The sequence below is a fragment of the Streptococcus sp. HMSC076H09 genome (genome assembly GCF_001811765.1).
GTDB classification, from domain to species: domain Bacteria; phylum Bacillota; class Bacilli; order Lactobacillales; family Streptococcaceae; genus Streptococcus; species Streptococcus agalactiae.
Window position 1 is genome coordinate 1 of sequence record NZ_KV806596.1, and the last position, 57,671, is coordinate 57,671.

The window sequence follows — 57,671 nt, forward strand, 5'->3', positions numbered from 1 at the left end:
GGCCGCCGGTATACTTTAAAAGATAAGGTTTCTAGACCTTGTCTTTTTTGTATTGTACTGGTAATTTTGAGAAAAAGTTACTGAAAATTACTTATATTTGTTTTTCATTATTGCAATTGTTATTGAAGTTTTAAAACAAGCAGAAATAATAAGGAAATTTTTCAAGAGTTAGTGGAGACTCAACATTTTAAATGAAATTCAAAGAGGACTCCTAAATGTCATAGGTTCTGAAGTAATAAAAGTGTTTGTGAATGATAGATAGGTAGTATAAAATAATAAGATTTTTCAGTGTATATGTTACGACTAAAAAATTAAAATCGTGAAAATTGTTATACTAATATTAGTTTTAAAATACTGGTAAATAATAATTATTTTTATTAGATACTTGACATGGGAAGTTTATTTTCTAAGAAAAGAGAGCATGATGAAAAAATATGTAAAATGGTTAATTCCCATATCTATTATTGGGATGTTACTAGCAGGCTGTCAAATGAATAGTGAATCTAAAAGTCAGTCAAACGAAGTAAAAAATAGCAAACACTCAGCAGTAAAGAAAGATAAAAAAATGACAAAAAAAGAACAATTAGTTTATCTCAATGAGCATGAACAAGAAATAATTGATTTTGTAAAATCACATAACCAACAAATTGAGTCCGTTCAATTCGATTGGTCAGGTATAAAAGTAGAATAAAGTGGAAATGGAACTCCACAAGGGGGTGATTATAATCTTTCACTGAGAGGAAAGTTTAATCATCTACAAAATTCAAAATTAATAGTTGATTTTTATTTAGCTCATAAAAATGATATCCCAAATATCAAATCAATGGGAATGCTAAATAAGCCGTATATACATAAAAATGGTATTTGGCACATTTATGAATAGCTTGAATCATCCTATATAAAGTAATAGAATTTTTACCACAAGCAAGGTAGAGGAGAAGAATAATTGAGTAATTGGAACTTAGATAATTTTGATAACTTACATAGCTCTTTAGCAGAAAGTGCATATAATAGTCGACCTAATTCATTTCCTGAATTATTTGAGACTGACTCAGTAACAGAAGTAAAATTTTCTCAACCCTCAGAAGATAACAAAGGTCAAATCACACAGGGTGGCACTAACCTCCCCAATGATGGTATTGTCTACCTGCAACCAGATAAGTCCTTAAAATCTATTGATGAAAATGTAAAGGTTCGCGTTCCTGATGTCAATGGCGGTTATCACTCTGAGCATTGTGTTACTAATTCCTATCAGAAAGGTTACTGAAAGATGATGAAGCAGTAACTCTATAATCACTAAAAGCTCATCATTGCTTAGTGTTTAAGTTAACTTCTAAAACTCAAACCTTATTAAATCAAGATTTGTTTACTTTTAAAAGTGACATTTTATTTTTCTAAAAATGAGATTATTGGGATTCCTCATTATAAGTTACTTTGTTTATATGTACCTTTACTTAAGGGTTATTTTCATTATTTTTAATTTAATATTTTGGAGTATGTATGCTCCATTATAGTATTTTCGAAGACATCTTTAAAAGGACTGTAGAAGTTAAAATATTTTAACCTAATATCTAACGTCATATATTGGTACATAGTTTTAAGTATCCTTTTGATAACCTTGTACATATGAAATAGGCTAAATATTTTTAGTGAACTAAATGTAAGTTTATTGCTTGTATTAGGCGGGATAACAATATTGTTGTTTTTATTCTTTCTGAGTAATGGTTTATTAATTATGTAATTATTCTGGTATCAAATGATACTTTTAATATTCCAGTTTGTCAATAAATCATCAATGTAATTCTTTTCATCAAAAGCGATCCCTTTATCTGGTTGATTTAATATGTTAACTTGATGATTATTCTTCTTGCTTAATATATGGGATAATAATTATCTTAAATTGACACTTGGAGCATTCAATCACGAGATTGTAATAACTAAAAATTGTTTAAAATTTAAGGATGTATTTCTTGTTGATCTTACTATCTGATCTAATAATGGTATATAATAAGATTAAAATTTAAATATTGTCTGGAGATGTAGCAAAGGAGATAAAATGACTAAAATTTATCATATGATTTTATGTAATTCTGATATAATGAAGATTTTAGCTATAATAAAATCTCTTCCACTGAATGATTGTTGGCTGTGTGCTGGCACATTGAGAAACTTTATATGGAATAAACTTTCTGGAATAAATGAGACATTGACATCAGATATTGATGTTGTATTTTTTGATAAAAATATTTCTTATGAAGAAACGGTGGTATTAGAACAACAATTAAAGGATAACTATCCACAGTACGATTGGGAACTTAAAAATGAATTTTACATGAATACTCATTCTCCTAATACCCCAAAGTATACTAGCTCTAAAGATGCTATTTCGAAATTTCCTGAAAAGTGTACTGCAGTGGGAGCAAGGTTAGATGATAGAAATCAACTCGAACTTTACCTCCCTTATGGTGAAGAGGAAATATTAAATTTCATTGTTAGTCCTACGCCATATTTTGAAGAGGATCTATTACGTTATAATGTTTATTTGAAGCGAGTGGATAAGAAGAAATGGAATAATATTTGGCCTCGTTTAACAATCATAAAAAAATGATAACGTTACTGGAGTTGGCTTAACAGCTTTTAAATTTTTAGACTGACAAATAGTATAGACCTTTAATAAGGTCGTTTATCGATAATCATAGTGTACTGTGTTATAATCGTTATAGCATAAAAACACGTTGCAGTTGGTAGTCTGCAAGCGTTCAGTGAACGTCAGTAACCTTCCCTCCAGGTCGTCCATTGCAATTTAATATTTAAAGGAGGGGGCTGTATGAAAATGACAGTCTATTTTGATGGTAATTTTTGGTTGGGTTTGATTGAGTACGATGATGATGGTGATTACAAAGTTTTTCGGTATTTTTTTGGAAAAGAACCTAAAGATGATGATGTTTTTAATTTTATAAATCATAAACTTAATGATTTGATAAAAAAATATGAGTTTGTTAAAACGGATATTTCTCTAAAGCGTACGAATGAACACAAAAAAAGTCCTAAAAGAATGCAAAGAGAAATTAATAGAGAAAAACGTAAGCCAGTAGTATCTACAAAAGCGCAATTGGCGATGAAAACTATTCATATGAGTATAAAAAACGAACGTCAATTAAGTCAGAAATGTAAGAAAAATGAGTTAAGAAAGCATCGGTACCAATTAAAACAAGAAAAACGTTACCAAAAGAAAAAAGGACATTGATTGTGTCATCATATAAAAAGCTTGAGAGTGTCATCTCAAGCTTTTTATATGTTAACTAATATGAGTCACTAAATAGTCTGATAATGCTCAATTAATGTGTTTGGGGAAAAAATCATTTCCTTAAAGGACACCATTGTCATGTTGTTATCACCTTACTTTTTCTATACTTAGTATATGTTTAAGAAAGGAATAAGTTATTTTGAGAGATTTTGAGGAGTTGTTTGATAAAGTAAAGCCAATCGTAATGAAGCTGAGAAGAAATTATTTTGTTCAACTTTGGGAATATGATGATTGGATTCAAGAAGGGCGTATTGTACTTTTTAGGTTGCTTGAAGAACATCCGTATTTATTGGATAATGAAAGCAAACTATTCATTTACTTTAAAACAAAATTTTCAAATTATTTAAACGATGTATTAAGACATCAAGATTGTCAAAAGCGACAATTTAATAAAATGCCTTATGAAGAAATCAGTGAAGTTAGTCACTATGTTAAGAGTAAAGGACTAGTTTTAGATGACTATATTGCTTATCGTGATACTTTAACAAAAGTGGAAGAAACTTTGTCAGATATTGATAAAGAAAAATTTGAAAAACTGATTAGTGGTGAACGTTTCGCGGGGAAGAAACAATTCATACGAGATATTCAACCTTTTTTCAATGCTTTTAAAGCGGATTAATCGATTTTATTTCTGCAGTAGATAGCTGCAGAATTTTTTTATAGGGAAAGTTCGCTGATATATTCCTGTGAAAGCCTTTGTTTTTTGTTATAATATAATAAAATGCTTGTGAGGTGTCAGTATGAGTAAAGTTCGTTTATATATCGCTCGTCATGGTAAAACAATGTTTAATACAATTGGTCGCGCTCAGGGGTGGAGTGATACTCCTTTAACTACTTTTGGAGAACTCGGGATTAAAGAGCTTGGTTTGGGACTAAAGGCTTCAAATATTAGTTTTAAAGAGGCTTTTTCTAGTGATAGTGGACGTACTTTACAAACTATGGAAATTATTCTCAGGGAAGTGCAACAAGAAAATATTCCCTATACGAGAGATAAACGAATCCGCGAGTGGTGCTTTGGTAGTTTGGATGGAGGATATGATGGCGACCTTTTTAATGGCGTTCTGCCTCGAGTTTCAAACGGAGATATGAGCCATTTGACACACGAAGAAATTGCTAATTTGATTTGTCAAGTTGATACGGCTGGCTGGGCAGAACCGTGGGCAATATTGAGTAACCGTATTCTGTCAGGCTTCACTGCTATAGCTAAAAAAATAGAGGATATTGGGGGAGGTAATGCGATTGTTGTCAGTCATGGGATGACTATTGCGACTTTTTTATGGTTAATCGACCATAGTACCCCTCGTAGTTTAGGCATAGATAATGGTAGTGTCTCAGTCGTTGATTTTGAAGATGGAACATTTTCTATTCAATCTATTGGGGATATGTCCTATCGAGAAAAAGGAAGAGAAATTTTAGAAAAAACATTGCAATGAAAAAAAATAAAATTATCCGATTCAGTTTAGTTGGTGTTCTACTTGCGATACTATGCTTTAGTCTTTTTGCTTTATTGAAGCCTAACAGTCAACAATCATCATCTCAAAAGTTGAGGAATGAGGATATAAAAAAGATATCCTCTCAAAAAAGAAATAAGAAATTACAATTACCAGCTGTATCATCAAAAGATTGGAACTTGATTTTGGTCAATCGTGACCATAAACATGAAGAATTAAGTCCAGATGTGGTTCCTGTTGAAAATATTTATTTGGATAAACGTATTACGAAGCAAGCTACTCAGTTTTTAGAGGCTGCTAGAGCAATTGATTCACGAGAACATTTAATTTCGGGTTATCGTAGTGTTGCCTATCAGGAGAAGTTGTTCAATTCTTATGTTACTCAAGAGATGACTAGTAACCCTAATTTGACGAGGGGACAAGCAGAAAAGTTGGTAAAAACTTACTCTCAGCCTGCAGGTGCTAGTGAACACCAGACTGGATTAGCGATGGATATGAGTACTGTAGATTCTTTGAATGAGAGCGATCCTAGAGTAGTCAGTCAGTTGAAAAAGATAGCTCCACAATATGGTTTTGTCTTACGGTTTCCGGATGGTAAAACAGCAGAAACAGGGGTAGGTTATGAAGATTGGCATTACCGCTATGTTGGGGTAGAGTCTGCAAAATATATGGCCAAACATCATTTAACATTAGAAGAATACATAACTTTATTAAAGGAGAATAACCAATGAGGAAACGTTTTTCCTTGCTAAATTTTATTGTTGTTACTTTTATTTTCTTTTTCTTTATTCTTTTTCCGCTTTTAAACCATAAGGGAAAAGTAGATGCTAATTCTAGGCAGAGTGTTACCTACACCAAAGAAGAATTTATACAAAAAATTGTGCCAGATGCGCAAGATCTAGGAAAGTCGTACGGTATTCGTCCTTCATTTATTATTGCACAGGCGGCTTTGGATTCTGATTTCGGAGAGAAAATATTAGCTAATAAGTATCATAATCTGTTTGGTTTGCTTGCAGAACCAGGAACGCCCTCAATTACCTTAAATGATAGTAGTACAGGAAAAAAACAGGAAAAGCAATTTACTCATTATAAATCTTGGAAGTATTCAATGTATGATTACCTTGCTCATATAAAATCTGGAGCGACAGGCAAAAAAGATTCATATACTATAATGGTGTCTGTTAAAAATCCAAAAACTTTAGTGCAAAAATTACAAGATAGTGGTTTTGATAATGACAAAAAGTACGCTAAAAAAATGACGGAAATCATTGATTTGTATGATTTAACAAGATATGATAAGTGATATTAGCACTCTTTGAATAAGAGTGCTAATTTTTGATGTTTTTTCCTTGACTATCTTTTAAAAAGGAGTATAATAAAATCATAGTTAGCAGTCGATGTGTAAGAGTGCTAATTTCAGAAAGACCGAGAGGGGTGATGTTTTTGTGATTACACAACGTCAAAATGATATTTTGAATTTAATCGTTGAGTTATTTACACAAACTCATGAACCAGTAGGGTCTAAAGCTTTACAGAGAACGATTGAATCTAGTAGCGCCACTATTCGTAATGATATGGCAAAACTAGAGAAGTTGGGGTTATTGGAAAAAGCACACACTTCTAGTGGACGGATGCCGAGTCCAGCTGGTTTTAAGTATTTTGTAGAGCACTCCCTTAGACTAGATAGTATTGATGAGCAAGATATTTATCATGTTATAAAAGCTTTTGACTTTGAAGCATTCAAATTAGAAGACATGCTTCAAAAAGCTAGTCATATTTTATCGGAGATGACGGGCTATACATCCGTTATTTTAGATGTGGAGCCAGCTCGTCAACGTTTGACAGGGTTTGATGTTGTTCAGCTTAGCAACCATGATGCTCTAGCAGTCATGACTTTAGATGAATCTAAGCCAGTGACAGTGCAGTTTGCTATTCCAAGAAACTTTTTGACACGTGACTTGATAGCATTTAAAGCTATCGTAGAGGAGCGCTTGCTGGATGGTAGTGTCATGGATATTCATTATAAGTTGAGGACAGAAATTCCTCAGATCGTTCAGAAGTATTTTGTAACTACGGATAATGTTTTACAACTATTTGATTATGTTTTTTCAGAGCTGTTTCTGGAAACGGTATTTGTAGCTGGCAAGGTAAATTCTTTAACATATTCAGATCTATCAACGTATCAGTTTTTGGATAATGAGCAGCAAGTAGCAATTTCTTTGAGGCAAGGTCTGAAAGAGGGTGAGATGGCTTCTGTCCAAGTGGCAGATAGTCAAGAAGCCGCACTTGCAGATGTGTCAGTTTTAACTCACAAATTTTTGATTCCTTACCGTGGATTTGGACTCCTGAGTTTGATTGGTCCTATTGATATGGATTATCGTAGGTCTGTTAGTTTGGTAAACATTATCGGAAAGGTATTGGCTGCTAAATTAGGTGATTATTATCGATACCTAAATTCTAACCATTATGAAGTTCACTGATAATGGCAGTATTCAATAAGTTATTTAAAAGGAGGCACTCAGTGTCAGAAGAAATTAAAAAAGACGATTTACAGGAAGAAGTGGAAGCCACTGAAACTGAAGAGACAGTTGAGGAAGTTATTGAAGAAATTCCTGAAAAATCAGAGTTAGAACTCGCAAACGAGCGTGCTGATGAGTTTGAAAATAAATACTTGCGTGCTCATGCAGAAATGCAGAATATACAGCGTCGCTCTAGTGAAGAACGTCAACAACTTCAACGCTATCGTTCTCAGGATCTGGCAAAAGCAATCTTACCATCGCTTGACAATCTAGAACGTGCCTTGGCTGTTGAAGGGTTGACAGATGATGTTAAAAAAGGTTTAGAAATGACTCGTGATAGCCTTATTCAAGCACTAAAGGAAGAAGGCGTAGAAGAAGTAGAAGTCGACTCATTTGACCACAACTTTCATATGGCAGTTCAGACCCTTCCAGCCGATGATGAACATCCAGCCGATAGCATTGCAGAAGTCTTTCAAAAGGGATATAAATTGCACGAGCGTCTGCTAAGACCAGCGATGGTAGTTGTCTATAACTAAGGTAAATGAGTTTTCGTTTTTGTCCGTAATGACAGTAAACTAGATAGCAAGTTAGAAGCTATTCAGCTTGCTGATTAAACTATAGTGATTGCTTAGAATTGGAAGTAAAATAATTCGAGTGCTTACTAAGATAAATTGAAATAAAAAGTAATAAAGTATTATAAAATAAGAGGTATTAACATGTCTAAAATTATTGGTATTGACTTAGGTACAACAAACTCAGCAGTAGCAGTTCTTGAAGGGACTGAATCAAAAATCATTGCTAACCCAGAAGGCAATCGTACAACTCCTTCAGTAGTATCATTCAAAAATGGTGAAATTATCGTGGGTGATGCTGCAAAACGTCAAGCGGTAACAAATCCAGATACTGTTATCTCTATCAAATCAAAGATGGGAACTTCTGAAAAAGTTTCTGCAAATGGTAAAGAATATACTCCTCAAGAAATTTCAGCAATGATTCTTCAATACCTTAAAGGTTATGCTGAAGACTATCTTGGAGAAAAAGTAGAAAAAGCAGTTATTACTGTTCCAGCTTACTTCAACGATGCACAACGTCAGGCAACTAAAGACGCTGGTAAAATTGCAGGTCTTGAAGTAGAACGTATCGTTAACGAACCAACAGCAGCCGCACTTGCTTATGGTATGGACAAGACTGACAAGGATGAAAAAATCTTAGTTTTTGACCTTGGTGGTGGTACATTTGACGTATCAATCCTTGAATTAGGTGATGGTGTCTTCGACGTTCTTGCAACAGCAGGTGATAACAAACTTGGTGGTGACGACTTTGACCAGAAAATTATTGATTTCTTGGTAGAAGAATTCAAGAAAGAAAATGGTATTGATCTTTCTCAAGACAAAATGGCTCTTCAACGCTTGAAAGATGCTGCTGAAAAAGCTAAAAAAGACCTTTCAGGTGTAACTCAAACTCAAATTTCATTACCGTTCATCACTGCTGGTTCTGCTGGTCCTCTTCACTTGGAGATGAGCTTATCACGTGCTAAATTTGACGATCTCACTCGTGACCTTGTTGAACGTACGAAAACTCCAGTTCGTCAAGCTCTTTCAGATGCAGGCTTGTCATTGTCAGAAATTGATGAAGTTATCCTCGTTGGTGGATCAACACGTATCCCAGCAGTTGTTGAAGCTGTAAAAGCTGAAACTGGTAAAGAACCAAATAAATCTGTTAACCCTGATGAAGTGGTTGCCATGGGTGCTGCTATCCAAGGTGGTGTTATCACTGGGGATGTGAAAGACGTTGTACTTCTTGACGTAACACCATTGTCACTTGGTATTGAAACAATGGGTGGTGTCTTCACTAAATTGATCGACCGCAACACAACTATCCCAACATCTAAATCACAAGTCTTCTCAACAGCAGCAGACAACCAACCAGCCGTTGATATCCATGTTCTTCAAGGTGAACGCCCAATGGCAGCAGATAACAAAACACTCGGTCGCTTCCAATTGACTGATATCCCAGCTGCACCTCGTGGAATCCCACAAATTGAAGTAACATTTGATATCGATAAAAATGGTATTGTATCTGTTAAAGCTAAAGATCTCGGTACTCAAAAAGAACAACACATTGTTATCCAATCTAATTCAGGATTAACTGATGAAGAAATTGATAAAATGATGAAAGATGCTGAAGCAAATGCTGAAGCAGATGCAAAACGTAAAGAAGAAGTTGATCTTAAAAATGAAGTTGACCAAGCCATCTTTGCAACAGAAAAAACTATTAAAGAAACTGAAGGCAAAGGTTTTGATACAGAACGCGATGCAGCGCAATCAGCACTTGATGAGTTGAAAAAAGCTCAAGAATCAGGTAACCTTGACGACATGAAAGCTAAACTTGAAGCTCTTAACGAAAAAGCACAAGCTCTTGCAGTTAAACTTTACGAACAAGCGGCTGCAGCACAACAAGCAGCTCAAGGGGCTGAAGGTGCACAATCAGCTGATTCATCAAGCAAGGGTGATGATGTTGTAGATGGCGAATTCACTGAGAAATAATTATTAATATTGTTCAGATTCATTTGAATATAAGCATGAAAACTATACTAGCATAGTAAAGTTCTTCGTGATAGGGATTGCTCAATAATCTAGATAAGTTTCAGATTACATAAGCTAATTTCGCTATCACTAAATAAAAACATATTAATAATAAATAGGCGGGGCGCCTCGCTCCGTCTGTTTTATTAAGTGTCATATATATGTTAACTATTTAGAGCTGTAACTGGGCAAGAATAATTGTTAATCTCTTCAAGTGTAGTATATGAACAAAATATAAAGGATTAGATAATGAACAATACAGAATTTTATGATCGTCTTGGCGTTTCAAAAGATGCTTCTCAGGACGAAATAAAAAAAGCTTACCGTAGGATGTCTAAGAAATACCATCCAGATATTAATAAGGAAACGGGAGCAGAGGAAAAATATAAAGAGGTTCAAGAAGCTTATGAAACCTTGAGTGATACACAAAAACGTGCTGCCTATGATCAATATGGCGCTGCTGGGGCAAATGGCGGTTTTGGTGGCTTCGATGGTGGCGGTTTTGGTGGCTTCGATGGTGGTGGCTTTGGTGGTTTTGAAGACATCTTCTCAAGCTTTTTTGGTGGAGGAGGGATGCGCAATCCTAATGCACCACGTCAAGGAGATGACCTACAATATCGTGTTAATTTAAGTTTTGAAGAAGCTATCTTTGGAGCTGAAAAAGAAGTATCTTATAATCGGGAGTCATCATGTCATACTTGTTCAGGAAGTGGAGCTAAGCCAGGTACTAGCCCTGTGACTTGTCAAAAGTGTCATGGTTCGGGTGTGATTAATGTTGATACACAAACACCTCTAGGAACAATGCGTCGCCAAGTGACTTGTGATGTTTGTCAGGGTAGTGGTCAAGAAATCAAAGAGAAATGTCCAACATGTCATGGAACTGGTCATGAGAAGAAGACGCATAAAGTATCAGTTAAAATACCTGCAGGAGTTGAAACTGGGCAACAAATTCGTTTAACAGGACAAGGTGAAGCTGGCTTCAATGGTGGTCCTTATGGTGATCTCTTTGTTATTATTAACGTTCTCCCAAGCCAACAGTTTGAGCGTAATGGATCAACAATTTATTATACTTTGAAAATTAGCTTTGTCCAAGCTGCTTTGGGTGATACAATTGATATACCTACTGTCCATGGAGCGGTAGAAATGTCAATTCCTGCTGGTACTCAGACAGGAAAAACGTTCCGTCTTCGCGGAAAAGGTGCCCCTAAACTTCGAGGGGGTGGACAAGGTGATCAGCATGTTACTGTTAACATCGTAACTCCTACTAAATTGAATGATGCTCAAAAAGAGGCATTGCACGCTTTTGCAGAGGCAAGTGGAGATAAGATGGTACATCCGAAGAAGAAAGGTTTCTTTGATAAAGTCAAAGATGCTTTAGATGTTGATTAAAAAATAAAAGTCTAGAATCGAAAGTATTCTAGACTTTTTTGTAGTTATTGCTAGAGGGATTGCTTGAACCTAAATTTTACAGTACAATGAATCTAATATTGTAGGGGGACAATTTTTATGGTAACCAAAGTTGAAGAGATTCGCTCATATTTGATAGCTTCTATACAAAATGGTAAGTTGGCTCCAGGAGATCGCCTACCATCTATAAGACAGTTAGCTAATCAATTTTCCTGTAACAAGGATACAGTGCAACGAGTTTTGATGGAATTGCGTTTTGATAATTATGTCTATGCAAAGCCTAGGTCAGGCTATTACGTCTTTGATTCTCATGAAGAGGAAGTTGAAGAAGGGGTTAGTTTACCAAACTCTGAGATTGCAAATATAGCTTATGATGATTTTAGATTGTGTTTGAATGAGACCCTTATTGGTAGGGAAGATTACCTTTTCAATTATTACTATCGTCAAGAAGGTCTTCTTGATTTAAGTAAAGCGGTGGCTAAATTAATGGAAGAAACAGGGGTCTATGTTCCTCTTGATGATATTGTTATTACAGCTGGTACTCAACAGGCATTATTTATTTTGACACAGGTTACCTTTCCAAATCGAAAATCTCGAGTTTTAATAGAAGAACCGACCTATCCTCGTATGATTGAACTAATCAAAACACAAAATTTACCCTATGAAACTATCTCTCGAGGTACTCATGGAATTGATTTTCAGCGTTTAGAGGAGATTTTCCAGACACAATCAATTAAGTTTTTTTATGTTATACCTCGCATGCATAATCCTTTGGGAACATCCTATAATCCGGTAGAGATGAAAAGATTAATAGAGATGGCAGAGAAGTATGATGTTTATATTGTGGAAGATGACTATATGTCTGATTTTGCAAGTCAGTCACCATTACATTATTATGATACTCACGGGCGTGTTATTTATCTAAAATCTTTTTCAAAGGCTATTTTCCCTGCTTTAAGATTAGCTGCGATTTGTTTACCACAAGCTTTAAAATCAACATTTATGGCTTACAAGAAGTTGATGGATTATGATACTAATCTGATTTTACAAAAAGCATTAGCGCTTTATATTGAAAATGGCCTTTATGGTAAGAATAGTCAATATTTGAAATATCGTTATCAGAAAGACCTTGCAAATTCAAAATCTATTTTAGCTGATCAGCCTAATCTACCCCCATATAGTTTACATCACGATAGTGTATTATTTGATTGTTCGAAACTCGATAACTTCAAAATATTACGGCAATACGGCGATACTTTGGAAAATTATTTTTGTCAAAAATCGCATCAATCTCTCTTACAAGTAAAAAATGATTCCTGCTTAAAGCAGTTCTTGGGATCGTTGTAGTATAATTGTAGGGGGACAGTTTAAAATAGATATTATAGTTTTCATAAATGAAAGGTGGTAAAATAAACCCATGACAAGGTATAAGGCACAGATTTCTTATGATGGTTCAGCTTTTTCAGGCTTCCAAAGACAACCAAATTGTAGGACAGTTCAAGAAGAAATTGAGAGAACTCTTAAGCGCCTAAATAGCGGGAACGATGTGATAATCCATGGTGCTGGTCGCACAGATGCTGGTGTTCATGCTTATGGACAAGTTATTCATTTTGATTTACCACAGGCGCGTGATGTAGAAAAATTACGCTTTGGTTTAGATACACAGTGTCCAGACGATATTGATATTGTCAAAGTAGAGCAAGTGTCTGATGATTTTCATTGTCGATATGATAAACACATTAAAACTTATGAGTTTTTAGTAGATATTGGTAGGCCGAAAAATCCTATGATGAGAAACTATGCAACACATTACCCTTATCCTGTCATTATTGAGCTTATGCAAGAAGCTATTAAAGATTTAGTAGGTACCCATGATTTTACAGGCTTTACTGCTTCAGGTACGAGTGTAGAAAATAAAGTACGTACTATTTTTGATGCGAAAATTCAGTTTGAAGCGTCTAAAAATCTTTTAATTTTTACCTTTACAGGAAATGGTTTTTTGTATAAACAGGTGCGTAACATGGTTGGTACCCTGCTAAAAATTGGTAATGGACGCATGCCTATTAGCCAAATCAAAACAATTTTACAGGCTAAAAATCGGGATTTAGCAGGTCCAACTGCGGCAGGAAATGGTTTATATTTGAAGGAGATTATTTATGAAGACAAGGAATGTTTTAGCAATTTCAGGAAATGATATTTTCTCTGGCGGCGGCTTGCATGCAGATTTAGCAACTTACGTTGTTAATAAATTACATGGTTTTGTGGCAGTAACATGCTTAACAGCAATGTCAGATAAAGGGTTTGAAGTCATTCCTATAGAGGCATCTATACTAAAGCAGCAACTAGAAAGTTTAAAAGATGTAGAGTTTGGGTCTATTAAACTAGGATTGCTTCCCAATGTAGAAACAGCACAAGTTGTTTTGGAATTTGTAAAATCAAAACAAGAATGTCCAGTAGTCTTAGACCCAGTCTTAGTTTGTAAAGAAAATCATGATTTAGAAGTTAGCCAATTACGTGAGCAGCTAATTGCGTTTTTCCCATATGCTGATGTGATTACTCCTAATTTAGTAGAGGCTCAATTATTAACGGGTCTTTCGATTGAAAACTTAGATCAAATGAAAATTGCTGCTGAGAAACTTTACGATATGGGGGCTAAACATGTTGTTATCAAAGGGGGCAACCGTTTAAATGCTGAAGAGGCTACAGACCTTTACTATGATGGTGAACGTTTTGAAACCTATGTTTTTCCTGTAGTAGATGCCAATAATACAGGTGCTGGATGTACATTTGCGTCAAGTATTGCCAGCCAATTAGCTATGGGTAAAAATGTAGAAGATGCAGTCAAAATGTCTAAAGGTTTCGTCTATCAAGCTATTAAAGCATCGGATAAGTACGGAGTTGTCCAACATTTTTAGGAGATTTTAATGAGGAAAGAGAAAACTAGTCAATTGGTTCAATTGGCAATTGTAACAGCTATATCTATTGTATTGGGGATGTTTATAAGTATTCCGACACCAACAGGTTTTTTGACATTACTAGATGCTGGAATATTCTTTGCTGCCTTTTACTTTGGCAAAAAAGAAGGGGCTGTGGTAGGTGCCTTAGCTGGTTTTTTAATTGATTTATTGAAAGGTTATCCCAATTGGATGTTCTTTAGTTTATTGATTCATGGGGCGCAAGGGTATTTAGCGGGTTTATCAGGTAGAAGACGTCTTTTAGGTCTTATTAGTGCAACTCTTGTTATGGTATTAGGTTATGCTATAGCTAGTGGATTGATGTATGGTTGGGGAGCTGTTCTACCAGATATTCCTGGCAATATTATGCAAAATATGGTTGGTATGGTCGTTGGTTTTGCTCTTAATAAGTCTCTAGAAAGAGTGAAGAAATGATACTAGATTATAATAAGTTAAAGCAGGAAACTAAAGCTATTGTAGTTGATATTATTGAACGTAGCGCTCTTAAAAAAGGTCAAATTTTTGTACTAGGTCTATCATCTAGTGAGGTTTCTGGTGGTTTAATTGGAAAAAATTCTAGTTCTGAAATTGGTGAAATTATCGTTGAAGTTATCCTCAAAGAGTTACATTCACGCGGCATCTATTTAGCAGTTCAAGGTTGTGAACATGTTAATAGAGCGTTGGTTGTTGAAGCAGAATTGGCTGAACGTCAACAGTTGGAAGTCGTTAATGTTGTTCCTAATCTACATGCTGGCGGTAGTGGTCAGGTTGCAGCTTTTAAGTTGATGACATCACCAGTTGAGGTTGAAGAAATTGTGGCACATGCTGGAATTGATATTGGAGATACTTCTATTGGAATGCATATCAAGAGAGTACAAGTTCCCTTGATTCCAATTAGTCGTGAGTTGGGAGGAGCACACGTTACAGCACTAGCTAGTCGTCCTAAATTAATTGGCGGTGCTAGAGCAGGATATACGAGCGATCCAATCCGTAAATTTTAAAATAAACCTCTGCTCTGCAGAGGTTTATTATTTATCTCAACGAGAGTGGTTATTGGAGAAATTGTACGTTGGTAAGTCAATACCTTCTTCAAGAATAGCTTTTTGATAAAGTTTGTAAAATTCAGCATAGATGTCAAACTGAGCACCGTTTTGCGTGAAGATATTAATACGATAAACAAATTGACCATTAGCATTGGTTGTAGGACCAAAAACAGTAGGCTCTCCAACGATAGCAGGGTGTTTTGAAACATACTCTTCATTGATTTTTGTTACAATATCAGAAATCTGATCAAGGTTTGTATGAACAAATAAAGGAATATCAATTTGAGCACGCATATTGCTACGAGATTTATTGCTGACAATTGTAATATTACGATTAGGAATGAAGTGTAAGGTTCCATCGAAATCATGAATTTGTGTGGTGCGTATCCCAACATTAGTAACAGTGCCTGATACAGTACCAACATTAATAATATCACCAACATCAAATTGGTTTTCTAGTAGAATAAAAAAGCCATTGACAACATCTGATAAGAAGCCTTGAGCACCAAGTCCAATAGCAACCCCAGCAATACCAGCCCCAGCTAATAAACTAGAAATTGGAACGCCCAATATACTTAAAATCCAATAGAATAGAAAGAAATAAAGGGTATAGTTTAAAACATTGTGAGAAAGTTTAGCTAATGTTTTTTGACGAGCTACTTTTTGTCTAGAAAAGGCGAGTGAGCGATTAACAGTCTTTTCGAAAAGATAATTGATGACTTGCCTAACGATAACGAATGCAATGATCAATAATAAGATTGATATTAGTTTGGTGAAGAAAGTAAATAAAACTTCCTCTACATTAAGATGGTCTATAAATTTTTCTAAAGTAATCATAGTAATAGTCTAGTAAAAAAAAAGCCATAGAGCAAGTATTTTAAAAGCTTATCGTTAAGCAGTTTAAAGCTTCTTTTTTGCATAAAAACTTTGTAAAACGTTTTAAATTATGGTAAACTAAACTGTATCTAAATAATTTTAAGGAGAAATGACTTAATGTCTACATCATTTGAAAATAAAGCTACAAACCGTGGTATTATCACATTTACAATTAGTCAAGATGAGATCAAGCCAGCTCTTGATCAAGCATTCAACAAAGTTAAAAAAGATTTGAACGTTCCAGGATTCCGTAAAGGACATATGCCTCGTACAGTTTTCAACCAAAAATTTGGTGAAGAAGCACTCTACGAAAATGCATTGAATTTAGTGTTGCCAAAGGCTTACGAAGCAGCTGTTGCAGAACTTGGTTTAGACGTTGTTGCTCAACCAAAAATTGATGTTGTATCAATGGAAAAAGGTCAAGATTGGAAGTTGACAGCTGAAGTTGTTACAAAACCAGAAGTTAAACTTGGAGATTACAAAGACCTTTCAGTAGAAGTTGATGCTTCAAAAGAAGTTTCAGCTGAAGAAGTTGATGCTAAAGTTGAACGTGAGCGTAACAACCTTGCAGAATTGACTGTTAAAGATGGTGAAGCAGCACAAGGTGATACAGTTGTTATTGACTTTGTAGGTTCAGTTGATGGTGTTGAATTTGATGGTGGTAAAGGAGATAACTTCTCACTTGAACTTGGTTCAGGTCAATTTATCCCAGGATTTGAAGAACAATTAGTAGGTTCTAAAGCTGGTCAAACTGTAGACGTTAATGTAACATTCCCAGAAGATTATCAAGCAGAAGATCTTGCAGGTAAAGATGCTAAATTTGTTACAACAATTCATGAAGTAAAAACTAAAGAAGTTCCAGCACTTGATGATGAACTTGCAAAAGATATTGATGATGAAGTTGAAACACTTGATGAGTTGAAAGCAAAATATCGCAAAGAGCTAGAATCAGCAAAAGAAATTGCATTTGATGATGCAGTTGAAGGTGCAGCAATCGAATTAGCTGTTGCCAATGCAGAAATTGTTGAATTACCAGAAGAAATGGTTCATGATGAAGTACATCGTGCTATGAATGAGTTCATGGGTAATATGCAACGTCAAGGAATTTCACCAGAAATGTACTTCCAATTAACAGGTACAACTGAAGAAGACCTTCATAAGCAATACCAAGCAGATGCTGACAAACGCGTTAAAACTAACCTTGTTATTGAAGCAATTGCAGCTGCAGAAGGCTTTGAAGCAACAGATGAAGAAATCGAAAAAGAAATCACAGATCTTGCTTCAGAATACAATATGGAAGCTGACCAAGTACGCGGTCTACTTTCAGCAGATATGCTTAAACATGATATTGCAATGAAAAAAGCGGTTGACGTTATCACTAGCTCAGCTACTGTAAAATAATTGCTTATTAAATTTTGAAAAGATTGGGCTTCCCAGTCTTTTTATTTGTGATTATTCTTTTGACGAATAGCTAAAAATAGCGTAAAATAGTAAATAGCGAAAATTTGAAAATATGACTTATCTATTTTCTATCTATAAAGAATATTGCTAAACAAAATGATAGTCTTACACAATTAAGGAGAATAACTTTGGAATTAGAAGTATTTGCTGGGCAAGAAAAAAGTGAACTTTCGATGATTGAAGTTGCTCGCGCTATTTTAGAGCAACGTGGTCGTGATAACGAAATGTACTTCAGCGATTTGGTAAATGATATTCAAACCTACCTTGGAAAATCTGACTCAGCAATTCGTGAGTCATTGCCATTTTTCTATTCAGATTTGAATACAGACGGAAGTTTTATTCCACTTGGCGAAAACAAATGGGGACTTCGTTCATGGTATGCTATCGATGAAATTGACGAGGAAATCATCACTCTTGAAGAAGATGAAGATGGCGCTCCAAAACGTAAGAAGAAACGTGTCAATGCTTTCATGGATGGTGATGAAGATGCTATTGATTACAATGATGATGATCCAGAAGATGAAGATTTCACAGAAGAAACACCAAGTTTAGAATATGATGAAGAAAACCCTGACGATGAAAAATCAGAGGTAGAATCGTATGATTCTGAGATTAATGAAATCATTCCTGATGAAGATTTAGATGAGGATGTAGAAATCAACGAAGAAGACGATGAAGAGGAAGAAGAGGAAGAAGAGGTTTAGACAGGGATTTTGTATTTGACAAATAGTCAGATATAGTTTAAACTATTATTCGGGCACCTCTTATGAGGTCAGATAAAGCTCCCTAGTGATAGGGGGCTATTTTGTTTTTGGGAAAGATACAGAATGGTTCCAGATAGTTTTCTGAGTAGGCCCTTGATCAGATAGTTTCTACTAGTTTTGACTAGAGAAGCTGGTATTATTTATCAATCATGTGTTTTGGGTTTTACCCGTAAACTAACTGTTAGATTAACATTTAATTTAAGGAGTTTTTAATGACAAAGTATATTTTTGTTACAGGTGGTGTGGTCTCTTCTATTGGTAAGGGGATTGTTGCAGCAAGTCTTGGGCGCTTACTAAAAAACCGTGGGCTAAAGGTGACAATTCAAAAATTTGATCCATATATTAATATTGACCCAGGGACAATGAGCCCTTATCAACATGGAGAAGTTTATGTTACAGATGATGGTGCAGAAACTGACCTTGACCTTGGACACTACGAGCGTTTTATTGATATTAACTTAAACAAATATTCAAATGTTACAACGGGTAAGATTTATAGTGAAGTTCTTAAAAAAGAACGCCGTGGAGAATACCTTGGTGCAACTGTTCAAGTTATCCCACACGTTACGGATGCTTTGAAAGAAAAAATCAAACGTGCTGCGACAACTACAGATTCAGATGTTATTATTACTGAAGTTGGCGGTACTGTTGGAGATATTGAGAGCCTTCCGTTTTTAGAAGCACTTCGTCAAATGAAGGCAGATGTTGGTTCTGATAATGTTATGTACATTCATACAACGTTATTACCATACCTAAAGGCTGCCGGCGAAATGAAAACAAAACCGACTCAACATTCTGTTAAAGAGTTACGTGGCCTAGGTATCCAACCTAATATGCTTGTTATCCGTACAGAGCAACCAGCAGGTCAAAGTATTAAGAATAAATTGGCACAATTTTGTGATGTTGCACCAGAGGCTGTTATAGAGTCCCTTGATGTTGACCATATTTATCAAATTCCACTTAACATGCAAGCTCAAAATATGGATCAAATTGTTTGTGATCACTTGAAGCTTGAGACACCTGCTGCTGATATGACAGAATGGTCAGCAATGGTTGATAAAGTAATGAACCTTGAGAAAAAAGTTAAAATTGCATTGGTTGGTAAATATGTTGAATTACCTGATGCCTACCTTTCAGTTGTGGAAGCCCTTAAGCACTCAGGGTACGTCAACGATGTTGCTATTGATTTAAAATGGGTAAATGCTGCTGAAGTGACAGAAGATAATATTAAAGAACTTGTCGGAGATGCAGATGGTATTATCGTTCCTGGTGGATTTGGCCAAAGAGGTAGTGAGGGTAAAATTGAAGCAATTCGCTATGCACGTGAAAATGATGTTCCAATGCTTGGTGTTTGTCTCGGAATGCAGCTAACTTGTGTCGAATTTGCGCGTAATGTTTTAAAACTTCATGGAGCTAATTCAGCAGAGCTTGACCCTAAAACACCGTTCCCAATCATTGATATTATGCGTGATCAAATCGATATTGAAGATATGGGTGGTACTCTTCGCCTTGGTCTATATCCATGTAAATTGAAAGCAGGTTCAAGAGCTGCGGCAGCTTATAATAATCAAGAAGTTGTCCAACGTCGTCACCGTCACCGTTATGAATTTAATACAAAATTCCGTGAGCAATTTGAGGCTGCTGGATTTGTCTTTTCAGGGGTATCACCGGATAATCGTTTGATGGAAGTTGTTGAGTTACCAGAGAAAAAATTCTTTGTTGCAGCACAATACCATCCAGAATTACAATCACGTCCTAACCATGCTGAAGAGCTTTACACAGCTTTTGTAACAGCAGCAGTTGAAAATATGAAATAACTTTATCGCCTCCCAGTATTAGGAGGCGATTTTATTTTTTTAGATAGTTTCACTATCAAAGTATCATTAGCTCTTTTCTTTTTCTAAAAATAAGGTATAATAGGTTGCATGAAAAAGATTCGATTATCAAAGTTTATTAAAATGATTGTTGTTATTTTGTTTTTAATTAGTGTAGCAGCTAGTTTTTATTTTTTCCACGTTGCCCAAGTTCGAGATGATAAATCCTTTATTTCAAATGGTCAACGTAAGCCTGGAAACTCTTTATATGCTTATGATAAATCCTTTGATAAGCTATTAAAGCAAAAAATAGAAATGACAAACCAAAATATAAAGCAAGTTGCTTGGTATGTTCCTGCTGCTAAGAAAACTCATAAGACAGCTGTTGTCGTTCATGGTTTTGCGAATAGCAAAGAGAATATGAAGGCATATGGTTGGCTGTTTCATAAGTTAGGATACAATGTTCTTATGCCTGACAATATTGCACATGGTGAAAGTCATGGGCAGTTGATAGGCTATGGCTGGAACGACCGCGAGAACATTATCAAATGGACAGAAATGATAGTTGATAAGAATCCATCAAGCCAAATTACTTTATTTGGTGTTTCAATGGGTGGAGCAACAGTCATGATGGCTAGTGGTGAAAAATTACCTAGTCAGGTTGTTAATATCATTGAAGATTGCGGTTATTCTAGTGTTTGGGATGAATTAAAATTTCAGGCTAAAGAGATGTATGGTTTACCAGCCTTCCCACTCTTATATGAAGTTTCAACAATTTCTAAAATCAGAGCAGGTTTTTCGTATGGACAAGCAAGTAGTGTCGAACAATTGAAAAAGAATAATTTACCAGCCCTCTTTATTCATGGTGATAAGGATAATTTTGTTCCAACAAGTATGGTTTATGACAACTATAAAGCTACAGCAGGTAAGAAAGAGCTTTATATTGTAAAAGGGGCAAAACATGCGAAATCTTTTGAAACAGAGCCAGAAAAATATGAGAAACGTATCTCTAGTTTTTTGAAAAAATATGAAAAATAATATTGACAACAATATGATAAGTTGATATAATTTATTATGTTGTTAAGCGGGGATGGCGGAATTGGCAGACGCGCAAGACTAAGGATCTTGTGACCGCTTTTGGTCGTGAGGGTTCAAGTCCCTCTCTCCGCAGACTAGTCGAGTTCATTTGGAACTCGACTTTTTGCATATTTAAGATAAAGATGGAGTATCACATGTCAAAAGTACGTGGCTTTGAATTAGTTAGCCAATTTAGCAATAAAGAGTTATTACCAAAACGAGAAACAGCTCACGCAGCTGGCTATGATTTAAAAGTAGCTAAAAAAACGGTTATTGAACCTGGTGAAATTACATTGGTCCCGACCGGTATTAAAGCACACATGCAACCAGGGGAGGTCCTGTACCTTTATGATCGTTCATCGAATCCACGTAAAAAAGGGATTGTCCTAATAAATTCAGTTGGTGTTATTGATGGTGACTACTATAATAACCAAGTCAATGAAGGACATATTTTTGCACAGATGCAAAATATTACTGATCAGGCTGTTATTTTAGAAGAAGGGGAACGGATTGTTCAGGCTGTTTTTGCCCCATTCTTATTGGCAGATGACGATCAGGCTACAGGAATGCGTACAGGTGGTTTTGGTAGTACTGGAAAATAAAATTATTTTACGAATAATGTTAGAAAAGGCTAGACTTACTTCTTAGCCTTTTTTGATGAGAGTAAACTTATATTTTCTCTAACTTGGTGTGATATAATGAGTGTACTAGTTATTTGGTACCAAGCTATCATATTAATTTAGAAGTTATAAAGGAGGCCTGAGTGGCTAAGAAAAAATCAGTCTTCACCTGTCAAGAGTGTGGTTACCAATCACCTAAGTATTTGGGACGTTGTCCAAATTGCTCAGCCTGGTCTTCATTTGTAGAAGAGGTTGAAGTTCAAGAAGTTAAAAATGCACGAGTTAGTTTGAACGGTGAAAAGTCCCGACCGACGAAGTTAAAAGATGTTTCCTCAATTAACTATTCTAGAACTAAGACTGATATGGATGAATTTAACCGTGTTCTAGGAGGCGGCGTTGTACCAGGAAGTTTGGTTCTGATTGGAGGAGACCCTGGGATAGGTAAATCTACTTTATTACTACAAGTATCAACTCAGCTAGCTAATAAAGGTACAGTATTATATGTCTCAGGTGAGGAATCTGCAGAACAGATTAAGTTACGAAGTGAGCGTCTAGGCGATATCGATAATGAATTTTACCTTTATGCCGAGACTAATATGCAAAGTATTCGGTCGGAGATTGAGAAGATTAAACCAGATTTTCTTATTATTGATTCTATACAAACTATTATGAGTCCCGAAGTATCAAGTGTCCAAGGCTCTGTTAGCCAAGTTCGCGAAGTGACCGCTGAGTTGATGCAGTTAGCTAAAACTAATAATATTGCTACTTTTATTGTAGGTCATGTGACTAAGGAGGGAACATTAGCAGGCCCTCGAATGCTAGAACATATGGTGGATACGGTTCTTTATTTTGAAGGGGAGCGTCATCACACGTTCCGTATTTTACGGGCAGTCAAAAACCGTTTTGGTTCGACCAATGAAATAGGTATCTTTGAAATGCAGTCGGGTGGTCTAGTTGAAGTTTTGAATCCAAGTCAAGTTTTTCTTGAAGAACGTTTAGACGGTGCAACAGGATCTGCTATTGTTGTTACTATGGAAGGAACAAGGCCTATTTTAGCAGAGGTTCAAGCTTTAGTGACTCCAACTGTTTTTGGAAATGCTAAGCGCACAACCACAGGTCTTGACTTTAATCGTGTCAGTCTTATTATGGCAGTTCTAGAAAAACGTTGTGGTTTATTGCTTCAAAATCAAGATGCCTATTTAAAATCAGCGGGTGGTGTTAAATTGGATGAACCAGCAATTGATTTAGCTGTTGCTGTAGCTATTGCTTCCAGTTACAAAGAAAAACCCACAAATCCAAAAGAATCATTTATTGGAGAAATTGGACTCACTGGTGAGATTCGTCGCGTGACACGTATTGAGCAACGTATTAATGAGGCTAGTAAATTGGGCTTTACTAAAATTTACGCACCAAAGAATTCTCTAGCTGGGATTGAAATACCTAAAGGCATTGATGTTATTGGTGTGACAACTGTTAGTCAGGTCTTAAAAGCAGTGTTTTCAACATAATGATTAGATTCGGTTCAGCCGAATCTTTTTTGGTGGCGAGAGACATTTCGTGAAAAATAATGGGCAAAATGATAATATAAAAGGGTTGGTATTTAGTAAATATCGAATGATGTTACACTAACAAAGGAGATCTCTATGACCACTTATTTTGATAACTTTTTAAAAACCAATCAAGCCTATGCTGACTTACATGGAACAGCTCATCTACCTATCAAGCCAAAGACAAAGGTTGCTATTGTAACCTGTATGGATTCTCGTTTACACGTTGCTCAAGCTCTAGGGCTAGATTTAGGAGATGCTCATATTTTACGTAATGCTGGTGGACGAGTTACAGACGATGTTCTACGTTCTTTAGTTATTTCGCAACAACAATTAGGAACACGAGAAATCGTTGTTCTACACCATACAGATTGTGGAGCACAGACGTTTACTAACGAAGCTTTTGCTACTCAATTACAGAGAGATTTGGGTGTTGATATGCATGGACATGATTTTCTTCCTTTTAATGATATTGAAGAAAGCGTTCGTGAGGATGTGGCAAAATTACATGCTTCTCCATTAATCCCAAATGATGTTGTTATTTCTGGTGCTATTTATGATGTAGATACTGGTCGTATGGTGGAAGTTAAATAGAAAAAATCCTGTCCTTAGCGATGGGTTTTTTTATTTTAGAAAACTAGATTTAAAGGTAACAGTTAGGCTTATCATGCCTTATGCTGGAATTCAGACAGAGGAAACATCTTTTGCTATACTGAAACTATATTATAAAAGCGGAGGAAATTTAAAATGAAAAAATATGATGTCATTGTTCTTGGTTTTGGTAAAGCAGGTAAAACATTAGCAGCAAAATTAGCAACACAAGGTAAAAGCGTTGCAATGGTCGAAGAAGACGATAAAATGTATGGGGGAACATGTATCAACATTGGATGTATTCCGACAAAAACGCTTTTAGTATCAGCTAGCAAAAATCACGATTTTCAAGAAGCTATGACTACTAGAAATGAAGTTACAAGTCGTTTACGTGCTAAAAATTTTGCTATGTTGGATAATAAAGACACTGTGGATGTTTATAATGCTAAAGCTCGCTTTATATCAAATAAAGTGGTCGAATTAACAGGAGGAGCTGACAAACAAGAACTTACAGCTGATGTTATTATTATCAATACTGGTGCTAAGTCAGTACAATTACCAATCCCAGGATTAGCTGATTCTCAACATGTTTATGATTCAACGGCAATCCAAGAATTGGCTCATCTTCCTAAACGGTTAGGTATCATTGGAGGCGGTAATATTGGTCTTGAATTTGCGACTTTATATTCTGAATTAGGGAGCAAAGTGACAGTTATTGATAGTCAATCTCGTATCTTTGCGCGTGAGGAAGAGGAATTATCAGAGATGGCTCAAGATTATTTAGAAGAGATGGGAATATCTTTTAAATTATCAGCCGATATCAAATCTGTGCAAAATGAAGATGAAGACGTTGTTATTAGCTTTGAGGATGAAAAATTAAGCTTTGATGCAGTATTATATGCAACAGGACGTAAGCCAAATACAGAAGGTTTAGCACTTGAAAATACAGATATTAAATTGACAGAACGTGGAGCTATTGCTGTTGATGAATATTGCCAAACTTCTGTTGAGAATATTTTTGCAGTTGGTGATGTTAATGGCGGCCCTCAATTCACATATATTTCTTTAGATGACTCACGTATTGTCTTAAATTATTTGAATGGTGATAAGGATTATTCTCTAAAAAATCGAGGAGCAGTACCGACTTCAACCTTTACAAATCCTCCTTTAGCAACGGTAGGTCTAGATGAAAAGACCGCTAAGGAAAAAGGATATCAAGTTAAATCTAATAGCCTTCTTGTTTCTGCCATGCCACGTGCACATGTTAATAATGACCTTAGAGGTATTTTTAAAGTTGTGGTAGATACTGAGACAAATCTTATTTTGGGAGCTCGCTTATTTGGTGCAGAATCCCATGAATTAATTAATATCATCACAATGGCAATGGATAATAAAATCCCATATACTTATTTCCAAAAACAAATTTTCACTCACCCAACAATGGTAGAGAATTTTAATGATTTGTTTAACTTTTAAGAATATTTTTAAAAAGTAAGGCAATTTTGCTTTACTTTTTTTATCGAAAATTAGTGTGGCTATTATTACTGATTATCATTTTTAGTGATTTAGTGGTATAATAGGGTTGATTGGCAATCATCTGTAAGAGTTTGAATGATGTTTTGCCCCCTTGACTAATTCAGTTAAACTGAAAAAGTTTACTATCAGAAAATATAGGAGTAGAATTTTGGCTAATAAGATTCGTGTGCGTTATGCACCAAGTCCAACAGGATTGTTACACATCGGAAATGCGCGTACTGCGCTCTTTAACTACCTTTATGCTCGCCATCATGGTGGGGATTTTGTTATTCGTATTGAAGATACTGACCGAAAACGCCACGTCGAAGATGGTGAACGCTCTCAATTGGAGAACTTACGTTGGCTAGGTATGGACTGGGATGAAAGCCCTGAAACACATGAAAATTATCGTCAATCAGAACGCCTTGAGCTCTACCAACGTTATATTGATCAGTTGTTAGCAGAAGGTAAAGCCTACAAGTCCTATGTGACTGAGGAAGAATTAGCAGCAGAGCGTGAACGCCAAGAATTGGCAGGCGAAACACCTCGCTATATCAACGAATTTATCGGAATGTCAGAAACTGAAAAAGAAGCTTACATTGCAGAACGTGAAGCATCAGGCATCATTCCGACAGTACGCCTTGCTGTTAATGAATCTGGGATTTATAAATGGACTGATATGGTAAAAGGTGACATTGAGTTTGAAGGCTCTAATATCGGCGGAGACTGGGTTATTCAGAAGAAAGATGGTTATCCAACTTACAATTTCGCAGTAGTTATTGATGATCATGACATGCAAATTTCGCATGTTATTCGTGGCGATGACCATATTGCAAATACGCCAAAACAATTAATGGTTTATGAAGCACTCGGTTGGGAAGCGCCACAATTTGGTCACATGACATTGATTATAAACTCAGAGACTGGTAAGAAATTATCAAAACGCGACACCAATACTCTTCAATTTATCGAAGACTATCGTAAAAAAGGTTATATGTCGGAAGCTGTCTTTAATTTCATTGCCCTTCTTGGTTGGAATCCTGGTGGAGAAGAAGAAATCTTCTCACGCGAGCAATTAATTAATCTATTTGATGAAAATCGTCTTAGCAAATCACCAGCAGCATTCGATCAGAAGAAGATGGATTGGATGAGTAATGATTACCTAAAAAATGCTGATTTTGAGAGTGTTTTTGCACTTTGCAAACCATTCTTAGAAGAAGCTGGTCGACTTACAGACAAAGCTGAAAAATTAGTTGAGCTTTATAAACCTCAATTAAAATCAGCTGATGAGATTGTACCATTAACAGACCTTTTCTTTGCAGATTTTCCAGAATTAACAGAAGCCGAAAAAGAAGTAATGGCAGCAGAAACAGTCCCAACAGTCTTATCTGCTTTTAAGGAAAAGTTAGTATCGCTTTCTGACGAAGAATTCACTAGAGATACTATTTTCCCTCAAATTAAGGCTGTTCAAAAAGAAACAGGTATTAAAGGTAAGAACCTATTTATGCCTATTCGTATTGCGGTTTCTGGTGAAATGCATGGACCAGAGTTACCAGATACTATTTATTTATTAGGTAAAGAAAAATCAGTTCAACATATCGATAATATGTTAGCAAAATTATAATATAAAAAGTCGTGAATTTTCACGACTTTTTGTGTACTTTTACCAATTGTATTTTTCAACATTGTCTTTGGTAACAAGGTAAATTGGAGAAATTGTTTCTTTCTCTACTTTTTTGCCTTTATAATGATCAATTGCTGCTTGAATTGCTATTTCTCCCATCTTAGCTGGTTGTTGTGCAATAGTGGCTGAAATATCTCCTTTTTTAATGGCATCATGGGCATCTGGCTGACCATCAATTCCTACGATAAGAACATTTTGCAAGCCAGCAGATTTGACAGCCTGTGCAGCCCCAAGTGCCATTTCATCATTTTGTGCGAAAATAATTTGGACATCTTTATGTCCTTGAATCATATTTTGTGTAGTATTCAAAGCTTTGGCGCGGTCAAAATTGGCAGATTGGCTTGAAAGAATGTCAAGTTTAGATTTTGCAACTGAATGAAATCCTTTACCACGGTCTACAGTAGCAGAGGCACCTGGTACTCCAGATAATTCAAAGGCTTTTGCTTTTTTGCCTAGTTTTTTAACAGCATAATCCGCAGCCATCTTACCAGCAGCAACGTTATCTGAAGCGACAGTAGTTAATACTTTGCCTCCCTCACTACCACGGTCCATTAGAATAACAGGAATATTAGCGTTGTTTGCAGACTTAATAGCTGTTACAATAGCTTTTGAGTCAACGGGATTAATCAAAATAGCATCTACGTTTTGACTAATAAAGTTTTGGACATCATCTGCTTGACGTGCGGCGTCATCTTGAGCATCAGCTACCTTAATGCTTATTTTTTTATTGCTAGCATATTTGTCAATACCGTCTTTCATCGCAACAAAGTAGGGATTGTTAGTTGTTGAAATAGATACACCTAGTTTCAAGTTTTTAGCAGATTTTTTGGTTACATTTTTTGTAGAATTCCCAGTAGAATTTCCAAGTCCAGTTTTACCACATGCACCTAGAATGAGGACAATAGACATCAATAAGGCTAGAAAGCCAAGTTTTTTTCCAAATTTCATTTGAAACTCCTTTAGATAAAATATAATGAATTTATAGAAATTAGAGTAAAGACTATTTTGCTACTTTAAAGCGATCAAGTAAAACAGCCATTAAAATAACGATACCTTTCACAACTTGTTGCCAAAATGCAGAGACACCAATGATGTTTAATCCATTGTTCAGGACACCAATAATGAGAGCACCAATCAATGTTCCAATGATACGTCCTTTCCCACCAGATAAAGACGTTCCACCTAAGACAACGGCGGCAATAGCATCCATCTCATAACTTGCTCCAGCTGTTGGTTGTGCTGAGCTAAGGCGTGATGTGATAATTAACCCAGAAATGGAAGCCATGATACCTGAGATAGTGTAGATGATAATTTTAACTTTGTTTAACTTAATACCCGAGATATACGCTGCTTTTTCATTACCTCCTAAAGCGTAAACAGATTTCCCGAAGGCTGTTTTATGTAACAAAATATACAAAATAATAAAAGTAAGAAACATGAGAATGACTGGGAATGGGATACCAACAATATAGCCTTGTCCCAAAAATTGGAATAGAAAACTATCGGATAAGCCAGCGGTAATTGGGTTGCCGTTTGAATAAACTAGCGTTGCTCCTCTAAAGATAGTCATTGTTGCCAGTGTAACGATAAATGGTGCTAATTTTCCGTAAGAAATGAAGAGTCCGTTTAGCATTCCCAAGATGCCACCTAAGGCAACAGATAAAACGATAGCAATACCAACGGGTACTCCGTGGCCGATTAATCCAGCTGTTAATGCACTAGATAGGGCTAATATGGACCCGACTGATAAATCAATACCGCCAGTCAAAATAACGAAGGTCATCCCGAAAGCGATAAAACCATTTGCAGTTACTTGTAATAATAAATTGAGTAGATTATTGGTTGTGAGGAAATTAGGATTAATGAGTGTGATAATAACCATTAAACCAGCTAACGCAATCAGGGTTGTTAACTCTGATATATATTTCATCATATTTTTCACTTTACTTACCTCCTGTGGCTAGTTGCATAACTTTTTCTTGGTCAGCTTCTTTTCGACTGAGTTCTCCACTGATTCGACCTTCGTGCATTACCATGATGCGGTCACTAACACCTAGAATTTCAGGTAAGTCTGATGATACCATGACAATTGGAACACCTCTGTCTGCTAGTTCATTCATTAATTGGTAAATCTCTCGTTTAGCTCCGACATCAACACCACGTGTTGGCTCATCAAGAATTAAGACTTTAGGAGCAATACCAATCCATTTATCGAGAACGACCTTTTGTTGGTTACCTCCAGAAAGATTTCCAACCTCTAAATCTGGTCTCCCTGATTTAATGTAGAGGCGATTAATCAATTGTTGCACAAATGTTGTGCTTGTTTTTTCATCAAAGAAACCATGTTTGCTAAAATCTTTAGTGCTAGGGAGAGTCATATTGTCCTTGATATTGAAGTCTAGGATGAGACCTTCATCTTTTCTATTTTCGGTCAAAAAACCAATGCCCTGCTTGATAGCTTGACTTGGGCTAGTAATAGTGATTTCTTGGTTATCAATTTTCACCTTACCAGACTTCTTTTTATCAATTCCAAAGATAGTTCGCATAACTTCAGTACGCCCAGCTCCCATTAATCCAGAAAATCCAAGAATCTCGCCTTTACGGACATAAAAGGAAACGTCCTCGAAATTATCTCCACAGAGGTTACTAACTTCAAAAGCAACAGGCCCAATTTCAGAATGTTTTTCAGGATAGTAATCTTCCAATTTTCGGCCAACCATTTTTTTAACCAATTCGTCAGAATTTGTGAGTGATGTTTCTTTTGTATCTACAATGACACCATCTCTCATGACGGTTACGAAGTCAGTGATTTTAAAAATTTCCTCCATTCGATGGGAGATATAGACAATGCCCACTCCTTCTTGTTTTAAACTTCGGATAACTCGGAAAAGATTTTCAGTTTCACGATCTGTTAAAGCAGCAGTCGGTTCATCCATTACCAAAATAGAGAGTTGGTTTAGGAGACTTTTGGCGATTTCAATCATTTGTTGTTGTCCAACAGACAAGTTACCAATCGGGATGTCTAGGGGAATAGTCACACCTAATCTTTTAAAAGCTTCAAGTGCTTTTTGTCTCATTAATTTTTGATTGAGTAAGCCAAAAGTTGTCTTGATTTCACGTCCAAGAAAGAGATTTTCCAAGACAGTCATTTCCGGCCAAGTATTCATCTCTTGGTGAATAAAACTAATGCCAAATTCCTCTGCTTCTTGAGGGTTTGAAAAAGTTCGTTCCTCGCCATCAATATAAATAGTTCCTGTACTTGCTGGAAAAAGTCCTGTTAGAATGTTCATTAAGGTTGATTTACCCGCACCATTTTCACCCATAAGCGCGTGTATTTGACCAGATTGTAATTCCAAATCAATCTTCTCTAGAACTTTATTAGTACCGAAGGATTTGGAGATATTCCTCATGTCAATTTTCATGGACTAAACTCCTTTCTAGATGATAACACCAGATTGTAGAATAATATTTGAATACGGTGTATTTTCACCTGTACGAATAACTGCTTTGACATCTTGGGTCATTTGTTTTAAATGATCGTGACTGACGTACTCTATGCTAACAGAGTTATCAAGTTTAGCTAATAACCTTGATAATTGATCCGGATTTGCTTCCTTGATTTCTTCTGCTAAAATGACTTTTTCAACTAAGATATTCTCTAAATAGATATCAAGTACCTCTTGGAAACTAGGTATTCCAGAGGTCAAAGACAAATCAATCTTTGGAATGCCATTTGGAACAGGTAGACCCAGATCTCCAATACAAACTCGATCAGTATGCCCAAGGTCATCTGCTAATTTAGCGAGATGACTATTTAATATGCCAGTCTTTTTCATAATGTTGGTTGTCCTCCATTTCTTTAATTGTAGGCATGCCACCCTGTGCACCAAATTTTTGCACGGATAAGTGAGCAGCTAGAGTTGCAAAACGTAAGGCATTAGCAATCTTAAATTTTTTCGAGATAGCATAACCGAATGCACCGTTAAAAGTATCACCTGCACCAGTTGTATCAACAGCTTTAGTTTCTAAGGCAGGAATTAAATGGCTTTCTTTTCCATCAGAGTAGATGGCTCCTTTTGTGCCGAGTGTTACAATTAGTTTTTCAGGATATGTGGCTAATATATCCTCTAGTTTTTGGTTTGGGAACAGCTCTTGACATTCGTGTTCATTTGGTGTGAAATAATCGACCTTATCGAGCATCTCAATATCAGTCTTTCTAGATGGTGCAGGATTATAGAGTAATTTAATACTATGTTCTTTACAAAAATTAGCAATTTTCATATTTGCTTGATGAGGAATTTCATTTTGTAATACAACTAAATCAGCTTCTTTAATTATTGACCACTCCTGAGACCACTTTTTAGTATCAACTTTTCCGTTGGCTCCAGGACAGTAAATGATTCGATTATCATTATTATAAAGAGTGATTTGGGCAACACCTGAAGAAGATGGTATCGTTCCCACAAAATCCGTAGTAACATGGTTTTTGTTTAAATTATCCAAAAGAATGGGACCAAAAGAATCCTCGCCAATGGCACCAAGAATAGTAATATTATCTCGATCTTGGCTAAGACGCCCAATAGCGACAGCCTGATTAGCACCTTTACCTCCTGGAACCATTGAAAAACGTTGGCCAAATACGGTTTCTCCCTCTTTGGCGATACGATTGGTTTCCATAACTAAGTCCATGGAAATACTACCGATAATGACAATGTTACTCATCTATTTTCCTCCTTAGGGTTTCACGTTCGACATAATGAACGGGTAATTTAATACGCTTATTGGTAATAGGTAATTGATTAGTAATTTTGAAAATTAATTCAGCTGCTTTTTGTCCCATAATATATGATGATTGGTGAATAGTTGACAACGAAGGGTAGATAAATTGGCTCATTAAAATATCATCATAACCAATAATTTGTACATCTTCAGGGATTCGCTTCCCTCGATTAAGAATCTCGTGTAGGTAGGCAATAGCATGTATATCAGATGGAGCGATAATGCTATCAATATCTGGATGGTGGTCAAGTAAAGTTTTCGCTTCAATTTGAATCTCTGCAAAATCAAAACTGGCACTATCTTCGATAGCAAAACGAGCCCCTTTGTTTAATAGGTAATTTTGGCTTCCTTGAAACCTTTGATTAAGGTTATCAGCTTTATCTAGCGGACCACGAATGAGTAATATATTGGTAGCACCTGCTGTCCAAATAGCTTGAGCTGCTAATTTTCCTCCCTCTTTATTATCAGAGAAAACGCCGTACTGTGTTTCTTGATTAACGCGGTCAACAACTACAACTGGAATATCTATTTCAGGATGATTTTTGGTGAAATCGTGTGTTGTAATAATCCCTGCAGCATTACTTTGTAATAGCACATTTAAGTACTCTTCTTCTAAATGGCTCTTGTTATTTGTGTTGCCAAGCATGACACGATAACCCTGTTCTTTTAGAAATTCTTCAACTCCTCTAGCAAGTCTTGGAAAGAAAGGGTTTGAAATATCGGGAAGTAGTAATCCAACAAGTTGATTTTTTTTGGTTTTCAGAGATTGTGCAAGGAAATTTGGAACATAATGGAGTTCGCGGATAGCTTGCTCGATTTTTTGACTTGCTTTTTGACTAACGTAACCATTTTGGGATATATACCTTGAGACAGTAGATGTTGATACGCCAGCTTTCTCGGCGACTTGTCTAATCGTACTCATAGAAACTCCTTTCTTTTATTGTGGGAACGGTTTCATAATTAGAATTGTAATCGCTTACTAAAAAATTGTCAAGCTATTTTTTAAATAATTTAATGATAAAATATCATTATTTTTAGAGGTCATATTCAAGTCATAAAGCTGTGATACTATGTTCACATCAAAAGATCAAAGGAGAAAAACCATGTCACATGCTTGGAAAGAATTAACCTTTTATAAGAAAAAATACCTCCTGATTGAATTGCTAATCATTGTTATGATGTTCATGGTAGTTTTTTTATCAGGTTTAGCAAACGGTTTAGGTAGAGCTGTTAGTGCTGCTATTGAAAATAACCCAGCTCAAACCTATATTTTGAATGAAGGTGCTGAACAAGTGATTACATCATCTGTATTGACAACTAAAGATCAGACAGATTTAAACAGTTTGAATTTAAAAGATAGTACCACTTTAAATATTCAACGTTCGAGTTTAACTCGACAAGGACATGAAAAGAAAATTGATATTTCTTATTTTGCTATTGATAAAGATTCTTTTATGGCACCTACACTTTCTGAGGGAAAACAACTGACAAGTTACAAAAAAGCTATTATTTTAAATGATAGTTTAAAAGCTGAAGGGATAAAGTTAGGTGATAAAGTGATTGATAAGTCATCATCTATATCACTAACAGTCGTTGGATTTGTCCATAATAGTATGTATGGTCACGGACCTGTGGCATTTATTGATAAAGACATTTATACCGAAATTAATAAAAAGATTAATCCTCAATACCAGTTCTTACCTCAGGCATTAGTTATGAAAAATGATAAAAGTATATCTCATTTACCAACTCAATTAGAAGCTGTTAGTAAAAAAGATGTCATTCAACATATTCCTGGTTATAGTGCCGAACAATCCACTTTGAATATGATTTTATGGGTCCTTGTCGTAGCTTCAGCTGGTATTTTAGGTGTCTTTTTCTACATCATCACACTTCAAAAGCGTCATGAATTTAGCGTCATGAAAGCTATTGGGACAAAAATGTCAGAGATTGCCCTATTTCAATTGAGTCAAGTCATCATATTGGCACTGTTTGGTATCATTGTTGGAGATGGATTGGCGATTGCTCTCTCTTATGTATTACCAGCTCAAATGCCATTTGTTATTAATTGGCAAAATATTATTTTAGTATCGTTTGTATTTTTAGTCATTGCAATGATTAGTAGTGCTCTGTCAATTGTAAAAGTTGCTAAAATCGACCCAGTCGAAGTTATTAATGGGGGAGGAGAATAATGTCAGCAATCTTAGAATTAAAACACATCTCAAAACACTATCCAGATGGAGATGAGCTTTTATCAATATTAGATAATTTAGATTTATCAGTTTCTGCAGGTGAGTTTGTAGCTATACTGGGACCCTCAGGTTCAGGTAAAAGCACACTTTTATCCATTGCAGGGTTACTTCTTGGCGCAGATCAAGGTAGTTTGTATGTCAATCATGAGAACGTTACGGATTTGTCTCAAAGACAAAGAACACAATTGCGCCGTGAAGCACTAGGTTTTATATTTCAAAGTCATCAACTGCTTCCTTATTTAACAATCCAAGAACAGTTGCAACAAGAGGCTCGATTTGCAAAACACTATGATAAGAAAACAAGCTTGGAAGAAATTAATAAATTATTATCAGATTTAGGAATAGAGCAGTGTGCACATAAATACCCTAACCAATTATCGGGAGGACAAAAGCAACGCGCAGCAATTGCTAGAGCATTTATTAATCATCCTAAGGTTATCTTGGCAGATGAGCCAACAGCTAGCCTTGATGAAGAACGTGGGCGTCAAGTTACAGAACTTATTCGTCAGGAAGTTAAATCACATAATACTGCAGCTATTATGGTGACACACGATGAGCGCGTTCTAGATTTAGTAGATACCGTTTATCGTTTAAAGGACGGGAAATTAGTTAAAGAAAACTTCTAACTTGTGTTACAATAAGCTAGAGGTGATTTAATGATTAAAATATTAGTTGTAGAGGATAACATTGTTCAACAAAAAATCATTACCACAAAATTAACACAAGAGGGCTACCAATTTATCACTGCTTCAAATGGACAAGAAGCTCTAAATTGTCTAGATACAGAAGAAGTACAATTGATTATAACTGATATCATGATGCCCATGATGGATGGTTATCAATTAATTCAAGAACTCAGGTCAGCTGCTTATAATGTCCCAATCATTGTTATGACAGCAAAATCACAAATGGAAGATATGACAAAAGGGTTTGGCCTTGGTGCAGATGATTATATGGTTAAGCCTGTGCAGTTACAAGAATTAGCTTTACGTATTAAGGCACTCTTGAGGAGAGCTAATATTGTAGCTCAACATCAGCTAATTATTGGGAATACTTGTCTTAATGAAGATGAATTAAGCTTGAAATATTTTGAGCAAGAAATTGTATTTCCTCAGAAAGAATTTAGGGTTCTTTTCCACTTACTTAGCTATCCTAATAGGATTTTCACACGTTTAGAACTATTGGATAGTATTTGGGGAATGGATACTGATTTAGATGAGCGGGTGGTAGATGCTTGCATCAATAAAATTAGACGAAAAGTAGAACACTTACCAGATTTTAAGATTGAGACGGTGAGAGGGGTAGGGTATCGTGCAAAAAATGACTAAGCTAAGGCGATTTCGGTTTCCGTTAAGATTTTATTTCACATTAATGTTTGTGTTAACGATGCTTTTCTCAGTCCTAGCTTCTCTTTTACTAGTTGCAGCAATAGTTTTTACTTTTTTTCAAGGAGTCTTAACTACTCATGTATTACAAGTTAGCGCTCTCGCTGTTGTTTTTTTAAGCCTTGTGATAGCTAGTATTAGTATGTGGTACGGTTCTTATCATTTAACAAAACCAATTTTAGATATTAGCCGTATTGTGTCCAATGTTGCAGACGGTGACTTTGAAGGGCATATTTATCGAAACAGTAATCGTCGTAAATCCTATGAGTATTATAATGAATTGGATGAGCTATCTGAAAGTATTAATCAGATGATTGTTTCTTTATCTCATATGGATCATATGCGAAAAGACTTTATCACTAATGTTTCTCATGAGCTAAAGACTCCGATTGCTGCAGTAGCTAATATTGTAGAACTATTACAAGATCCAGAATTAGATGAAGAAACACAAAGTGAGTTATTAGGTCTTGTTAAAACAGAGAGCCTAAGGTTAACAAGATTATGTGATACGATGTTGCAAATGTCGCGCGTGGATAATCAGGAGACTATTGGGGAGCTATCCTCTGTTCGTGTAGATGAACAAATTCGTCAAGCAATGATTAGTTTAACAGAACGTTGGCAAGCTAAAAGAATAAATTTTCAACTGGATTCAAAACCATATACTGTTTACTCAAACTCTGACTTACTGATGCAAGTTTGGATAAACCTTTTAGATAATGCAATAAAATATTCCGATGATATTGTAGACTTACGTGTACGAATGGAAGAAACTAATAATCATTATCTGAGAGTTATTATTTCTGATAAAGGTAGGGGAATTTCTCAATATGATGTTCAGCATATATTTGATAAATTTTACCAAGCGGATCAGTCGCATAATCAACAAGGAAATGGATTAGGACTAGCAATAGTTAAACGTATAATTGTTCTTTGTAAGGGACGTATTAGTGTCTCCAGTCAGTTTGAAATTGGAACAGAATTTTGTGTAGAACTACCTTTATCATAATTATTTAAAACAATAACTGCCAATTGGCGGTTATTGTTTTATTTTTTTAGAAATAAATATACTAAAAATAGACAAAAACTATAAAAATATTTGACAATAAATATATCAAGTGTATAATATTACAAAACATAGGAATTTGGAAGGGGATTTTTTATGGGAAAAGAAAAATTAATTTTAGCTTATTCTGGTGGTTTAGATACCTCTGTTGCTATAGCTTGGTTAAAAAAAGATTATGACGTTATTGCTGTCTGTATGGATGTTGGCGAAGGTAAAGATCTTGATTTTATTCACGATAAGGCTTTAACAATAGGTGCCATAGAATCTTATATTTTAGATGTTAAAGATGAGTTCGCTGAGCATTTTGTGTTACCAGCTTTACAGGCACATGCGATGTATGAACAAAAATACCCGCTTGTTTCAGCGCTTAGTCGTCCAATTATTGCTCAAAAATTAGTTGAAATGGCACATCAAACAGGTGCGACCACAATTGCCCATGGATGTACAGGTAAAGGAAATGACCAAGTGCGTTTTGAAGTTGCAATTGCAGTACTAGATCCTGAATTAAAAGTAATTGCCCCTGTTCGTGAGTGGAAGTGGCATCGTGAAGAGGAAATTACTTTTGCAAAAGCTAACGGCGTACCTATTCCAGCAGATTTAGATAACCCTTATTCTATAGACCAAAATTTATGGGGACGTGCCAATGAATGTGGTGTGCTTGAGAATCCTTGGAATCAAGCGCCAGAAGAAGCTTTTGGTATTACAAAATCACCAGAAGAAGCTCCTGATTGTGCAGAATATATTGATATTACGTTCCAAAATGGGAAGCCTATAGCTATAAACAATCAAGAAATGACACTAGCAGATTTGATTTTATCGCTAAATGAAATTGCAGGAAAACATGGTATTGGACGCATTGATCATGTTGAAAATCGTTTAGTCGGTATCAAATCACGTGAAATTTATGAATGTCCTGCGGCAATGGTACTGTTAGCTGCTCATAAAGAAATTGAAGATTTAACATTAGTCCGTGAAGTGTCTCATTTTAAACCTATCCTTGAAAATGAACTATCAAATCTTATTTATAATGCTTTATGGTTTAGTCCAGCTACAAAAGCTATCATTGCCTATGTCAAAGAAACACAAAAAGTGGTTAATGGTACTACAAAAGTTAAGTTATATAAAGGTTCTGCCAAAGTCGTTGCTCGCCACTCGTCTAATTCATTATATGATGAGAACTTAGCAACTTATACAGCTGCTGATAACTTTGATCAAGATGCAGCAGTTGGTTTTATCAAACTCTGGGGACTTCCAACCCAAGTTAATGCACAAGTAAACAAAGGATAAATAAAGGAAGATAAGAGGATGACAAAAAATCATAAGTTATGGGGTGGTCGTTTTGAAAGTAGTCTTGAAAAATGGGTTGAAGAGTTCGGTGCATCAATCAGTTTCGACCAAAAGTTAGCTCCCTATGATATGAAGGCTTCTATGGCCCATGTCACAATGTTAGGCAAAACGGATATTATTAGTCAAGAAGAAGCAGGCTTGATAAAAGATGGTTTAAAAATACTGCAAGATAAATACAGAGCAGGTCAATTGACTTTTAGCATATCAAATGAAGACATTCATATGAACATAGAGAGCTTATTAACCGCTGAAATTGGAGAAGTAGCAGGTAAGCTTCATACTGCACGTTCACGAAATGATCAAGTGGCTACAGATATGCACCTTTATTTGAAAGATAAATTGCAAGAAATGTTGAAGAAATTGCTTCATTTACGAACAACCTTAGTTAATTTAGCAGAAAATCATATCTATACTGTTATGCCAGGATATACACATTTACAACATGCTCAGCCGATTTCATTTGGACATCATCTAATGGCTTACTATAATATGTTTACGCGTGATACAGAGCGATTAGAGTTTAATATGAAACACACCGATCTATCACCATTAGGAGCAGCAGCTCTAGCAGGGACCACGTTTCCTATTGACCGCCATATGACAACTCGTTTATTAGATTTTGAAAAACCATATAGTAATTCGCTTGATGCTGTCTCAGATCGTGATTTTATCATAGAATTTTTATCCAATGCTAGCATTTTAATGATGCATTTATCACGTTTTTGTGAAGAAATCATTAATTGGTGCAGTTATGAATATCAATTCATCACATTATCAGATACTTTCTCTACAGGATCATCTATTATGCCTCAAAAGAAAAATCCTGATATGGCAGAATTAATTCGAGGGAAGACAGGCCGTGTTTATGGAAATTTATTTAGTTTACTAACTGTTATGAAATCATTGCCGTTAGCTTATAACAAAGATTTACAAGAAGATAAAGAAGGGATGTTTGATAGCGTAGAAACAGTCAGCATAGCTATTGAAATCATGGCTAATATGCTTGAGACAATGACTGTGAATGAGCACATAATGATGACCTCAACGGAGACTGATTTTTCAAATGCAACAGAATTAGCAGATTATTTAGCAAGTAAGGGGATACCTTTCAGAAAAGCACATGAAATTGTAGGTAAATTGGTTTTAGAATGCAGTAAAAATGGTTCTTATTTACAGGATATACCTTTAAAATATTATCAAGAAATTTCAGAGTTGATAGAAAACGATATCTATGAGATATTAACTGCAAAGACAGCAGTTAAACGAAGAAATTCATTAGGAGGAACAGGGTTTGACCAGGTTAAAGAACAGATCCTGTTGGCACGTAAAGAATTGAAAGCGGAATGACTGCTTTCTGAAAAAAACCTCGTTTAACTCTGTTAAGTTTCTCACGTATTTTCAGTAAAAAACTAGCATTTTTTATAGAATTGTGCTAGAATTAACATGTAAGTGGGCAACGCCCAAAAAATAAATAGGAGGCCTGAATAATGGCAATCGTTTCAGCAGAAAAATTCGTCCAAGCAGCTCGTGATAACGGCTATGCAGTAGGTGGATTTAACACAAACAACCTTGAGTGGACTCAAGCTATCTTGCGCGCAGCAGAAGCTAAAAAAGCTCCAGTACTTATCCAAACTTCAATGGGTGCGGCTAAATACATGGGTGGTTACAAACTTTGTAAACAACTTATTGAAACTTTGGTTGAATCAATGGGTATTACTGTACCAGTTGCTATCCACCTTGACCACGGTCATTACGATGATGCCCTTGAGTGTATTGAAGTAGGTTACACTTCAATTATGTTTGATGGTTCACACCTTCCAGTTGAAGAAAACCTTGAAAAAGCACGCGAAGTTGTTGCTAAAGCACATGCTAAAGGTATTTCAGTAGAAGCTGAAGTTGGTACTATCGGTGGTGAAGAAGATGGTATTGTCGGTAAAGGTGAATTAGCACCAATCGAAGACGCTAAAGCTATGGTTGAAACTGGTATTGACTTCTTGGCTGCAGGTATCGGTAACATTCATGGACCATACCCAGCAAACTGGGAAGGACTTGACCTTGATCACTTGAAGAAATTGACTGAAGCTGTTCCTGGTTTCCCAATCGTGTTACACGGTGGTTCAGGTATTCCTGATGATCAAATCCAAGAAGCTATCAAACTTGGTGTTGCTAAAGTTAACGTTAACACAGAATGTCAATTAGCTTTCTGTCAAGCAACTCGTGACTACGCTGTTGAATTCAACGCTAACGAAGCTGAATACATGAAGAAAAAACTCTTTGACCCACGTAAATTCTTGAAACCTGGTTTCGATGCAATTACAGAAGCAGTTGAAGAACGTATTGACGTGTTTGGTTCAGCAAACAAAGCATAATTAACATAAAACAGATAATAGTTAAAAGCTCACTTATGGTGAGCTTTTTTTGGATTATATGACTTTTTATTAAATAGATACTCTTTAAAAATTGATATGCTTAAGATAATTTCGAATAAATGCCGCTGAATCTGTGAGTTGTTGCTCTTCTTTTGGGCTTAGTGAAAGCGAAATTCTTTCTACAATTCCTACTCTACCAATAATAGCTGGATATCCAAGGTAAACCCCTTCGGACTCATAGAAGGTAGATACAGGTAGTAACTCATGGGAATCATTTAACACAGCTAAAACGATGCGGACAGCTGCGGTAGCGATACCATAACTAGTATATTTTTTACCAAAAAAGACAGTGTGCCCGCCTTTTAAAGAAGCTTCTTTTATCTGTTCTAATTCTTCTGCTTTTAATAGTGATATAGCTGGTTGTCCTTTTACAGTTACCTGACTCCAAGCGACAAATTGGGAGTTACCCTGCTCTCCTAGATTATAACCACCGATACTCCTTGGATCAACTTGTAGGCGTTGACCAAGCACTCTTTTCATCCGAGCAGTATCCAATAAGGTTCCTGTTCCGATAACGCGTGATTTAGGAAATTGAGTATATTCTTGATAAAGCTGGGTGATGGCATCAACAGGATTAGTAACGACAATAAGGATTCCTCTAAAACCAGATGATTTTAACTTTTGGCTAACGTCGTAGACTTCTTTACTGGTAAATGGTAGTTCAGCAAAGCGATTAGCTTCTTTGTTATTCTGTAGTGAAATATCACCTAAGGCTGAAATTACAACATCAGCATCTGACAACGCGTCATAGTCGTTTAATACTATATTAGCGTGATAAGTAGCATTTGCCAGAGCATCTTGAAAATCAATCATATCAGCATTAACCTTATCAATATTAGTATCAATAAAGACATAATCATCACCAATACCTTGTGCAATAAGAGCGTGTGCAACAGTTGATCCAACGTGCCCCATGCCTATAATTCCAATTTTACGTGTCATATGAAACCTCCTTTGATTATTGTTGTCTATTATAATATTTTGAAAGAAAATGTAAACTAAAAAATGAATCAGAAGGAAGTGTGTCTTATTATAAAAAATATGTAAGCGATTTAGATAAAACAAATGAAAAAGTAATTTTGAAAAGAACTTGCTAGAAGAAGTAAGTTGTGATAGAATAGTCTAGTATGTGGTGCTAGCACATCCGTAAATATTGATCAATATAGGAGGAACTCGTAAAATGGCTAAAGTATGTTATTTCACAGGACGTAAAACAGTTTCTGGTAACAACCGTTCACACGCGATGAACCAAACAAAACGTACTGTTAAACCAAACCTTCAAAAAGTTACTGTTCTTATCGACGGTAAACCAAAAAAAGTTTGGGTTTCAGCTCGTGCGCTTAAATCTGGTAAAGTAGAACGCGTTTAATAAACTGAGAAAGCCTTAGGGCTTTTTTTAGTGTTTCTAAGGCTGATTTGATAGTTAGATGCCTCTATTTTTTTACAATAATAGTGAGATATGATAGAATAAAGTGATAAAAACTTTTTGAGGTAGTAGATATGACTGTAAAAATCAATACAAGAGATGGTCAAATTGAACTCTCTGATGACGTTATTGCAACTGTCGTTGGAGGTTCAGCAACGGAAATTTTTGGCGTTGTTGGTATGGCAAGTAAAAGTGCTATCAAAGATAACTTTCAAGCACTTTTGCGTAAGGAAAACTACGCAAAAGGTGTTGTTGTGAGGTCTAGTGAAGCGGGCATTGCAGTAGATGTTTATACTGTCATGAGTTACGGCGTCAAAATTAGTGAAGTTTCAAAAAATATTCAAGAGCGAGTGAAATTCAATCTCGAAAATCAGCTTGGTTTATCTGCTGATATGGTGAATGTTTATGTGCAAAGTATTAAGGTTGTAGGAGAAGATTAGTGTCAAAGATTACGACAAGTTTATTCCAAGAAATGGTACAAGCTGCCAGCACACGTCTGAGTAAACAGGCAGAGTATGTCAACTCATTAAATGTATTCCCAGTTCCAGATGGTGATACTGGTACGAATATGGGGATGACTATGGAAAACGGAGCCAAGGAAGTTTCGGACAAACCAGCGACGACTGTTGGAGAAGTTGGTCAAATTCTTTCTAAAGGTGTATTGATGGGAGCACGTGGAAATTCAGGTGTAATTACATCACAATTATTCCGTGGTTTTGGTCAAAGTATCAAGGATAAAGAAGAATTAACGGGTCAAGATTTGGCACACGCTTTCCAGAATGGTGTTGAAGTAGCTTATAAAGCCGTTATGAAACCAGTTGAAGGAACTATCTTGACAGTATCACGCGGTGCAGCTACCGCTGCTCTAAAGAAAGCTGAAGAAACTGATGATGCAGTTGAAGTTATGCGCGCAACTCTCAAAGGTGCTAAGCGTGCTCTTGCTAAAACACCGGAGATGCTACCTGTTCTTAAAGAGGTTGGTGTTGTTGATTCTGGTGGTCAAGGACTCGTCTTTATTTACGAAGGTTTCCTCTCAGCACTGACTGGGGAATATATCGCATCAGAAGATTTTAAAGCAACTCCCGCAACAATGACTGAAATGGTTAATGCAGAGCACCATAAAGCTGTAGTAGGCCATGTAGCCACAGAAGATATTAAATATGGCTATTGTACAGAAGTCATGGTTGGTTTAAAGCAAGGACCAACTTACGTTAAGGAATTTAACTACGAAGAATTTCAAGGTTATCTTAGCAATCTAGGGGATTCTTTACTAGTTGTTAATGATGATGAAATCGTCAAGGTTCATGTTCATACAGAAGATCCAGGTCTTGTTATGCAAGAAGGTTTGAAATATGGGTCGCTTGTGAAGGTTAAAGTTGAAAACATGCGTAACCAACATGATGCCCAAATGCAAAAGGTTGAAGTTGAAGAAACTGTCAAAGAAACTAAAGAATATGGTATTATTGCTGTTGTAGCTGGTGACGGTCTAGCTGAGATTTTTAAATCACAAGGTGTTGATTATATCATCTCTGGCGGCCAGACTATGAACCCATCTACAGAAGATATTGTAAAAGCGATTGAAAAAGTAAACGCTAGAAATGTTATTATTTTACCAAACAATAAGAACATCTTCATGGCTGCACAGTCAGCTGCAGATGTCGTTGATATTCCAGCAGCAGTAGTAGAGACACGTACAGTTCCACAAGGATTTACTAGCTTACTTGCTTTTGATCCTGCTAAGTCTCTTGAAACTAATGTAGCTGATATGACAAATAGCCTCTCAGATGTCATTAGTGGTAGTGTGACTTTAGCTGTTCGTGATACAACGATAGATGGCCTTGAAATTCATGAAAACGACATCCTTGGGATGGTTGATGGTAAAATTCTAGTATCTACACCAGATATGGAAAAAGCACTTAAAGACACTTTTGATAAAATGATTGATGAAGATAGTGAAATCGTGACAATCTATGTTGGTGAAGATGGTAAACAAGCATTAGCCGAGACCTTGTCGGAATATCTTGAGGAGACTTATGAAGATGTTGAAGTTGAGATCCACCAAGGAGATCAACCTGTATATCCATACCTCATGAGCGTTGAATAATTGATAAAATAAAAAATTAGGAGAGATACTTCTAATTTTTTATTTTATCAGAGTTTCTATTTTAGTATGATAAAGCATCAGTATTTTGAAAATTTTGACAAATTGTGTTAGAATTGTTTTAAAACATTCATACAAAGGAGATTTATGATGTCATTAATTATTCTTACGGTTATTTTGGTTTTAGTGATTGTTCTGTTGATAACTTCTTTATACGTTGTTAAACAACAGACAGTAGCCATCATTGAACGCTTTGGTAAATATCAAAAGACTGCTACTAGTGGTATTCATATTCGTGTACCATTGGGTATAGATAAGATTGCAGCACGAGTGCAGTTACGTCTTTTACAGAGTGAAATTATCGTTGAGACAAAAACAAAAGATAACGTTTTTGTCACTTTAAATATTGCTACACAATATCGTGTCAATGAAAATAACGTTACAGATGCTTATTACAAATTAATAAAGCCAGAAGCTCAGATTAAATCTTATATCGAAGATGCTTTGCGTTCATCAGTACCTAAACTTACATTAGATGAGCTATTCGAAAAGAAAGATGAAATAGCCTTGGAAGTTCAACATCAAGTGGCAGAAGAAATGTCAACATACGGCTACATCATTGTTAAGACTTTAATTACTAAGGTTGAGCCAGATGCAGAAGTAAAACAATCCATGAACGAAATCAATGCTGCACAACGTAAACGTGTAGCAGCTCAAGAATTAGCGAATGCTGATAAGATTAAAATTGTAACTGCTGCAGAAGCAGAAGCAGAAAAAGATCGTCTACATGGTGTGGGTATTGCGCAACAACGTAAAGCAATTGTAGATGGGTTAGCTGATTCGATTCAAGAATTGAAAGATGCTAACGTGACATTGACAGAAGAACAAATCATGTCTATCTTGTTAACAAATCAATATTTAGATACTTTAAATACATTTGCTATTAATGGTAATCAAACGATTTTCTTACCAAATAACCCAGAAGGTGTTGAAGATATTCGTACACAAGTTTTATCTGCTCTTAAAACAAGATAATGAACTTTTTATAGAAGCAAAATAACCAGAGCATTTGCTCTGGTTATTTTGTGTCTGACTTATTTATTATAATTGGAGAGACGGAAAAAAGTTATTTTTTACCGTAACGTTTGTACTCATGAATGATTTTCAGAGCACGTTTTCTAGTTTTAATGTTAGGACTTTTAAGTCTGCGATAGGCTGACGATAGGTCTGTTTTTTCAGCCATGATTACCTCCTATAGACAATTTATTAACGTTAACAGACACCAGTATACCACAAAAAAATTAACTGGTAAAGTACTTTGTTGATAAATTTAAAAATAAATAGCAAAGTAATTAAATATCAATCAAAAGTAATAAGCTCAAAGATATATTAAACCTTTATTAATGAGGTTTGGATTTGACAAGCGATGTTAAGTGAAAGATGAATGAGGAAAATACCCAACGAAAAAGTAGCTAATGGCTATCATGTGCACATAAAAAAACGATCGTTGAGTGATCGTTTTTCAGCAAACTAAATAATTATTTTTAATGTAATTGAATGAAAATTTATACTTGTGAAAGTGTATCGGTTAAGTTAATAAGGTCAGTTTTTATTTATCGTAAGCACTTAGGAAGTGTTTTGGAGCGTACCCACGAGAGTAGATAAACCCGGCATCGCGTGAAGGATAAGACACTGTGTCTGCCTTCGCAAGACTTGCTGAAGTAGCTAATAATAGAGTGACAGCTGAAGCTGCTGTTAAAACACTGATTTTAAGTTTCATTATAAAATCCTTTCAAAGATAATAAACTATTCTTGCACAGTGGTTAGTTCATTTTGTGCATACCATATTATATCATCAAAAGCTCATTCGAACAACATGTTTTTAATTTTAAACAAATATATAATTAATTAAATATCGCTTAAAATTAAAAAATGAGATTTAGTAACTTATTTAATAGTATACAATCCAATAACGACTGTCTAATTTGATCTATAGTTGAGCTAGTCGTGGATTTCACCAAAGATGTAGCAATAAAAAATCCCCTCCAGTTCCATTGCAATGATGACAATGGAACTGGAGGGGTATAAATAGTCTATATTTAAATGTGAATAAATTTTATTTTAAGAAGCGTTGTAGAAATTCCTTAGTTCTTTCTTGTGTTGGATTTTCGAAAAGTTGTTTAGGAGTACCCTGCTCTGCAATGATTCCTTTGTCCATGAAAATAACGCGGTCTGATACTTCTTTAGCAAATTCCATCTCGTGTGTCACAATTATCATTGTTAATCCAGATTTAGCTAGATCTTGCATTGTTTTAAGGACCTCACCAACCATTTCTGGATCCAAGGCTGAAGTTGGTTCATCAAAAAGTATAGCTTCTGGGTTAACAGAAAGTGCTCGGGCGATTGCGACACGTTGCTTTTGCCCACCTGATAATTGTTTTGGTTTAGCTTTCCAATATTGCTCAGTCATGCCAACAGCATTTAAGTTTTCTTTAGCAATCTTTTCAGCTTCTTGGCGTTCACGTTTTAGAACAGTAGTCTGTGCGACAATAGCATTCTCTAAGATGTTTAAATTTTCAAAGAGGTTAAAAGATTGAAAGACCATCCCAAGTTTTTCACGATAATTATTTAAATCATAACCTTTTTCAAGAACATTGTGACCGTGATATAAGATTTCTCCTCCACTTGGTTCTTCTAAGAGGTTAATAGAACGTAGGAAAGTTGATTTTCCTGATCCAGAAGAACCAATGATAGAAATAACTTCGCCTTTGTTGACCGAAAGCGAAATATCTTTTAACACTTCATTGCTTCCGTAAGATTTTTTCAAATGTTTAATTTCTAAAATAGCTTGTGTCATACCAACCTCCTAGACTTGTAATTGATTCGCACCGGTTGTGTAATTATCTGAATCAAAACGTTTTTCAATGTAACGTAAGATACGTGTTACGGTGAAGGTTAAGATGAAGTAAATAATCGCAATAATGGTGAATGTTTGGAAATATTGGTAGGTTTGTGTTGCAACAGTATTACCAGAGAAGTAGAGTTCGACAACAGAGATAACGTTCAGTACAGAGGTATCTTTGATATTGATAACAAACTCATTACCAGTAGCTGGGAGTATGTTACGTACAACTTGTGGTAGAACAATTTTTCGCATGGTTTGTCCGTGGGTGAAACCAAGTGCAGTTGCGGCTTCAAATTGTCCTTTATCGACAGAGAAAATACCACCACGCACAATTTCACTCATATAAGCACCAGTATTGATTGAAACAATAAATATAGCTGCTAGTGTACGGTCCAGCGAAACTCCAAAAGCTTGTGCTGTTCCGTAGTAGATAACCATCGATTGTACAATCATAGGTGTCCCGCGGAAGACCTCAATATAGATGTTAAGTAACCAACCTAATAATTTTTGTAAGGCAGCCTTTAACTTATTGTCAGATTTTGGTGCTGTACGGAAAACACCGATGAGAAGGCCGATAAATAATCCGACGATAGTTCCTACCATAGAAATTAGGAGGGTTGTAGCTGTTCCTCTGAGGAATTGAGAACCATTGTTTTTTAAAATAGTTGCCATCTGTTCAAAGAAGTTTGGTTTTCCATTTTTTTCTTTTTTAACGGATGGTTGTTCTTTAATCATCTTATCCATCAAGGCGATTTGTTTATCTCTAGAAATGCTTTCGAGAACTTGATTGACTTGATTAATACGATTGTCACCTTTACGCATCCCAACAGAAATATTTGTATCAGCATCAGATGTTTTAAACCCTTGGTGCAGTTCAATCATTTTTAATTTAGGATTAGCAGTTTGAGCGGAAGTTGCATCTGGACGTTCTGAAACATAGGCGTCTACAACACCAGATTCTACAGCTTGTCTTAATTGATTAAAGTCCCCCATGGCAACTTCTTTTTTGACACCATTGATTTGATCAATGAGGTTGTATAAGTAGACTCCTTGTTGGGCAGTTACTTTAGCATTTTTGAAATCACTAATATTTTTAGCATTAGTATATTTTCCTTCAGCGTTAACAACTAGAGTAGGTTCTGAAATGTAGTAAGGCTTTGAAAAATTAATTTCTTTTTTACGTTCTTCGGTAGGACTCATTCCTGCAATAATCATATCGAGTTTTCCAGAAGTTAGTGCTGGAACAAGGCCTTCCCATTTTGTTTTGACAACAACAACTTTTTTATTTAACTTTTTAGCTAACTTTTTAGCGACTTGTACATCATAACCATTAGCATATTGATCAGTTCCTTCAATAGGAACGGCACCATTTGTGTTATCATTTTGTGTCCAGTTGAAAGGAGCATAGGCTGCCTCCATACCGACACGTAGATATTCATCTGCTTGTATACTTGTCATACCTCCAAAGGTGATAAGCAAAGCAGTGAATAAACTTAGTAATATTTTTTTCATTCAACAGCCTCCGATAAGTTACTTCCTCCTATTTTACCGAAAAACAAGGTCGATTTCAATATCATTATCTTATTGAAAGCGATTAATTGTATTTTTATGTTAAAATGGTATACAAACAAAGGAGGGAGGATGATAATGAAGAAATGTTTTTTGGCTATTTGTTTAGCTCTTAGTTTTTTTATGGTTTCAGTTCAAGCAGATGAGGTGGACTATAACATTCCTCATTATGAGGGTAATCTAACTATTCACAATGATAATAGTGCTGATTTTACAGAGAAGGTTACTTACCAATTTGATTCGTCCTATAATGGACAGTATGTCACATTAGGTACGGCGGGTAAGTTACCTGACAATTTTGATATTAATAATAAGCCACAGGTTGAAGTTTCAATTAATGGTAAAGTAAGGAAAGTTAGTTACCAGATAGAAGATTTGGAGGATGGCTACCGTTTGAAAGTGTTTAATGGTGGTGAAGCAGGTGATACTGTTAAAGTCAATGTTCAGTGGAAACTAAAAAATGTTCTATTTATGCATAAGGATGTTGGTGAACTTAACTGGATTCCTATTAGCGACTGGGATAAAACATTAGAGAAAGTAGATTTTTGGATATCAACTGACAAAAAGGTTGCTCTTTCTCGTCTTTGGGGGCACTTGGGTTATCTTAAAACTCCTCCTAAAATAAGACAAAATAATAATCGTTACCATTTGACAGCTTTTAATGTAAACAAACGATTAGAATTTCATGGTTATTGGGATAGATCTTATTTTAATCTACCTACAAACAGTAAAAATAATTATAAGAAAAAAATTGAACATTAAGAGAAGATGATAGAGCGTCATGGTTTTATCCTAAGTTTCTTGTTAAGGATATTATTACCTTCATTCTTTATTATTGTGACACTATTCATCTCAATTAGGGTGTTCCTGTTTAGAAAAAAAGTTAATAAATACGGGCAATTCCCTAAGGATCATCATTTATATGAAGCACCTGAGGACCTTTCACCACTAGAGTTAACTCAAAGCATTTATAGTATGAGTTTTAAAAATTTTCAAGATGAGGAGAAGAAAACTCACCTTATCAGTCAAGAACAACTCATTCAGTCAATTCTATTAGACTTGATTGATAGAAAAGTATTGAATTATGATGATAACTTGTTATCTCTAGCTAACTTAGATAGAGCTTCTGATGCAGAAATAGATTTTATAGAGTTTGCTTTTGCGGATTCTACGAGTTTGAAGCCAGACCAACTCTTTTCTAATTACCAATTTAGTTATAAAGAAACACTACGTGAACTGAAAAAGCAGCACAAGGCTTCAGATCTGCAAACTCAAATGAGACGCCGAGGAAGTAATGCCTTATCAAGAATTACGCGTCTCACGAGGTTGATTTCTAAAGATAATATAAACTCTCTTAGAAGCAAGGGAATTTCATCACCTTATCGTAAAATGTCTTCAGAAGAGTCTAAAGAATTATCTAGGTTGAAAAGATTCAGTTACCTATCACCTCTTATTTCTTTTGTTGTTATAATTTATACGCTTTTTTTAAATTATTTTACCTATTTCTGTATCTATCTCTTATTGTTTGTTGTTATCCTGTTGTTGAATAAAATCATTTTTATGATGACAAGAAAAATAAGTAACGGTTATATTGTAACTGAAGATGGAGCAAGTCGTATCTACCAATGGACTAGTTTTAGGAACATGCTAAGGGATATCAAATCGTTTGATCGTTCAGAGTTAGAAAGTATCGTACTATGGAATCGAATATTGGTTTACGCTACTTTATTCGGCTACGCTGACCGTGTTGAGAAAGTACTCAGAGTGAACCAAATAGATATTCCAGAAAGATTTGCAAACATTGATAGTCATCGATTTGCGATTTCAGTCAATCAATCTAGTAATCATTTTTCAACGATAACTGAAGATGTTAGTCACGCTTCTAATTTTAGTGTTAATTCAGGCGGTTCTTCAGGTGGTTTCTCAGGCGGCGGAGGTGGCGGTGCCTTCTAATTTTCCAAAAGTATGGTATAATAAAGAAAAATTTATGGAGTTATTATGTTAATAATTGAATTACTCAAAGCCCTATTTTTAGGAGTCGTTGAGGGAGTGACAGAATGGTTACCTGTTTCTAGTACTGGCCATTTAATCTTGGTTCAAGAGTTTATGAAGTTGAACCAAAGCAAATCCTTTGTTGAAATGTTTAATATTGTTATACAACTTGGGGCAATTATGGCAGTTATTGTCATTTATTTTAAACGCCTTAACCCATTTCAGCCAGGTAAATCTGCTAGAGAAATTCGTTTAACTTGGCAATTATGGTTAAAAGTAGTGATAGCTTGTATTCCATCTATTTTAATTGCTTTACCATTTGATAATTGGTTTGAAGCTCATTTTAATTTCATGATCCCGATTGCAATAGCCCTAATCTTTTATGGTTTTGTCTTCATATGGGTTGAAAAACGTAATGCACACCTCAAACCACAGGTAACCGAATTGGCAAGTATGTCTTATAAGACAGCTTTCTTGATTGGATGCTTCCAGGTTCTCAGTATTGTTCCGGGAACCAGTCGTTCTGGAGCTACTATTTTAGGAGCAATTATTATTGGAACTAGTCGTTCGGTCGCTGCTGACTTTACTTTCTTCCTTGCCATCCCAACTATGTTTGGTTATAGTGGACTTAAGGCGGTTAAATACTTTTTAGATGGTAACGTCTTGAGTTTAGACCAATCTTTAATACTTTTAGTAGCAAGTCTGACAGCTTTCGTAGTTAGTTTATATGTTATTCGTTTCTTGACAGACTATGTCAAACGACACGATTTCACCATCTTTGGTAAGTATCGTATAGTCTTAGGAAGTTTACTCATCCTCTACTGGTTAGTTGTTCATTTATTCTAAAATATAACATAAAAAGCTGAGTATTCCTCAGCTTTTTAGCGTGTTAGGCTGCGAAAAATTGCTAAAAAATAGCTTTTTCGGTATAATAAGAAAACTGAATACTCGTATGAGGTGATGATATGGAAATGAAACAAATCAGTGAAACAACACTGAAAATTACAATTAGTATGGAAGATTTAGAAGATCGTGGTATGGAGCTGAAAGATTTCCTAATCCCTCAGGAGAAGACTGAGGAATTTTTCTATTCTGTCATGGATGAATTAGACTTGCCAGAAAACTTTAAAAATAGTGGTATGTTAAGTTTTCGAGTAACACCTAAAAAAGATCGCATTGATGTTTTTGTTACAAAGTCTGAATTAAGTAAAGATTTAAATTTAGAAGAATTAGCAGATTTGGGTGACATTTCAAAAATGTCTCCAGAAGACTTTTTTAAAACATTGGAACAATCGATGTTGGAAAAAGGGGATACGGATGCCCATGCCAAATTAGCAGAAATTGAAAATATGATGGATAAAGCAACTCAAGAAGTAGTTGAGGAAAATGTTTCTGAAGAACAACCTGAAAAGGAAGTAGAAACGATTGGATATGTTCACTATGTCTTTGATTTTGATAATATTGAAGCTGTAGTTCGATTTTCACAAACGATTGATTTTCCAATAGAAGCTTCTGAACTCTATAAAAATGGTAAAGGCTATCATATGACAATTTTGCTAGACTTGGAAAACCAACCAAGCTACTTTGCTAATTTGATGTACGCTCGAATGCTTGAACATGCTAATGTGGGCACAAAAACACGAGCTTACTTGAAAGAGCATAGTATTCAATTGATTCATGATGATGCTATTTCAAAATTACAAATGATTGAGATGGGATAAAATGATACCTTTTACAATTGAGTATATTTTTGTATTGATTGGAGCATTTTTATTATCAATCATTCTAACTCCTATTATTCGAGTTATATCTTTGAAGGTAGGAGCGGTTGATAAACCGAACGCTCGAAGAATCAACAAAGTACCAATGCCAAGTAGTGGTGGTTTAGCAATATTTCTCTCCTTTGTTGTAACAACATTATTTTTCATGCCAATGGCGGCCAGTAGACACTTTATAGAAGTCTCTTATTTTCACTACATTTTGCCTGTAATTATTGGCGGTCTCGTAGTTACAACAACAGGATTTATAGATGACATCTTTGAATTAAGACCTCGTTATAAAATGTTGGGAATTATTATTGCAGCTGTTATCATATGGAAATTTACACATTTTAGATTTGATAGTTTTAAGATTCCAATAGGTGGTCCACTCTTGGAGTTTGGTCCTATTTTAACTTTCTTTTTGACAGTTTTATGGATTATTTCAATCACTAATGCTATCAATCTGATTGATGGTCTAGATGGTCTAGTTAGTGGTGTTTCAATCATCAGTCTAGCAACGATGGCAGTGGTTTCTTATTTCTTTTTACCTAAAATAGATTTTTTTCTCACGCTAACTATTGTTATTTTAATCGCCTCAATAGTTGGTTTTTTCCCTTATAATTATCATCCAGCCATTATCTACCTAGGTGATGCTGGTGCCTTGTTTATAGGATTTATGATTGGTGTATTATCGCTTCAAGGTTTAAAAAACTCCACAGCTGTTGCAGTTATAACACCTGTCATTATTTTAGGAGTTCCTATTTTGGATACAGCTGTTGCTATTGTGAGGCGTAAATTATCAGGAAAAAAGATTTCTGAAGCTGATAAGATGCACCTGCATCACCGATTGCTATCTATGGGATTTACACATAGAGGAGCAGTTTTAGTTGTTTATGGTATTGCAATTATCTTTTCGCTTATCGCTTTGCTTTTAAATGTTTCTAGTCGTATTGGGGGAATTTTTCTTCTATTGGCGCTACTATTAGCAATGGAAATTTTTATAGAAGGTTTAAATATTTGGGGTGAGAATCGGACACCACTATTTAATCTCTTAAAGTTCATTGGTAACAGTGATTACAGACAAAGTGTTATTGCTAAATATAGCGATAAGCATCAAAAATAAAAGCCTGAAAAGGCTTTTTTAGTTTTAATCATTTAGATAGCAGTCACACCTCATTTTTGCTATAATTATTTAGAATATAATATCGGGTGAGTGCCCTATAATATCTTCTTTAAACCATAGAGAAATATCACATATTCTCTGTTAACCAAGAAAAGGAGTGTACAATGTCTGTACTTGAAATCAAAAATCTTCATGTTTCTATTGAAGATAAAGAAATTTTAAAAGGTCTTAATTTAACGTTGAAAACAGGAGAAATTGCTGCTATCATGGGTCCAAATGGTACTGGGAAGTCGACACTTTCAGCAGCTATTATGGGAAATCCTAATTATGAAGTTACAGCAGGTGAAATTCTTTTTGATGGTGAAGATATTTTAGAGCTAGAAGTGGATGAACGTGCTCGTTTGGGTCTATTTCTTGCCATGCAATACCCTTCAGAGGTTCCAGGGATTACTAATGCTGAATTTATCCGAGCAGCTATGAATGCGGGAAAGGCTGATGATGATAAAATTTCCATCCGCCAATTTATCACTAAGTTAGATGAAAAGATGGAACTACTTGGCATGAAAGAAGAAATGGCGGAACGTTATCTTAACGAAGGTTTTTCAGGTGGTGAGAAGAAGCGCAATGAAATTTTACAACTCCTAATGTTAGAGCCTAAGTTTGCCCTCTTGGATGAGATTGACTCTGGCCTTGATATTGATGCTCTTAAAGTGGTATCAAAGGGAGTCAATGAAATGCGTGGTGAAGGTTTTGGTGCTATGATTATTACACACTATCAACGCCTTTTGAATTACATTACACCAGATAAAGTACACGTTATGATGGACGGGAAGGTAGTATTGTCAGGAGGACCAGAATTAGCGGTTCGCCTTGAGAAAGAAGGTTATGCTCAAATCGCTGAAGAGCTTGGTTTAGAGTATAAAGAAGAAGTCTAATTTGTCACTTCAACTAGAAGAGAAAAGGAGTTACAAATGTCTAAAGAAGCTATATTAAATTTTTTACAAGCCAAAGGTGAGCCTACTTGGTTACAAGAATTACGACTAAAGGCTTTTGAAAAAATAGAAGAACTAGAATTACCAGTAATTGAACGTGTAAAATTTCATAGATGGAATTTAGGTGATGGAACTATTTTAGAGAATGACTATACAGCTAACATTCCAGATTTCACAGAGTTAGGAAACAATCCCAAGTTGGTTCAAATTGGGACCCAAACTGTCCTTGAACAAGTTCCTATGGAATTAATAGAGAAAGGCGTTGTCTTTACAGATTTCTATTCGGCTTTGGAAGAAATTCCAGAAGTCATAGAGCGCTACTTTGGGAAAGCACGTCCTTTTGAAGAAGATAGACTTGCTGCCTATCACACAGCTTACTTCAACAGTGGTGCAGTGCTTTATATTCCAGATAATGTTGAAATTACTCAACCAATCGAAGGTCTTTTTTATCAAGATAATCAATCTAAAGTACCATTTAATAAGCATATCCTTCTTATTGTTGGAAAGAATGCGAAAGTTAGTTACTTAGAGCGATTTGAGTCAATTGGTGATGGGACAGAACGAACAAGTGCTAATATTTCTGTAGAAGTAATTGCCCAAGCAGGTAGCCAAATTAAATTTGCTTCAATTGATCGCCTCGGAGAAAATGTGACAACGTTTATAAGTCGTCGTGGTCGTCACAGTAGCGATGCAACAATAGATTGGGCCCTTGGGGTGATGAATGAGGGCAATGTTGTTGCTGACTTTGATTCTGATTTAATTGGTGATGGAAGCCACGCTAATTTAAAAGTAGTTGCTGCCTCGTCAGGGCGTCAAGTTCAAGGAATTGATACGCGTGTTACAAACTACGGCTGTAATTCAGTAGGACATATTTTACAGCATGGGGTTATTTTAGAGCGTGGGACTCTTACTTTTAACGGTATCGGACATATTATAAAAGGTGCAAAGGGAGCAGACGCCCAACAAGAAAGCCGAGTTCTCATGTTATCAGACAAAGCACGTTCAGATGCTAATCCTATCCTTTTGATTGATGAAAATGATGTTACAGCTGGTCACGCAGCCTCAATTGGTCAGGTTGACCCAGAGGATTTATATTATTTGATGAGCCGTGGCTTGAACCAAAAAACAGCAGAGCAATTAGTTATTCGTGGATTTTTAGGAACAGTCATTGCTGAAATACCAGTAAAAGAAGTTCGCGATGAAATGATTGCCGTTATTGATACAAAACTAGAAAAACGTTAATATGACATTACTAGATAGTTATAAACTAAAGCAAGATTTCCCAATTTTAAATCAATTAGTTAATGATGAGCCGCTTATCTATTTAGATAATGCAGCAACGACACAAAAACCGAATCAAGTTTTAGAAACTTTGCGAGCTTACTACCAAAACGACAATGCAAATGTCCATCGTGGTGTTCATACTTTAGCAGAACGAGCGACTGCTCAGTACGAGACTGCTCGTGAAAAAGCAAGGCAGTTTTTAAATGCTAAATCAAGTAAAGAAATTTTATTCACACGTGGCACCACAACAGGATTAAATTGGGTAGCTAAGTTTGCCGAAAGTATTTTAGAACGAGGTGATGAGGTACTTATTTCCATTATGGAGCATCATTCTAATATTATCCCATGGCAACAAGCTTGTGAGAGAACTGGTGCTAAATTGGTTTATGCCTATCTAAAAGATGGTTCTTTAGATTTAGAAGATTTCTATAATAAATTATCCTCTAAAACTAAATTTGTTAGTTTGGCACATATCTCGAATGTACTTGGCTGTATTACACCAGTAAAAGCAATAGCAGAACGTGTGCATCAAGTTGGGGCATACATGGTTGTTGATGGAGCTCAATCAGCGCCACATATGGCGATTGATGTTCAAGACCTTGATTGTGATTTCTTCGCCTTATCTGGCCATAAGATGCTTGGTCCTACTGGTATTGGTGTTCTTTATGGGAAAGAAAGCATTTTGGATAAGATGCCACCTGTCGAATTTGGTGGTGAAATGATTGATTTTGTCTATGAGCAAAGTGCAACATGGAAGGAATTGCCCTGGAAGTTTGAAGCTGGAACGCCTAATATTGCTGGAGCGATCGCTTTTGGAGAAGCTTTAGATTATTTAACGGATGTTGGTATGGATGAGATTCATCAATATGAACAAAGTTTAGTTTCTTATGTGTTGCCTAAATTACAGGCTATCGATGGTTTAACTATTTACGGACCTAGTGATGCTGAATCTCATGTAGGCGTTATTGCCTTCAATTTAGAAGGTTTACACCCACATGATGTGGCAACTGCAATGGATTACGAAGGAGTGGCTGTTCGTGCAGGTCATCATTGTGCACAACCCCTTATTAATCATCTTGGTATCCATTCGGCGGTTCGAGCAAGTTTCTATTTCTATAATACCAAAGAGGATTGCGACAAATTGGTAGACGCTATCCAAAAAACTAAGGAGTTTTTCAATGGCACTCTCTAAATTAGATAACCTCTACATGGCAGTGGTAGCTGATCATTCAAAACACCCTCATCATCATGGATTTTTAGAAGGCGTTGAACAAGTGCAGTTAAATAATCCTACATGTGGAGATGTTATTTCCTTATCTGTTAAATTTGATGGAAATATTATTTCAGATATTGCATTTGCTGGTAATGGTTGTACAATTTCTACGGCTTCATCAAGCATGATGACAGATGCAGTTATTGGGAAAACAAAAGAAGAAGCATTGCAGCTTGCTGATGTATTCTCCAAAATGGTTCAAGGCGATCAAAATCCAAAACAAGAGAAACTTGGGGATGCAGAGTTTCTAGCTGGGGTATCAAAATTTCCACAACGTATCAAATGTGCTACGCTTTCGTGGAATGCTTTAAGAAAGGCTATTGAGAGAGATAATCAGGCAGAACTCTGACAACCATAGTTGAAGGAATTACATTTAAACAACTTTTACTGACATAAGGTAGTCTAGTAGAAGAATGTCTTAAATTTAAATATTAAAGAAAGGATAAGTATGTCCGAAATAAATGAAAAAGTAGAACCACAGCCAATAGATCTTGGGGAATATAAATTTGGATTTCATGACGATGTAAAGCCAATTTATTCTACGGGAAAAGGTCTAAATGAGGCTGTTATTCGTGAGTTATCTGCAGCTAAGGGTGAACCTGAGTGGATGTTGGACTTTCGTCTAAAATCCTTGGAAACGTTTAATAAAATGCCAATGCAGACCTGGGGAGCAGATTTATCAGATATTGATTTTGATGATATTATTTATTATCAAAAAGCATCTGATAAACCTGCGCGTGATTGGGATGATGTTCCAGAAAAAATCAAAGAAACTT

The 57,671-nt window shown here is 35.6% G+C and carries 55 protein-coding genes, 1 tRNA gene and 2 pseudogenes (1 of these 58 running past the window's edge); 47 read left to right on the plus strand and 11 right to left on the minus strand.

Features of this window, described 5'->3' with window-relative positions:
* Positions 1-424 precede the first annotated feature (424 nt).
* From HMPREF2818_RS10280 to HMPREF2818_RS02475, 17 genes and pseudogenes are all read left to right on the plus strand, one after another.
* A pseudogene (locus HMPREF2818_RS10280) lies at positions 425-883 on the plus strand (hypothetical protein).
* Positions 884-946: 63 nt separating this feature from the next.
* Positions 947-1,267, plus strand: a complete 321-nt coding sequence (locus tag HMPREF2818_RS02400) for a hypothetical protein (protein WP_000073533.1) — start codon at positions 947-949, stop codon at positions 1,265-1,267.
* A gap of 789 nt (positions 1,268-2,056) precedes the next feature.
* Complete coding sequence (locus tag HMPREF2818_RS02405; protein WP_000161847.1) at positions 2,057-2,608, plus strand: nucleotidyltransferase family protein; 552 nt, start codon at positions 2,057-2,059, stop codon at positions 2,606-2,608.
* A 219-nt stretch (positions 2,609-2,827) separates the two neighbouring features.
* Positions 2,828-3,247 (plus strand): YjdF family protein, encoded by a 420-nt coding sequence (locus tag HMPREF2818_RS02410; RefSeq protein WP_000784700.1) that lies wholly within the window; start codon positions 2,828-2,830, stop codon positions 3,245-3,247.
* Positions 3,248-3,446: 199 nt separating this feature from the next.
* Positions 3,447-3,926 (plus strand): sigma-70 RNA polymerase sigma factor region 4 domain-containing protein, encoded by a 480-nt coding sequence (locus HMPREF2818_RS02415; protein ID WP_001204194.1) that lies wholly within the window; start codon positions 3,447-3,449, stop codon positions 3,924-3,926.
* Positions 3,927-4,047: 121 nt separating this feature from the next.
* Positions 4,048-4,740: a histidine phosphatase family protein gene (locus HMPREF2818_RS02420; protein ID WP_000049271.1), complete on the plus strand. Its 693-nt coding sequence runs from the start codon at positions 4,048-4,050 to the stop codon at positions 4,738-4,740.
* Positions 4,737-5,489 carry a M15 family metallopeptidase gene (locus HMPREF2818_RS02425; RefSeq protein WP_000739660.1) on the plus strand — a complete coding sequence of 251 codons (753 nt, stop codon included), beginning with the start codon at positions 4,737-4,739 and terminating at the stop codon, positions 5,487-5,489. Before HMPREF2818_RS02420 ends, HMPREF2818_RS02425 begins: the two co-directional genes overlap by 4 nt.
* Positions 5,486-6,061, plus strand: a complete 576-nt coding sequence (locus HMPREF2818_RS02430) for a glycoside hydrolase family 73 protein (RefSeq protein ID WP_001231504.1) — start codon at positions 5,486-5,488, stop codon at positions 6,059-6,061. Before HMPREF2818_RS02425 ends, HMPREF2818_RS02430 begins: the two co-directional genes overlap by 4 nt.
* Positions 6,062-6,203: 142 nt before the next feature.
* A complete protein-coding gene (gene hrcA / locus HMPREF2818_RS02435) occupies positions 6,204-7,238 on the plus strand; it encodes a heat-inducible transcriptional repressor HrcA (RefSeq protein WP_011074698.1) in 1,035 nt (344 codons plus the stop codon).
* A gap of 2 nt (positions 7,239-7,240) precedes the next feature.
* Positions 7,241-7,813 carry a nucleotide exchange factor GrpE gene (gene grpE, locus HMPREF2818_RS02440; RefSeq protein WP_001865751.1) on the plus strand — a complete coding sequence of 191 codons (573 nt, stop codon included), beginning with the start codon at positions 7,241-7,243 and terminating at the stop codon, positions 7,811-7,813.
* Positions 7,814-7,993: 180 nt separating this feature from the next.
* Positions 7,994-9,823, plus strand: coding sequence for a molecular chaperone DnaK (gene dnaK, locus HMPREF2818_RS02445; RefSeq protein WP_000034648.1), 1,830 nt, complete (start codon positions 7,994-7,996; stop codon positions 9,821-9,823).
* 288 nt (positions 9,824-10,111) lie between these two features.
* Positions 10,112-11,251, plus strand: a complete 1,140-nt coding sequence (dnaJ, locus tag HMPREF2818_RS02450; protein WP_001066286.1) for a molecular chaperone DnaJ — start codon at positions 10,112-10,114, stop codon at positions 11,249-11,251.
* A gap of 117 nt (positions 11,252-11,368) precedes the next feature.
* On the plus strand, positions 11,369-12,616 hold the full coding sequence (locus HMPREF2818_RS02455; RefSeq protein ID WP_000256875.1) for an aminotransferase-like domain-containing protein: 1,248 nt from the start codon (positions 11,369-11,371) through the stop codon (positions 12,614-12,616).
* A gap of 70 nt (positions 12,617-12,686) precedes the next feature.
* Positions 12,687-13,463 (plus strand): tRNA pseudouridine(38-40) synthase TruA, encoded by a 777-nt coding sequence (gene truA / locus HMPREF2818_RS02460; RefSeq protein WP_000199165.1) that lies wholly within the window; start codon positions 12,687-12,689, stop codon positions 13,461-13,463.
* A complete protein-coding gene (locus HMPREF2818_RS02465) occupies positions 13,426-14,184 on the plus strand; it encodes a bifunctional hydroxymethylpyrimidine kinase/phosphomethylpyrimidine kinase (protein WP_000857670.1) in 759 nt (252 codons plus the stop codon). The genes truA and HMPREF2818_RS02465 overlap by 38 nt, the downstream gene beginning before the upstream one ends.
* Before the next feature lie 9 nt (positions 14,185-14,193).
* Positions 14,194-14,658 (plus strand): ECF transporter S component, encoded by a 465-nt coding sequence (locus HMPREF2818_RS02470; protein ID WP_070508660.1) that lies wholly within the window; start codon positions 14,194-14,196, stop codon positions 14,656-14,658.
* Positions 14,655-15,224: a TIGR01440 family protein gene (locus tag HMPREF2818_RS02475; protein ID WP_000599671.1), complete on the plus strand. Its 570-nt coding sequence runs from the start codon at positions 14,655-14,657 to the stop codon at positions 15,222-15,224. The genes HMPREF2818_RS02470 and HMPREF2818_RS02475 overlap by 4 nt, the downstream gene beginning before the upstream one ends.
* 36 nt (positions 15,225-15,260) lie before the next feature.
* Here the strand turns inward: HMPREF2818_RS02475 and HMPREF2818_RS02480 are convergent, their stop codons facing one another.
* On the minus strand, positions 15,261-16,103 hold the full coding sequence (locus HMPREF2818_RS02480) for a mechanosensitive ion channel family protein (RefSeq protein ID WP_000631144.1): 843 nt from the start codon (positions 16,101-16,103) through the stop codon (positions 15,261-15,263).
* Positions 16,104-16,259: 156 nt separating this feature from the next.
* Here HMPREF2818_RS02480 and tig point away from each other — a divergent pair, with 156 nt between their 5' ends.
* The 10 genes from tig (at position 16,260) to gltX (ending at position 27,155) form a co-directional block, all read left to right on the plus strand.
* Positions 16,260-17,543: a trigger factor gene (tig, locus tag HMPREF2818_RS02485; RefSeq protein WP_000107749.1), complete on the plus strand. Its 1,284-nt coding sequence runs from the start codon at positions 16,260-16,262 to the stop codon at positions 17,541-17,543.
* Positions 17,544-17,731: 188 nt separating this feature from the next.
* Positions 17,732-18,307, plus strand: coding sequence for a DNA-directed RNA polymerase subunit delta (gene rpoE, locus HMPREF2818_RS02490; protein ID WP_000418426.1), 576 nt, complete (start codon positions 17,732-17,734; stop codon positions 18,305-18,307).
* 272 nt (positions 18,308-18,579) lie between these two features.
* Positions 18,580-20,184, plus strand: a complete 1,605-nt coding sequence (locus HMPREF2818_RS02495; RefSeq protein WP_000170432.1) for a CTP synthase — start codon at positions 18,580-18,582, stop codon at positions 20,182-20,184.
* Between the two features lie 108 nt (positions 20,185-20,292).
* On the plus strand, positions 20,293-21,219 hold the full coding sequence (locus HMPREF2818_RS02500; RefSeq protein ID WP_000723853.1) for an alpha/beta hydrolase: 927 nt from the start codon (positions 20,293-20,295) through the stop codon (positions 21,217-21,219).
* A gap of 46 nt (positions 21,220-21,265) precedes the next feature.
* Positions 21,266-21,351: transfer RNA gene (locus HMPREF2818_RS02505), tRNA-Leu, on the plus strand.
* Between the two features lie 62 nt (positions 21,352-21,413).
* Positions 21,414-21,860 (plus strand): dUTP diphosphatase, encoded by a 447-nt coding sequence (locus tag HMPREF2818_RS02510; protein ID WP_000049182.1) that lies wholly within the window; start codon positions 21,414-21,416, stop codon positions 21,858-21,860.
* A gap of 161 nt (positions 21,861-22,021) precedes the next feature.
* Positions 22,022-23,386, plus strand: a complete 1,365-nt coding sequence (radA, locus tag HMPREF2818_RS02515) for a DNA repair protein RadA (protein ID WP_001085193.1) — start codon at positions 22,022-22,024, stop codon at positions 23,384-23,386.
* A gap of 135 nt (positions 23,387-23,521) precedes the next feature.
* Positions 23,522-24,019, plus strand: coding sequence for a beta-class carbonic anhydrase (locus HMPREF2818_RS02520; RefSeq protein WP_000214746.1), 498 nt, complete (start codon positions 23,522-23,524; stop codon positions 24,017-24,019).
* A 153-nt stretch (positions 24,020-24,172) separates the two neighbouring features.
* Positions 24,173-25,492 (plus strand): FAD-containing oxidoreductase, encoded by a 1,320-nt coding sequence (locus tag HMPREF2818_RS02525; protein ID WP_000759708.1) that lies wholly within the window; start codon positions 24,173-24,175, stop codon positions 25,490-25,492.
* Positions 25,493-25,700: 208 nt separating this feature from the next.
* The gene (gene gltX, locus HMPREF2818_RS02530; RefSeq protein WP_001284505.1) at positions 25,701-27,155 is read left to right on the plus strand and encodes a glutamate--tRNA ligase; all 1,455 of its coding nucleotides are present in this window, start codon (positions 25,701-25,703) and stop codon (positions 27,153-27,155) included.
* Positions 27,156-27,194: 39 nt separating this feature from the next.
* Here gltX and HMPREF2818_RS02535 read toward each other — a convergent pair whose 3' ends face one another.
* The 6 genes from HMPREF2818_RS02535 to HMPREF2818_RS02560 are packed head-to-tail and all read right to left on the minus strand — an operon-like array spanning position 27,195 to position 32,916.
* The gene (locus HMPREF2818_RS02535) at positions 27,195-28,163 is read right to left on the minus strand and encodes a substrate-binding domain-containing protein (protein ID WP_000668261.1); all 969 of its coding nucleotides are present in this window, start codon (positions 28,161-28,163) and stop codon (positions 27,195-27,197) included.
* A gap of 52 nt (positions 28,164-28,215) precedes the next feature.
* Positions 28,216-29,157 carry an ABC transporter permease subunit gene (gene rbsC, locus HMPREF2818_RS02540; protein WP_000794185.1) on the minus strand — a complete coding sequence of 314 codons (942 nt, stop codon included), beginning with the start codon at positions 29,155-29,157 and terminating at the stop codon, positions 28,216-28,218.
* Position 29,158: 1 nt separating this feature from the next.
* Positions 29,159-30,637 (minus strand): sugar ABC transporter ATP-binding protein, encoded by a 1,479-nt coding sequence (locus tag HMPREF2818_RS02545; RefSeq protein ID WP_070508656.1) that lies wholly within the window; start codon positions 30,635-30,637, stop codon positions 29,159-29,161.
* Between the two features lie 15 nt (positions 30,638-30,652).
* Entirely contained in the window at positions 30,653-31,051 is a 399-nt protein-coding gene (gene rbsD / locus HMPREF2818_RS02550; RefSeq protein ID WP_000750742.1) for a D-ribose pyranase, read from the minus strand.
* Entirely contained in the window at positions 31,026-31,937 is a 912-nt protein-coding gene (rbsK, locus tag HMPREF2818_RS02555; RefSeq protein ID WP_000065860.1) for a ribokinase, read from the minus strand. The genes rbsD and rbsK overlap by 26 nt, the downstream gene beginning before the upstream one ends.
* Entirely contained in the window at positions 31,930-32,916 is a 987-nt protein-coding gene (locus HMPREF2818_RS02560; protein ID WP_000104360.1) for a LacI family DNA-binding transcriptional regulator, read from the minus strand. The genes rbsK and HMPREF2818_RS02560 overlap by 8 nt, the downstream gene beginning before the upstream one ends.
* A 181-nt stretch (positions 32,917-33,097) precedes the next feature.
* Here HMPREF2818_RS02560 and HMPREF2818_RS02565 point away from each other — a divergent pair, with 181 nt between their 5' ends.
* The 7 genes from HMPREF2818_RS02565 (at position 33,098) to HMPREF2818_RS02595 (ending at position 40,410) form a co-directional block, all read left to right on the plus strand.
* Positions 33,098-34,186: an ABC transporter permease gene (locus tag HMPREF2818_RS02565; protein ID WP_000017573.1), complete on the plus strand. Its 1,089-nt coding sequence runs from the start codon at positions 33,098-33,100 to the stop codon at positions 34,184-34,186.
* Positions 34,186-34,872, plus strand: a complete 687-nt coding sequence (locus HMPREF2818_RS02570; RefSeq protein ID WP_001274148.1) for an ABC transporter ATP-binding protein — start codon at positions 34,186-34,188, stop codon at positions 34,870-34,872. The genes HMPREF2818_RS02565 and HMPREF2818_RS02570 overlap by 1 nt, the downstream gene beginning before the upstream one ends.
* A 30-nt stretch (positions 34,873-34,902) precedes the next feature.
* Positions 34,903-35,574, plus strand: coding sequence for a response regulator transcription factor (locus tag HMPREF2818_RS02575; protein WP_000590687.1), 672 nt, complete (start codon positions 34,903-34,905; stop codon positions 35,572-35,574).
* Complete coding sequence (locus tag HMPREF2818_RS02580) at positions 35,558-36,637, plus strand: sensor histidine kinase (protein WP_001875934.1); 1,080 nt, start codon at positions 35,558-35,560, stop codon at positions 36,635-36,637. Before HMPREF2818_RS02575 ends, HMPREF2818_RS02580 begins: the two co-directional genes overlap by 17 nt.
* Positions 36,638-36,790: 153 nt before the next feature.
* Positions 36,791-37,981, plus strand: coding sequence for an argininosuccinate synthase (locus HMPREF2818_RS02585; protein ID WP_000514054.1), 1,191 nt, complete (start codon positions 36,791-36,793; stop codon positions 37,979-37,981).
* A gap of 18 nt (positions 37,982-37,999) precedes the next feature.
* Positions 38,000-39,388 (plus strand): argininosuccinate lyase, encoded by a 1,389-nt coding sequence (gene argH / locus HMPREF2818_RS02590; protein WP_000164573.1) that lies wholly within the window; start codon positions 38,000-38,002, stop codon positions 39,386-39,388.
* Positions 39,389-39,528: 140 nt separating this feature from the next.
* Positions 39,529-40,410 (plus strand): class II fructose-bisphosphate aldolase, encoded by an 882-nt coding sequence (locus tag HMPREF2818_RS02595; protein WP_001018987.1) that lies wholly within the window; start codon positions 39,529-39,531, stop codon positions 40,408-40,410.
* A gap of 84 nt (positions 40,411-40,494) precedes the next feature.
* On the opposite strand, the gene HMPREF2818_RS02600 is transcribed toward HMPREF2818_RS02595, so the two are convergent.
* Positions 40,495-41,412, minus strand: a complete 918-nt coding sequence (locus tag HMPREF2818_RS02600) for an L-lactate dehydrogenase (protein WP_000197051.1) — start codon at positions 41,410-41,412, stop codon at positions 40,495-40,497.
* Positions 41,413-41,650: 238 nt separating this feature from the next.
* Between HMPREF2818_RS02600 and rpmB the strand changes: the two genes are divergently transcribed.
* From rpmB to HMPREF2818_RS02620, 4 genes are all read left to right on the plus strand, one after another.
* Positions 41,651-41,839, plus strand: coding sequence for a 50S ribosomal protein L28 (gene rpmB, locus HMPREF2818_RS02605; protein WP_001140949.1), 189 nt, complete (start codon positions 41,651-41,653; stop codon positions 41,837-41,839).
* A gap of 131 nt (positions 41,840-41,970) precedes the next feature.
* Positions 41,971-42,336, plus strand: a complete 366-nt coding sequence (locus tag HMPREF2818_RS02610; RefSeq protein WP_000216444.1) for an Asp23/Gls24 family envelope stress response protein — start codon at positions 41,971-41,973, stop codon at positions 42,334-42,336.
* On the plus strand, positions 42,336-44,000 hold the full coding sequence (locus tag HMPREF2818_RS02615) for a DAK2 domain-containing protein (RefSeq protein ID WP_000036703.1): 1,665 nt from the start codon (positions 42,336-42,338) through the stop codon (positions 43,998-44,000). Before HMPREF2818_RS02610 ends, HMPREF2818_RS02615 begins: the two co-directional genes overlap by 1 nt.
* A 147-nt stretch (positions 44,001-44,147) precedes the next feature.
* Positions 44,148-45,032, plus strand: coding sequence for an SPFH domain-containing protein (locus HMPREF2818_RS02620; RefSeq protein ID WP_000052520.1), 885 nt, complete (start codon positions 44,148-44,150; stop codon positions 45,030-45,032).
* 91 nt (positions 45,033-45,123) lie between these two features.
* Here the strand turns inward: HMPREF2818_RS02620 and HMPREF2818_RS02625 are convergent, their stop codons facing one another.
* The 3 genes from HMPREF2818_RS02625 to HMPREF2818_RS02635 form a co-directional block, all read right to left on the minus strand.
* Positions 45,124-45,240: a putative metal homeostasis protein gene (locus HMPREF2818_RS02625; RefSeq protein WP_000818733.1), complete on the minus strand. Its 117-nt coding sequence runs from the start codon at positions 45,238-45,240 to the stop codon at positions 45,124-45,126.
* 873 nt (positions 45,241-46,113) lie between these two features.
* Entirely contained in the window at positions 46,114-46,854 is a 741-nt protein-coding gene (locus tag HMPREF2818_RS02630; RefSeq protein ID WP_000189496.1) for an amino acid ABC transporter ATP-binding protein, read from the minus strand.
* 9 nt (positions 46,855-46,863) lie between these two features.
* Positions 46,864-48,414 carry an ABC transporter substrate-binding protein/permease gene (locus HMPREF2818_RS02635; protein WP_000722379.1) on the minus strand — a complete coding sequence of 517 codons (1,551 nt, stop codon included), beginning with the start codon at positions 48,412-48,414 and terminating at the stop codon, positions 46,864-46,866.
* Positions 48,415-48,549: 135 nt separating this feature from the next.
* Here HMPREF2818_RS02635 and HMPREF2818_RS10110 point away from each other — a divergent pair.
* From HMPREF2818_RS10110 to sufB, 9 genes and pseudogenes are all read left to right on the plus strand, one after another.
* Positions 48,550-50,424: pseudogene (locus HMPREF2818_RS10110) on the plus strand (DUF2207 family protein).
* A gap of 45 nt (positions 50,425-50,469) precedes the next feature.
* Entirely contained in the window at positions 50,470-51,309 is an 840-nt protein-coding gene (locus HMPREF2818_RS02645) for an undecaprenyl-diphosphate phosphatase (protein WP_000905327.1), read from the plus strand.
* A 119-nt stretch (positions 51,310-51,428) separates the two neighbouring features.
* Complete coding sequence (mecA, locus tag HMPREF2818_RS02650; protein ID WP_000425371.1) at positions 51,429-52,184, plus strand: adaptor protein MecA; 756 nt, start codon at positions 51,429-51,431, stop codon at positions 52,182-52,184.
* A 1-nt stretch (position 52,185) separates the two neighbouring features.
* The gene (locus tag HMPREF2818_RS02655; protein ID WP_000612110.1) at positions 52,186-53,346 is read left to right on the plus strand and encodes a glycosyltransferase family 4 protein; all 1,161 of its coding nucleotides are present in this window, start codon (positions 52,186-52,188) and stop codon (positions 53,344-53,346) included.
* A gap of 164 nt (positions 53,347-53,510) precedes the next feature.
* Positions 53,511-54,281: a Fe-S cluster assembly ATPase SufC gene (gene sufC, locus HMPREF2818_RS02660; RefSeq protein WP_000114502.1), complete on the plus strand. Its 771-nt coding sequence runs from the start codon at positions 53,511-53,513 to the stop codon at positions 54,279-54,281.
* A 36-nt stretch (positions 54,282-54,317) separates the two neighbouring features.
* Positions 54,318-55,580 (plus strand): Fe-S cluster assembly protein SufD, encoded by a 1,263-nt coding sequence (sufD, locus tag HMPREF2818_RS02665; RefSeq protein ID WP_000031276.1) that lies wholly within the window; start codon positions 54,318-54,320, stop codon positions 55,578-55,580.
* A 1-nt stretch (position 55,581) separates the two neighbouring features.
* Positions 55,582-56,814 (plus strand): cysteine desulfurase, encoded by a 1,233-nt coding sequence (locus HMPREF2818_RS02670; RefSeq protein ID WP_000173346.1) that lies wholly within the window; start codon positions 55,582-55,584, stop codon positions 56,812-56,814.
* A complete protein-coding gene (gene sufU / locus HMPREF2818_RS02675; protein ID WP_001218456.1) occupies positions 56,801-57,244 on the plus strand; it encodes a Fe-S cluster assembly sulfur transfer protein SufU in 444 nt (147 codons plus the stop codon). Before HMPREF2818_RS02670 ends, sufU begins: the two co-directional genes overlap by 14 nt.
* Positions 57,245-57,343: 99 nt before the next feature.
* Positions 57,344-57,671, plus strand: partial view of a Fe-S cluster assembly protein SufB gene (gene sufB / locus HMPREF2818_RS02680; RefSeq protein WP_001289830.1) — the 5' portion only. The gene runs 1,091 nt beyond the window's last position; only the first 328 of its 1,419 coding nucleotides appear in the window; its start codon is at positions 57,344-57,346; its stop codon lies off the right edge, out of view.

What these genes read in the sequence shown, in the direction of transcription:
- HMPREF2818_RS02625 (WP_000818733.1), bottom strand. Translation starts at nt 45,240, where the DNA reads ATGGCTGAAAAAACAGACCTATCGTCAGCCTATCGCAGACTTAAAAGT.
- HMPREF2818_RS02520 (WP_000214746.1), top strand. Translation starts at nt 23,522, where the DNA reads ATGACCACTTATTTTGATAACTTTTTAAAAACCAATCAAGCCTATGCT.
- truA (WP_000199165.1), top strand. Translation starts at nt 12,687, where the DNA reads ATGACAAGGTATAAGGCACAGATTTCTTATGATGGTTCAGCTTTTTCA.
- HMPREF2818_RS02620 (WP_000052520.1), top strand. Translation starts at nt 44,148, where the DNA reads ATGTCATTAATTATTCTTACGGTTATTTTGGTTTTAGTGATTGTTCTG.
- HMPREF2818_RS02480 (WP_000631144.1), bottom strand. Translation starts at nt 16,103, where the DNA reads ATGATTACTTTAGAAAAATTTATAGACCATCTTAATGTAGAGGAAGTT.
- HMPREF2818_RS02630 (WP_000189496.1), bottom strand. Translation starts at nt 46,854, where the DNA reads ATGACACAAGCTATTTTAGAAATTAAACATTTGAAAAAATCTTACGGA.
- HMPREF2818_RS02610 (WP_000216444.1), top strand. Translation starts at nt 41,971, where the DNA reads ATGACTGTAAAAATCAATACAAGAGATGGTCAAATTGAACTCTCTGAT.
- HMPREF2818_RS02635 (WP_000722379.1), bottom strand. Translation starts at nt 48,414, where the DNA reads ATGAAAAAAATATTACTAAGTTTATTCACTGCTTTGCTTATCACCTTT.
- HMPREF2818_RS02575 (WP_000590687.1), top strand. Translation starts at nt 34,903, where the DNA reads ATGATTAAAATATTAGTTGTAGAGGATAACATTGTTCAACAAAAAATC.
- rpmB (WP_001140949.1), top strand. Translation starts at nt 41,651, where the DNA reads ATGGCTAAAGTATGTTATTTCACAGGACGTAAAACAGTTTCTGGTAAC.
- HMPREF2818_RS02535 (WP_000668261.1), bottom strand. Translation starts at nt 28,163, where the DNA reads ATGAAATTTGGAAAAAAACTTGGCTTTCTAGCCTTATTGATGTCTATT.
- dnaK (WP_000034648.1), top strand. Translation starts at nt 7,994, where the DNA reads ATGTCTAAAATTATTGGTATTGACTTAGGTACAACAAACTCAGCAGTA.
- HMPREF2818_RS02455 (WP_000256875.1), top strand. Translation starts at nt 11,369, where the DNA reads ATGGTAACCAAAGTTGAAGAGATTCGCTCATATTTGATAGCTTCTATA.
- HMPREF2818_RS02560 (WP_000104360.1), bottom strand. Translation starts at nt 32,916, where the DNA reads ATGAGTACGATTAGACAAGTCGCCGAGAAAGCTGGCGTATCAACATCT.
- HMPREF2818_RS02420 (WP_000049271.1), top strand. Translation starts at nt 4,048, where the DNA reads ATGAGTAAAGTTCGTTTATATATCGCTCGTCATGGTAAAACAATGTTT.
- HMPREF2818_RS02425 (WP_000739660.1), top strand. Translation starts at nt 4,737, where the DNA reads ATGAAAAAAAATAAAATTATCCGATTCAGTTTAGTTGGTGTTCTACTT.
- HMPREF2818_RS02475 (WP_000599671.1), top strand. Translation starts at nt 14,655, where the DNA reads ATGATACTAGATTATAATAAGTTAAAGCAGGAAACTAAAGCTATTGTA.
- HMPREF2818_RS02495 (WP_000170432.1), top strand. Translation starts at nt 18,580, where the DNA reads ATGACAAAGTATATTTTTGTTACAGGTGGTGTGGTCTCTTCTATTGGT.
- HMPREF2818_RS02545 (WP_070508656.1), bottom strand. Translation starts at nt 30,637, where the DNA reads ATGAAAATTGACATGAGGAATATCTCCAAATCCTTCGGTACTAATAAA.
- sufD (WP_000031276.1), top strand. Translation starts at nt 54,318, where the DNA reads ATGTCTAAAGAAGCTATATTAAATTTTTTACAAGCCAAAGGTGAGCCT.
- HMPREF2818_RS02585 (WP_000514054.1), top strand. Translation starts at nt 36,791, where the DNA reads ATGGGAAAAGAAAAATTAATTTTAGCTTATTCTGGTGGTTTAGATACC.
- HMPREF2818_RS02570 (WP_001274148.1), top strand. Translation starts at nt 34,186, where the DNA reads ATGTCAGCAATCTTAGAATTAAAACACATCTCAAAACACTATCCAGAT.
- HMPREF2818_RS02655 (WP_000612110.1), top strand. Translation starts at nt 52,186, where the DNA reads ATGATACCTTTTACAATTGAGTATATTTTTGTATTGATTGGAGCATTT.
- HMPREF2818_RS02645 (WP_000905327.1), top strand. Translation starts at nt 50,470, where the DNA reads ATGTTAATAATTGAATTACTCAAAGCCCTATTTTTAGGAGTCGTTGAG.
- HMPREF2818_RS02430 (WP_001231504.1), top strand. Translation starts at nt 5,486, where the DNA reads ATGAGGAAACGTTTTTCCTTGCTAAATTTTATTGTTGTTACTTTTATT.
- HMPREF2818_RS02595 (WP_001018987.1), top strand. Translation starts at nt 39,529, where the DNA reads ATGGCAATCGTTTCAGCAGAAAAATTCGTCCAAGCAGCTCGTGATAAC.
- HMPREF2818_RS02500 (WP_000723853.1), top strand. Translation starts at nt 20,293, where the DNA reads ATGAAAAAGATTCGATTATCAAAGTTTATTAAAATGATTGTTGTTATT.
- HMPREF2818_RS02410 (WP_000784700.1), top strand. Translation starts at nt 2,828, where the DNA reads ATGAAAATGACAGTCTATTTTGATGGTAATTTTTGGTTGGGTTTGATT.
- grpE (WP_001865751.1), top strand. Translation starts at nt 7,241, where the DNA reads ATGGCAGTATTCAATAAGTTATTTAAAAGGAGGCACTCAGTGTCAGAA.
- dnaJ (WP_001066286.1), top strand. Translation starts at nt 10,112, where the DNA reads ATGAACAATACAGAATTTTATGATCGTCTTGGCGTTTCAAAAGATGCT.
- HMPREF2818_RS02470 (WP_070508660.1), top strand. Translation starts at nt 14,194, where the DNA reads ATGAGGAAAGAGAAAACTAGTCAATTGGTTCAATTGGCAATTGTAACA.
- argH (WP_000164573.1), top strand. Translation starts at nt 38,000, where the DNA reads ATGACAAAAAATCATAAGTTATGGGGTGGTCGTTTTGAAAGTAGTCTT.
- sufU (WP_001218456.1), top strand. Translation starts at nt 56,801, where the DNA reads ATGGCACTCTCTAAATTAGATAACCTCTACATGGCAGTGGTAGCTGAT.
- HMPREF2818_RS02510 (WP_000049182.1), top strand. Translation starts at nt 21,414, where the DNA reads ATGTCAAAAGTACGTGGCTTTGAATTAGTTAGCCAATTTAGCAATAAA.
- sufC (WP_000114502.1), top strand. Translation starts at nt 53,511, where the DNA reads ATGTCTGTACTTGAAATCAAAAATCTTCATGTTTCTATTGAAGATAAA.
- rbsD (WP_000750742.1), bottom strand. Translation starts at nt 31,051, where the DNA reads ATGAAAAAGACTGGCATATTAAATAGTCATCTCGCTAAATTAGCAGAT.
- HMPREF2818_RS02465 (WP_000857670.1), top strand. Translation starts at nt 13,426, where the DNA reads ATGAAGACAAGGAATGTTTTAGCAATTTCAGGAAATGATATTTTCTCT.
- mecA (WP_000425371.1), top strand. Translation starts at nt 51,429, where the DNA reads ATGGAAATGAAACAAATCAGTGAAACAACACTGAAAATTACAATTAGT.
- tig (WP_000107749.1), top strand. Translation starts at nt 16,260, where the DNA reads ATGTCTACATCATTTGAAAATAAAGCTACAAACCGTGGTATTATCACA.
- HMPREF2818_RS02525 (WP_000759708.1), top strand. Translation starts at nt 24,173, where the DNA reads ATGAAAAAATATGATGTCATTGTTCTTGGTTTTGGTAAAGCAGGTAAA.
- rbsK (WP_000065860.1), bottom strand. Translation starts at nt 31,937, where the DNA reads ATGAGTAACATTGTCATTATCGGTAGTATTTCCATGGACTTAGTTATG.
- HMPREF2818_RS02565 (WP_000017573.1), top strand. Translation starts at nt 33,098, where the DNA reads ATGTCACATGCTTGGAAAGAATTAACCTTTTATAAGAAAAAATACCTC.
- HMPREF2818_RS02670 (WP_000173346.1), top strand. Translation starts at nt 55,582, where the DNA reads ATGACATTACTAGATAGTTATAAACTAAAGCAAGATTTCCCAATTTTA.
- HMPREF2818_RS02405 (WP_000161847.1), top strand. Translation starts at nt 2,057, where the DNA reads ATGACTAAAATTTATCATATGATTTTATGTAATTCTGATATAATGAAG.
- HMPREF2818_RS02600 (WP_000197051.1), bottom strand. Translation starts at nt 41,412, where the DNA reads ATGACACGTAAAATTGGAATTATAGGCATGGGGCACGTTGGATCAACT.